Origin of the sequence: Duganella rivi (genome assembly GCF_009857435.1) — a bacterium.
Lineage (GTDB): Bacteria > Pseudomonadota > Gammaproteobacteria > Burkholderiales > Burkholderiaceae_D > Rugamonas > Rugamonas rivi.
The window spans coordinates 1-57,671 of the sequence record NZ_WWCK01000008.1; the positions used below are offsets into that span (position 1 = coordinate 1).

Here is a 57,671-nt window from a genome sequence, read left to right on the forward strand (position 1 = left end):
GGCGCCCACGGCCGGTTGCCGCCGCGCCACTGCCGCCGGCGAGTGCCGGGCGCGGCTTGCCGGCGCCCATGTGGCTCAATATTTCCATGAGTTTCGCCATTACCCTGCTGGTGTCCTGCTTTGGCAAGGTAGCGCCGTTCTATGTCGCCTACACCCTGCACGCGGCCGAGTGGGGCGCGTACGTGCTGCCGTGCGCTGCGCTGGGCTCGGCCATTTCGCAGCCGGCCTGGACTTGGGTAGTGCTGCGCGCCGGCCGGACGGTGATGCTGGTGGCGGGGGCCGCCCTGCTCAGCGTGGCGGCGGTGTGCTTCTGGCGGTTCGGCGAGGTGCTGCAAGTGGCCGTGCTGGCCGCGTTCTTCATCGGCGCCAGCAGCAGCGGCATGGGCATGACCTTGTGGGCAGCGTTCGCCGGCATGGTGGCTAGCCACCCCGGCATGTCGGCCAGCAAGGCCTACGGCTGGCTGACGGCTGCGCTGAAAGTTGCGCTGGCCTGCGGTGGGTTGGGCATTGGTGCGGCGTTGACGCGGCTGGACTACCGCGCGGCGGCCGGCGGACTGGTTGAGCTGATGAGCTTGCCCTCCGCCGTGGCCGGCCTGCTCATCATGCTGGGCCTGTTGCTAGGCCGGGCCGGCCGCTTCCGGCACGGTTAGCCGAAGAACAGGCGCTGCATCGGCATGGCGGCCGCGCCGATGGCCACCGCGTGCTCGTCGACCTGGGCCAACACCAACCTCGGCTGCGGCGGGAACTGGCCCCAGCGCGAACCCGGCGAAGGAATGACCAGGCGCTCCAGCAGGGCCGTCCCGATTGATGGTGGCAACCTGCCGCCAAGGACGATGATCTCGGGGTCGATAATACTGGTGAGCAGGCCCGCCAGCATCGAGAACGGCTGGACTGCCTGCTCCAGCCAGCGATCCACGCCGGGCCAGCCGGCATCGATGACCTGAACCATATCCTCCACGGTTGCAAATACGTGGCCCTGTTCGGCCACGCAGGCGCGCAGCAAGTCCAGGTTGGGGTAGTCGGCGTTGGCCAGCGCCCACACCCCGCCGAATTCGCCCGCGTTGCCATGGTGGCCCCGGAACGGCTGGCCGTTGACAATGATGCCGCCGCCGAAGCCATTGGTCAGGTGCAGGTAGGCGAAATTGGCGCTGTTGCGGCCGATACCGAACAAGCTTTCGCCGATGGCCGCAGCGGTGGCGTCGTTGTCCAGCATGACCGGCAACCGCATCGCTTCTTCAATGATGGGCTCGATATCCACCAGCGCCCAGTCTTTCAGCGACTGCGGCGGATTGATCATGCCACCTTGGTTGACGAAAAAGCCGGAGATGCCCAGCCCGATGCCGGCCAGGCGGGTGGCTTGCGGTACCTCGTGCAACAACTCGGACTTGAACTGCACCAGCTTGTCGAGCACGGCCTGGCGCGACATGTCCGGCATGGCCGCGCTGCGCACGCCGCGCACGCGGCCGATAAAGTCCATCAGCACCAGCGATAGCACGTCGCCCAGCATGGCAATGCCGAATGAGAAGGTATAGTCGGGGTTCAGCGTGACATTGGCGCTGGGGTTGCCCGGGCCTTCTGCGGCACGGCTGCTGAGCACGACCATCCCTTCCTTCAGGAAGCTTTGCATCAGCCGCACCACGGTGGGCTGGGAAAAATCCGAATGGCGCACGATCGCAGCCTGGCTGATGCAGCCCGACTTGATCAGCAGCCGCAGCACGTGGCGGCCGTTGGCGCTGACACAAGGGAGCTGGAGCCGATCCAGCCATTGCGCGTATTCGGTTGGTCTTGACATTACTCGCCGGGTTAGCGGATGACCGATTCCAGCGCGTACAGGTCGGCCGGGTTTTCGCGTTTGCGTACCAAGTGGAGGACGTCGCCGTCGACAATCACTTCGGCGGCGCGGCCGCGGGTGTTGTAGTTGGAGGCCATGGTCATGCCGTAGGCGCCCGCCGTGTGCATGACCAGCAGGTCGCCGGCTTCGACTGCCAGCGTGCGGTCGCGTGCCAGCCAGTCGCCCGATTCGCAGATCGGGCCGACGATGTCGTAAGCCGCAGCAGTCGCCGAGCCTTGCACCACCGGCTGCATATCCATCCAGGCCTGATACAAGGCCGGACGCGCCATGTCGTTCATCGCCGCATCGACGATGCAGAAGTTTTTCTCTTCGCCGTGCTTGATGAATTCCACTTTGGTCAGCAGCACGCCGGTATCGCCCACGATCGAGCGGCCCGGCTCGAAGATCACTTTGATCGGCTTGCCGTTGTGACGCGCAGCGCGCCAGGCATCAATCTTGGCGAACAGGCGGCCCAGGTAGTCGCCCACCGGCACCGGCGCCGATTCGCCTGCCTCACGGTAATCGATACCAATGCCGCCGCCGATGTCCAGGTGGTGCAATTCGATGCCTTCCGCACCCAGCTGGTCGATCAGCTCGATCAGGCGGTCCAGCGCCTCCAGCAGCGGCGCATCGTCCAGTAGCTGCGAGCCGATGTGGCAGTCAATGCCCGACACTTCCAGGTGCGGCAGCTTGGCCGCAGTGCGGTAAGTCTCCAGCGCATCCGAGAACGCCACGCCGAACTTGTTGGCTTTCAGGCCAGTCGCAATGTACGGGTGGGTCTTGGCATCCACGTTCGGGTTCACGCGCAGCGAGATGCGCGCTTTTTTGCCCATCGAACCGGCCACTTCGTTCAGGCGATGCAGTTCAGGAATCGATTCAACGTTGAAGCACAGGATGTCGTGCGACAGCGCCAGACGCATTTCTTCCACGCTCTTGCCCACGCCCGAGAAGATCACCTTACGCGGATCGCCGCCCGCCGCCAGCACGCGCAGCAGTTCGCCGCCCGAGACGATGTCGAAACCGGCGCCCTGGCGCGCCAGCAAGTCGAGGATGGCCAGGTTCGAGTTGGCCTTCATGGCGTAGCACACCAGCGCGTCGCGGCCCTTGCAGGCGTCGGCGTAGGAGGCGAAGTTGTTCAGCAGCGCGGCCTTGGAGTAGACGTAGGTCGGCGTGCCGAATTGTTCAGCGATGGCGCTCAGCGAGGCGCCTTCGGCGTGCAGCACGCCGTCTTTGTACGAAAATTGGGACATGGATTAGTTATTGTTGAGGAGCAGCGGGTTCAGAAGTCGTAACAGGGGCCGGGCTGCTCTTGGCAGGCTTGGACACTGGTGGCTTGGGCAGGTACAGCGGGCCGGGTTGGCCGCAGCCGCTCAGCAATACGCCGAGGATAATCAAACGGATGGAGGACTTCACGATAAAATCACGGTTTATTTGAGATCAGATACTGGAGTGTAGCATGGGCGAATCAGAATTCTTGGCGCAGGCCGAAGCCGCATTGGATGCCATCGAGGCCGCGTTGGATCGTTTGAACGATGAAGACGTGGTCGACGTCGAGTGCAGCCGCAGCGGCAACGTGCTGGAAGTCGAGTTCCTCGACAACGGCAGCAAGATCATCATCAACAGCCAGGCGGCGATGAAGGAGCTGTGGGTAGCTTCCCGCTCGGGCGGCTACCACTACAAGCAAATCGACGGCCAATGGATCAACGGCCGAGACAACACCGAGTTGTACGCCTCGCTGTCCGAGATGGTCTCGGCGCAAGGCGGCGCCCCGGTGGTGCTCAAGCCTGCTTAAGGCCTAGAACAGCTCGTTCTTCACGGCGTCCTTGGCCTTTTCCTCGGCCGGGGTGCCGTGCCCCGGCGCGTCGAGGTTGTTGACCCCGGCGCCCGGCGGATTCTCCGCATAGAAGTACTCATCTCCCACCAGCATCACGCCTTCCGGCACCGCCCGTTCCTCGATCGGGATGTTTTTCAGCGCCTTTTGCATGTAGCCGATCCAGATCGGCAGCGCCAGGCCGCCGCCGGTTTCGCGGTTGCCGAGGTTCTTCGGCTGGTCGTAGCCGATCCACGCAATGCCCACCAGCTTGGCCTGGTAGCCGGCAAACCACGCGTCGATCGAATCATTGGTGGTGCCGGTCTTGCCGGCGATGTCGCGGCGGCCCAGCACATTGGCCTTGGCCGCCGTGCCGAAGCGCACCACGTCCTTGAGCATGGAGTCCATCAGGAAGGCGTTGCGCTCGTCGATCACGCGGTTTTTCTCGTCGCCGGCCAGGTCCGGGTGCGCCTGCGACAGGATCTTGCCGTCCGCATCGGTGACCTTGGAAATCAGGTAAGGGCTGACCTTGTAGCCGCCGTTGGCAAACACCGCGTAGGCGCCGGCCATTTGCAGCGGCGTCACGTTGCCCGCGCCCAGCGCCAGGGTCAGGTAGGGCGGATTCTTGTCGGCGTCAAAGCCGAAGCGGGTCGAGTATTCCTGTCCGTACTTGGCGCCGATGCGGTGCAGGATGCGGATCGAGATCATGTTCTTGGACTTGGTCAGGCCCTTGCGCATGGTCATCGGGCCTTCGTACTTGCCGTCGTAGTTCTTCGGTTCCCACGCCTGGCCACCGGTCTGGCCGGCGTCGAACGAGATCGGCGCGTCATTGATGACAGTGGCCGGCGACAGGCCGCGCTCCAGCGAGGCCGAGTAGATAAATGGCTTGAACGATGAGCCCGGCTGGCGCCACGCCTGCGTCACGTGGTTGAACTTGTTGCGGTTGTAGTCGAAGCCGCCGACCATGGCCTTGATCGCGCCGTCGGTGGTGCTGGCCGCCACGAAGGCCGATTCGATTTCCGGCATCTGCGCCACTTCCCAGTCTTTGCCTTCTTGCAGCACGCGGATCACCGCGCCGCGACGGATGCGCTTGTTCGGCGGATTTTTATCCGACAGCCACGAGCGGCCCATTTCCAGGCCGGCGCCGGCAATCTTGATTTCTTCGCCCGAGGCGGTCACGGCTGTAATCAGCTGCGGCGTGGCGCTCATGACCACGGCGGCGATGATGTCGTCGTTGTCCGGGTGCTCGGCCAGCACGGTCTCGATGGCGTCGTCCGCTTCTTCCTTGTTGGCCGGGATGTCGATGTAGGCTTCCGGGCCGCGATAGGCGTGGCGGCGCTCGTAGTCCATCACGCCCTTGCGCAAGGCGAGGTAGGCGGCGTCCTGGTCGGCCTTGGTGATGGTGGTGAATACGTTCAGGCCGCGGGTGTAGGTGTCTTCCTTGAATTGCTCGTACACCAGCTGGCGCGCCAGTTCGGCCACGTACTCGGCGTGCACGCCGAATTCGCTGCTGTCGGTTTTCACCTTGAGTTCTTCGGCCTTGGCGGTTTCAAACTGCTTGTCGCTGATGTAGCCCAGCTCATGCATGCGCTGCAGGATGTACTGCTGGCGTGTACGCGCGCGCTTTGGATTGACTACCGGGTTGTAGGCCGACGGCGCTTTCGGCAAGCCGGCCAGCATGGCCGCTTCGGCAATGCTAATGTCGCGCAGATTTTTGCCGAAATAAATTTGTGCGGCGGACGAGAAACCGTAAGCGCGCTGGCCCAGGTAAATCTGGTTCATGTAGACCTCGAGAATCTGGTCTTTGCTCAGGTTCTTTTCGATCTTCCACGCCAGCAGCATCTCGTAGACCTTGCGCTTGATGGTCTGTTCGCTGGACAGGAAGAAGTTGCGCGCCACCTGCTGGGTGATGGTCGAAGCACCCTGACGGCCGCCGCCACCGACCGCGTTGTGCACGGCCGCGCGCAGGATGCCGGTGTAGTCGACGCCGCCGTGTTCGTAGAAGCGGTCGTCCTCGATCGCCAGCACGGCTTTTTTCATCACATCAGGGATGTCCTTGATGCGCACCAGGTTGCGGCGCTCTTCGCCGAACTCGCCGATCAGCACGTTATCGGCGGAGAAGATCCGCAGCGGCATTTTCGGGCGGTAGTCGGTCAGCGTGTCGAGCTCGGGCAGGTTGGGGTAGGCCATCGCCAGCCCGAATACCACCAGCAGCACGCCGGTCAGGCCGAGGCCGGCAATGGAGAGGCCGGCCATCCAGAGAAAGCGGGAACCTTTGCCCGATTTTTTCTCGGGAGCAGTCGATGGTGGAGTCGTGTTATCGGAAGAGGCCATGCAGTGTGATCTTTTCGGTTAATTGTGCGAGCCATTATAAGCGAGCGCCGCACCGTACCCTACGGCAGGAATATTTCCGCGTGACCAACAAAACAACTCAGTTGTTTTGTTGCTTACGAATCAAAAAATAAGTGTGGCGAAACCCTCACACAAAGGCAATTGTGCACAGTAGAAATACCTTTACACTTAAATAGGGTCGATTTAATGTACAGGCTGATATAGGCCTTCTAACCGCTGGTTTTCAAACGAGTTTCCTTTTATGCAAACAGTTCGACAGCATGTTCGGATGTACTGCAGGGTGGGCGTCAGCCATGGCGCCGGAGGACTCGTATGATCGATATCAAGGCCCTGCTGGGCCAGGGCAGCCCGCCGCTGGTGGGCATCGACATCAGCACCTCAAGCGTGCGCTTGGTGGAATTGGCACAGGGCGCCAAGGGCGAGATCCGGCTGGAGCGCTACGCCGCCGAACCGCTGCCGCGCAACGCCGTCACCGACGGCAATATCGAAAACATGGATCAGGTGGTGGAAGCCGTACGCCGGGTCTGGAAGAAAAGCGGCACCCGTGCGCGCCATGCTGCGCTCGGCATGCCGCCTGCTTCCGTCATCACCAAGAAAATTATTTTGCCGGCCGGGCTGCCGGAAGACCAGCTGGAAGTGCAGGTCGAATCTGAAGCCAGCCAGTACATTCCGTTTGCGCTCGATGAAGTCAGCCTCGACTTCGACGTGATCGGCCCGGCCGCCAATTCGGCCGACGACATCGAAGTCATGCTGGCCGCCTCGCGCCGCGAGAAAGTCGAAGACCGGGTGGCGATTGCCGAAGCCTCGGGCCTTAAAGCGACCGTGATGGATATTGAATCCTACGCCGCCCGTTCTGCGCTGGATCGCGTCACCGCGCAGCTGCCGGAAGGCGGCGCCGGCCAAATCATCGCGCTGTTCCAGATCGGCGCACAGGTCACGCATATTTCCGTCATGCTGGATGGCGTTACCGTCTACGAGCGCGAGCAGCCGTTTGGCGGCAACACGCTGACGCAAGACATCGTGCGCAGCTACGGGCTGTCGTTCGACGAAGCCGAGGCGCGCAAGAAAACCGGCGACCTGCCCGATAACTACCACGCCGAACTGCTCACGCCTTTCCTCGAAAGCGCCGCGCTGGAAGTGACGCGCGCGATTCAATTCTTCTACACCTCCACGCCTTACACCCGCGTTGATCAGCTATTCCTGGCAGGCGGCTGCGCGTTGATTCCCGGCTTGCTGGAACTGGTGGCCAGCCGCACGCGCATTTCCAGCGCCGTGATTTCGCCGTTCAAGGGCATGCAGCTCGGGCCGTCGGTGCGCGAGTCGCAACTGCGGCTGGACGCGCCGGCCTACCTGGTCGCCTGCGGCCTCGCGCTGCGGAGGTTCGACTGATGATACGAATCAACCTGCTGCCCCACCGCGAGGAAAAGCGCAAGCAGAAGAAGGCCGCCTTCTTCGCCATGCTGGCGCTGGGCGGTGTGGTGGGCGTGGGCATTGTGCTGCTGGTCGGCGGCTACAACGCGCGCGCCATCTCGATACAGGATCAGCGCAATCAAGTGCTGAAGACAGCGATTGTCGGCCTCGATAAAAAGATCGCCGAGATCGCCACCCTGAAGCAGGAGATTGAAGCGCTGAAAGCGCGCCAGCAAGCAGTAGAGGATTTGCAGGGCGACCGTAACCAGCCGGTGTACTTGCTCGATGAATTGGTCAAGCAGACGCCGCCCGGCGTCTATCTGAAAGGCTTCAAGCAGGATGGCCAGCGGGTGTCGGTCAATGGTTACGCACAGTCGCAGGAGCGGGTGTCCGAGTTCTTGCGCAATCTGGCCGGCGAGTCGCCGTGGCTGGAGAAGCCTGATCTGGTCGAGGTGAAGTCCACCGGGCTGGGGCAGGGCAAGACCGCCAAGAAAGTGGTCGAGTTCAATCTCAACGTCAAGATCAAGCGCCCGCGCGACAAGGACAAGCCGGAAGAGGGCGCCAAGGGCAAAGCGCCGGCGGCGGGGGGGAAATAATGGCCAAGGCTAATATCAACCTCAACCTGCTGTTCGCGCAGTTCACCGACCAGTTCCGCGACCTCAATGGCCGCCATCCTGGTCAATGGCCGCTGGCGCCGCGCATCCTGTGCGCCGTGGGCGTGACGGCGGCCGTGTGCGTGGCCGGCTACTTCGGCTACTGGAGCTCGCAGTTCGAAGAACAGGAAGCCGGCGCGCAGATCGAAGCCAAGCTGCGCGACGAGTACAAATTCAAAACCGCGCAAGCGATCAACCTCGACGCGCTGCGCGCGCAAAAAGCGCAGGTCGACCAATACGTCGACCGCCTGCAGAAGCAGTTGCCGAGCAAGGCCGAGATGGCCGCGCTGCTGACCGACATCAACCAGGCCGGCTCCGGCCGCGGCCTGCAATTCGAGCTGTTCAAGCCGCAGCAGGAAGTCGTCAAGGACTACTACGCCGAGGTGCCGATCGACATCAAGATCACTGGCAACTACCATGACGTCGGCGCCTTCACCGGCGACATCGCCAACCTGCCGCGCATCGTCACGCTCAACAACCTCGCGCTGACCTCCGGCAAGGACGGCGTGCTGACGCTGGAAGCGGTGGCCAAGACCTTCCGCTACCTCGACCCGGACGAAGTGGCCGCGCAGCGCAAAGCCGCCGCTGAAAAGAAAAAGGCGGCGAAAAAATCATGAAGACGCTGACCATTTCCGTGCTGATGTCATGCCTCTTGCTGGCCGGCTGCGGCGACAGCGATGTGCAGGAAGTGCGCACCTGGATGAAGCAGGTCGACGCCCAAACCAAGGTGCAAGTGCCGCCGCTGGCCGAACCGAAAACCTTCATTCCCTACGCTTACGCTCGCAAAGACGAGCTCGATCCTTTCAATCCGAACAAGCTGCTGGCTGAACTGGCCAAGCAAGCCGCGCAGGGCGGCGCCAACGGTCTCAAGCCTGACACCGCGCGCCGCAAGGAACTGCTGGAAACCTACCCGCTCGACACCATCAAAATGGTCGGCACCATCGAGAAGAAAGGCGTGATCTACGCCGTGCTGCAAGTCGACCGCGCCGTGCACCAAGTGGTGGTGGGCCAGCACCTGGGCCAGAACTATGGCCGCATCACCAGCATTGACGAGAGCACCGTCAACCTCAAGGAAATCGTCCAGGACGCCACAGGCGACTGGGTCGAGCGCATGTCCAAGTTGGAACTGCAGGAAAGCAAGGAGAACACCAAATGATCGCTCATCACACGGCCTGGCGCGCCTTGGCCGCCGCCACTTGGGCGCTGGCCTTGCAATTCGCTTGCGTCGCCCACGCGCAGGAATCGGCTAACGCCATCGAATCGATTACCGCCAACCAGCAGGGCGCCAACGTCATCGTCAAGATCGCGCTGAAGAATGCGCCGGACAAGCTGCCGATTAACTTTGCCATCACCAACCCGCCGCGCATTGCGCTGGATTTCGGCGCCACCGTCAACGCCACCGGCAAGACCGTGCAGGAACTCAACCAGGGTGATCTGCGCGGTGTGAATGTGGTGCAGGCCGGCGAGCGCTCGCGCTTGGTCTTCAATCTGAAACGCACGCTCAACTACGCCACTGCGATTGACGGTAAATCGGTGATCCTGACCATCGACGGTTCCGGCGGTGTTGCCACGGCGGTGGATGCCACCGGCCTGCCAGCCGCCAAGCCCGCCGCACCAGCCGGCAAGCAAGTGTTGCGTGATCTCGACTTCCGCCGTGGCGCGAATGGCGAGGGCCGCATTGTGGTCGATCTGCCTAACAACCAAGTCGCCGTCGATGTGCGCCAGACGCCAACCGGCGTGGTGGTCGATTTCCTCAAAACCGGCGTGCCGGAAAATCTGCGCCGCCGTTTGGATGTGGGCGACTTCGGCACGCCAGTGTCGCTAGTCACCACCGTGCCGCAAGGCGAGAACACGCGCTTGACCATTGAGGCGCGCGGCCTGTGGGAGCAAACCGTTTACCAAAGCGATACCCAGCTGGTGGTGGACGTGAAGCCGATCAAGGAAGATCCAAACAAGCTGACTCAAGGATCGCAAGGCTATCGCGGCGAGAAGCTGTCCTTCAATTTCCAAAACGTGGAAGTGCGCGCCGCCCTGCAAGCGATTGCTGATATCTCCGGCCTCAACATCATCACCAGCGACAGCGTGGCAGGCAATCTGACCTTGCGTTTAAAAGAGGTGCCGTGGGATCAAGCGCTGGACGTGATCCTGCAAGCCAAGAGTCTCGACATGCGCAAGAACGGCTCGGTCATTTGGATCGCGCCGAAAGAGGAATTGCTGACCAAGGAAAAACTGGAGCTGGAGCAGAAAGCCCAGATCGCCGATCTGGAGCCGCTGAAATCTGAAATCTTCCAGCTCAACTATCAAAAGGCTGAAGCCTTTAAAAACGTCTTCGGACTCGAAGGCGGGGATACCAAGAACCGCATTCTGTCCAAACGCGGCAGCGCCATCATCGAGCCGCGCACCAACCAATTGTTCGTGACCGACATCGCCTCCAAGCTGGAAGACGTGCGCCGTTTGATCGCCAAGACTGACGTCGCCACCAAGCAAGTGTTGATTGAAGCCCGCATCGTTGAAGCCAGCGATACCTTCACCCGCAACCTCGGCGCCAAGCTCGGCTTTGCCGATATGCGCACCATCCGTGGCGGTGATTCCGGCTACCAGATCGGCAACAGCAACACCCGCATCGGCATCGGTGGCAATTTGACCGGCGTCGGCGAAACCACTGGCCAGGTCAAAATCACCGATAGCAGTTTCAACAACACCCAATTCATCAACCTGCCAGCCTCCAACATCAACGGCGCGCAGGCCGGCAGTTTGGCGGTGAGCTTGTTCTCGTCGGCCGCCAACCGCTTCCTCAACCTGGAACTGTCGGCGCTGGAAGAAGATGGCACCGGCAAAATCATCTCCAGCCCGCGCGTGATCACTGCCGATAAATCGGTGGCGCTGATCGAGCAAGGTATCGAACTCCCGTATCAAGTGGCGACCAGCAGCGGCGCTACCTCCATCATGTTCCGCAAGGCCAACCTGCGCCTCGAAGTGACGCCGCAGATCACGCCGGACGGCAATGTCGTTATCGACGTTGACGTCAACAAGGACAGCGTGGGTCAAGAGACCCGTTCCGGCTTCGCCATCGACACCAAGCACGTCAAGACCCAGGTCATGGTCGACAACGGCGGCACCGTGGTGTTGGGCGGCATCTACCAGCAAACCGAGCGCAGCACCACCGACAAGGTACCGCTGCTGGGCGACGTGCCTGTGCTGGGCTATCTGTTCCGCAGCAACACCCGCACCAACGACAAGACGGAGCTGCTGGTGTTTATCACGCCGAAGATTGTGGCCGAACGCCTGTCTTCAGCGCGATAGTTTGATTCACATAGAATGGGATGAATGTTTCATGAAAAAGTACACTGCATGGCTGAGTGCGCTGGTGTGTGCCGGCTTGTTATCCGCGTGCGGCGGCGGCGGCGGATCGCCCGGCACCAATAGTAACGGCGTGGCGCCGTCGAAAGCGGCCAGCGTCACGCTGACGGCGACCGCGACCACCATCGCCTCGTCCGGCCTCGACGGCACGGAAGTGACGCTGACGGCCATCGTCAAGGATTCCGGCGGCAATGCGCTGTCCAATGAAACGGTGAGCTTCAACGCCACCTCCGGCACCATCAGCAACACCAACCGCCTGACCAATACCTCGGGGCAGGTGGTGGAAAAGCTCAGCGTCAAGGGTGACTCCTCGCTGCGCACCATCACGATTACCGCCAGCGCCGGCTCGGCCACTTCGGCGCCGATCAAGATCGACGTGGTGAACGCGGTGCCGACCCTGACCCTGACCACCGATTCCGGCACCTTGGCCTCGGCCGGCACCGCCGGTAACGAAGTCATCGTCACCGCGCTGGTGCGCGACGCCAACAACAGCGTCATGCCGAACGTGAACGTGGATCTGAAAACCGATTCCGGCAGCCTGTCGCTGACCACCCGCACCACCAACGCGCAAGGTATCGTTACCGAGAAGCTCGGTACGGGCGGCGATTCGACCTCGCGCGCGATCAAGATCACGGCGACTGTGCCGGGCGCTACGCCGGCCACCGCGATCGTCAACGTGGTCGGCAACAGGCTGACCATCAATGCCGCGCCGACCATCAACGTTGGCTCGTCGGCGGACGTGACCGTCAAGCTGGTGGACTCGGCCGGCAACGCGCTGGTCGGCAAGCCGGTGACTTACACCTCCAACGCCAACACGCTGAGCGTCAAGGGCGGCGGCTCGGCGGTGACCAATGCCGGCGGCCAGCTGGTGCTGACCTACGCGGCCAGCGGCGGCACGGCCGACGTGATTACCGTGAAGTCGATGGGCGAACTGGCGTCGACCAGCATTGCCATCAATTCTTCCACCTTCGCGGTCAAGGCGCTGGACGGCGCCGGCAACGTGCAAAGCTCGGCCGCCATTGGCGGTTGCCAGCTGGTGGCGGTCACCAATGCACCGGGCAGCAGTGTGACCATCAGCAGCTCGCGCGGCACAGTCTACGGCGATGCCGCTTGCAGCACACCGCTGAGCGGGGCAGTGGCACTGTCCGGCGGTGCAGCCTCGGCCTACCTCAACGCCACCAGCCCGGGCGTGGCGACCATTACCGCCAACGCCGGCGGCCAGACTACCCAGACCGACCTCGAATTCACCGCACCGGTGACGGCGCTGACCACCATCTCCGTACAGGCCGACCCGGCCGTGGTGGGCGTCAACACGGCCGGCAGCACCAGCCAGCAAGCCACGCTGCGCGCCATCGTGCGCGACGGCACGGCGCAGAACAACCTGGTCAAGGGCGCCACCGTTGCCTTCTCCATCATCAGCGACCCGAGCGGCGGTTCGCTGACCCAGCCGGCGGTGGTTACCACCGGCGCGGACGGCACGGCCACTACCAGCTTCATCGCCGGCACCTCGGCCACCGCGCTGAACGGCGTGCAAATCCAGGCCAAGCTGATCGGCGGCTCCGGCCCGACCGCCATCGCCCGGCTGACGGTGTCGCAGAAATCGCTGTTCATCAGCGCCGGCACCGGCAACACGGTCGGCGTGCCGAGCAGCGCGACCTACCAGATGGATTACGCGGTGATCGTCACCGATGCCGCCGGCAATGCGGTGCCGGGCATCAAGCTGACCGCCTCGGTACTGCCGGTGGCGTACTTCAAGGGCGTGCTGCAATACACCGCGCCGACCGGCCCGTGGGAGCCGGCCACCCGTACCCAGTGCGCCAATGAGGATGTCAACAACAACGGCATCCTCGATGCCGGCGAGGACACCAACGCCAACGGCACGCTGGAACCGGGCATCCCGGTCACTGTCACGCCGAGCGTCACCACCGACGCTACCGGCCGCGCCACGGTGTCGCTGGTCTACCCGCGCGACCGCGTCTACTGGCTCGATGTGAACCTGACGATCCGCGGCCAGGCCAGCGGCACTGAGTCCAGCTACACCTCTCTGGTACACTTGATGGGATTAGGCACAGATTACGCTACCCAGACGATCAGCCCGCCGGGCCGCATCAGTCCTTACGGGTTCTCTACGCTGTGCAGCAACCCCTTATAAACCTTGGATGTTGAATGCAGAATGTGTTTCTAGTCGGCCTGATGGGGGCGGGGAAAACCACCATCGGCCGCATTTTGGCCCGCAAGCTGGGGCTGAAGTTTGTTGACTCAGACCATGAGATCGAGGCGCGCACCGGCGCCTCGATCCCATGGATCTTTGAAATCGAGGGCGAAGCAAGCTTCCGCCGCCGCGAGGCCGACGTCATCCGCGAGCTAACCGGCCAGTCCGGCCTGGTGCTGGCGACCGGCGGCGGCGCCATCCTCAACGCCGACAACCGCGCCTTCCTCAAGGCGCGCGGCACCGTGATCTACCTGCGCGCCTCGGTCAACAGCATCCTGCAGCGCACCGCGCACGACAAGAATCGCCCGCTGCTGCAAACCGCCGACCCGCGCAAAAAGCTGGAAGAGCTGATGCAGGTGCGTGATCCTTTGTACATGGAAATTGCCGATTTGGTCATCGATACCGGCCGTCCTAACGTACAATCGATGGTTCAGACTATTTTGACCCAGATGGACCAGCTCGCTTGCGAAGCCGCGCCCAACTGCGTCACTCACGCCGAACCATCGATGAACGAACAATCCAACATCCTGTTAAACGTAGATTTGGGCGAGCGCAGCTACCCGATTTCGATCGGCCCGTCGCTGCTCAACGACAGCGCGGCGCTGGCACGCCATGTGAATGGCAGCAAAGTTGCCATCGTCAGCAACGAGACCGTCGCGCCGCTGTACCTCGAACGCATCGAGAGTGGCCTGCGCGCCGCCGGCAAGCAAGTCACCACCGTGATCCTGCCGGATGGCGAGGAGCACAAGAACTGGTCTAGCCTGATGGCCATCTTCGACAAGCTGCTGGAAACCAAGGCCGACCGCAAGACCACGCTGATCGCTTTGGGCGGCGGCGTGATCGGCGATCTGACCGGCTACGCGGCGGCCAGCTACATGCGCGGCGTGGACTTCATCCAGGTGCCGACCACCTTGCTGTCGCAGGTCGACTCCTCGGTGGGCGGCAAGACCGGCATCAACCACCCGCTGGGCAAGAATATGATCGGCGCGTTCTACCAGCCGCGTGCGGTGATTGCCGATACCTCGACCCTGGAAACCCTGCCGGCGCGTGAGCTGTCGGCCGGCTTGGCCGAAGTGATCAAGTACGGCGCGGTGATTGACCTGCCGTTCTTCGAGTGGATCGAAGCGAATATCGAAAAGCTGATGGCGCGCGACAAGGGCGCCTTGGCTTACGCAATTGCGCGTTCCTGCGAAATCAAGGCCGACGTGGTGCGCCAAGACGAACGCGAAGGCGGTCTGCGCGCCATCCTGAATTTCGGCCATACCTTCGGCCACGCGATTGAAGCGGGCATGGGCTACGGCGCATGGCTGCACGGCGAGGCGGTCGGCTGCGGCATGGTGATGGCGGCCGATTTGTCGCAGCGCATGGGCCTGATCGATACTGCCACCGTGGAGCGCGTGCGCAAGCTGGTCGCTGCGGCCGGCCTGCCGGTCAAGGCGCCGGATCTCGGCGTGGACAAGTGGCTGGAAGCGATGGAAGTCGACAAGAAGAACGAGGGCGGCGCCATCAAGTTCATCCTGATGAATCCGCTGGGTTCGCCGAAGATCACCAACGCGCCGCGCGAGCTGTTGCTGGCGACGCTGGCCGCCTGCGTGTAAGTTTCTATGCTGCCGGAACAGTTCCTCGCTCCTTACGCTGCCCACTCGGAAGGCGGCGCGGGGCGCTTGTACCCGGAAACGGCGCATGCCTCGCGCAGCCAGTTCCAGCGCGACCGTGACCGCATCATTCACTCCTCGGCTTTCCGCCGCCTGGAGTACAAGACGCAGGTGTTCCTCAACCACGAGGGCGATTTGTTCCGCACCCGGCTGACGCACAGCCTGGAAGTGGCGCAGATCGGCCGTTCGCTGGCGCGCAACCTGCGCTTGAATGAGGACTTGGTCGAAGCGATTTCGCTGGCCCACGATCTCGGCCACACGCCGTTCGGACACGTTGGACAAGACGTGCTTAACGAGTGCATGAAGGATTACGGCGGCTTCGAGCACAACCTGCAAAGCCTGCGTGTGGTCGATGAGCTGGAAGAGCATTACGGCGCGTACAACGGCTTGAATCTGATGTTTGAGACGCGCGAGGGCATCCTCAAGCACTGCTCGCTGAACAATGCGAAGTTGCTGGGGCCGGTGGCGCAGCGCTTCATCGACCGCACCCAGCCGTCGCTGGAAGCGCAACTGACCAATCTCGCGGACGAGATCGCTTACAACAGCCATGACATTGATGACGGCTTGCGCTCGGGCCTGATTACCATTGAACAGCTGGAGCAGGTGGAGTTCTTTGCGCGCCTGTGGCGCGATGTGCAGCAGGCTTTCCCCGGCCTGTCGGGCCGCCGCGCGATTTACGAAACCTTGCGCCGCTTGATTACGGCGCTGGCCGACGATTTGATCGCCACGTCGAGCGCGCGCATTGCCGAGGCTGATCCTCAGCACATTGATGATGTGCGTGCAGCGCCGCCGCTGATCCGTTTCTCCGATGAGATGCGCAAGGACGCAACCGAGCTCAAGCGCTTCTTGTATGCCAATCTCTACCGCCACTACAAGGTTGGCCGCATGCGCGTCAAAGCCAGCCGCATCGTGCGCGAATTGTTCGAGGCCTTCATGGCCGAGCCTGCCTTGCTGCCGCCCGATTACCAGGACAAATCGGGCGACGTCAACAAGGTCGCGCGCAAGATCGCCGACTACATCGCCGGCATGACCGACCGCTACGCCATCCGCGAACACCGCCGCCTGTTCTCGCTAGACGAGCTTTGATCTGCCTCAAGCCATACCGTCATTGCTCAGCTTGACCCGCTCCAGTGCGCAGCGGATTGTGTTGAGCATCGGACTCATGGCTGTAGTGCTTGCGATGATAAGTTATGCGCACTAAGTCTTCAGAACATGCGCTGTTGGGCGGCGTTGCGGTTGCCCAGTAGTTCTAGCAGCAGTTTCTTGACCGGCGCGGGCAGGGCGGCGTTGGCGACGTCGGCGGCGTTGAGCCAGACGTGGCCGGATTCTGCGGCCAGCGTCAAGCGCCGCGACAGCGTGATCCGGTACGGCGCAATGTGCAGCTTGTAGTGCGTGAACACATGTGTCACCGTCGATAAGCGCTCACAGTTTTCCATCTCGCCGAATTTGCTTACCGCGAGCTTCAGCGTATCCTGATCAACTGGCTCCACCTCATCATCTTCCGCCGCCACGTGGCCGTCCAACTCCGGCAAAGACAGCAAGCCGCCCCAGATGCCAGAAGGCGGGCGCTGCTCCAGCAACACCTGATCGCCATCCACCAGCAGCAACATCACCGCGTGCTTCTCCGGCACCGCCTTCTTCGGCTTGCGCACCGGGAGATCCTTGGTGCGGCCGGTGTTAAACGCCACGCAGCGCGGCTGCATCGGACAACGCTCGCACGATGGGCTGCTGCGCGTGCACAGCGTCGCACCCATGTCCATCAGGCCCTGCGTGTAAGCCTCGATGCCTTCCTCCGGCAACAGCGCTTCCGCGCGCCGCCACATGGCTTCCTCGGTCTTCTTCTCGCCCGGATACGTGTCGATGCCAAACACCCGTGCAAACACGCGCTTCACATTGCCGTCCATGATGGCCGCGCGGCGGCCGCTGGAAAACGCCGCAATCGCTGCCGCCGTCGAACGTCCGATGCCCGGCAGCTCCGCTAGCAGCAAAGGATCGGAAGGAAACACGCCGTCATACTCCGCCACCACGCGTTGTGCGCACTTGTGCAGATTGCGCGCCCGCGTGTAGTAGCCCAGGCCGCTCCACTGCGCCATCACGTCCTCCACCGGCGCCGCCGCCAGGTCGCGCAGGGTAGGGAAGCGCTCCAAAAAGCGCGCGTAATAGCCGAGCACGGCCGAGACCTGCGTCTGCTGCAGCATGATCTCCGACAGCCAGACGAGATAGGCATCGCGGGTGTTCTGCCACGGCAGCGTGTGACGGCCATGGACTTTTTGCCAGCCAATCAGATCGGCAGAAAAACTGGGATCGACAAAATTCTCTACTTCTACAACCTTCATTCTTTTCCTAACTATGCCGCAGCGTCCAGCGCCACGAATTCCGCATTGATGGCGATGCTGATCGCACCGGCCAATTCATTAAGACGCGCCTTCTGCGCTTCCAGCTCTTGCTGGCTGCGTTCAAACGCGTCGATCTTCTGTTCCAGGCTGTCGGTCGCACCGTGGATGCGCTGGATCGACGCCAGCCGGTGTTTCAACTGATCCTTGTGCTGGCGGATCTGCGCCTCCAGCGGCGCCATAATCACCTTCAGCCACGCCTCCGCATCATTGTTGGCCGACTTGAAGCAGCCGCGCACGCGCGAAGCGATGGTGTCGAAAAACTTCTCCATCAAGGTCACGCGGCTGGTGGTCAGCAGCGTGGCCGTGCCAAAGGTCTTGGAGTAAATCGTTTCGATGCTGGCCAGCTCATCGCGGTACGGCTCCAGCGAAAACGGCATCGGCAGCGCCAAGGTCAAGCCGTGCTCGCTGGAGAAGCGGCGATACATCACACCCATCATTTCGGTGATTTCCACCGTCTTGAACTCGGCCGCATCCAGGTTGGCGCGCGTGCGTTCAAAGTATCCGCGCACCGCCTCGCGCACACCGGTAAAGAAGCGGCTGCGCTGCATCTCCTCGCGCACCAGCTCGATATCGTCGCGCACGATGTCCATGCCCATGCAGGTGTACAGCTCGGTCGACAGGCGCGTGAACACCGCGCGCGTCGCTTGCAGCTTGAACAGGCTGGCGTCGAATTCCTTCTTCTCGACGTCGATGCGGCGCATCATGTGCGCCACCACGCTCTGGTTCTTGCCGCGCAAGCTCTTCAACTCGTGCAGCTGCTCGACGATGCCGCGGATGCGTCCATTCAGCATGCCCAGCTGCGCCGTGTTCAGCGCCTGCAATTCGTCGCTCAACTGCTTGCGCACGATTTCCTTTTTGGCCGGAATCAGTTCGTTGAACAGCGCGCCTTCCAGTGCGTGCAAGCGGCTGCGCGCCTGCAACTCCACGTCGTGATTGATCTTGCCGACCAGCGCCTTCTGTGCCGACACCGGGAACACTTGCCCCGGCTCCAGCGACAGCACGTGCGCCACGTTGGCTTGCTGGCGTTCGATCTCGGCGTTGACGTCTTCCTCGCTGCGCAGCTCGTCCCACATGCTGTCGATTTTATTCAGCACCACCAGGCGGCCCGCGCCGGCGCCGATGTGATTGCGCCAGACTTCGATATCGCTCTTGGTTACGCCGGTATCGGCGGCCAGGATGAACAGCACTGCATGCGCATTCGGGATCAAATTCAGCGTCAGCTCCGGCTCGGTGCCTATCGCGTTCAAGCCCGGCGTATCGAGGATCACCAGGCCCTGCTTCAACAGCGGATGCGGGAAGTTGATGATGGCGTGCCGCCAGTGCGAAATCTCCACCTGCCCATGCTCGTCCAGCGTAGCCGGCATGTCGGGATCGTCTTCGTCATACAGGCCGTAGCGCTTGGCCTCTTCTACTGGCACGTAGCGCGTCTTGCTAACTTGTTTGAAAGCCTCCTGCATCTCCGCGCCGGCATCGAGATTCAGTGGCAGCACAGTCCACGCGGCCGGCTGTTCGCGGTAATCGCTGGTGGACAGATTATCGGCCCGCGTCTCGATCGGCAGCAAGCGGATCGATGGCGGGAAGGCAGGATCCCACAGCAGCTCGGTCGGGCACATGGTGGTGCGGCCGGCCGCCGACGGCAGGATGCGCTGGCCGTATTCGGCAAAGAAAATCGCGTTAATCAGCTCCGACTTCCCGCGTGAAAACTCGGCCACGAAGGCCACCGACAGCTTGTCGTCCTCCAGGCGCGCCAGGTTGCGCACGATGCGTTGCTCGGTGGCGGCATCGGTCAGGGATGCGCCGGCTACCCACGCCTGGTAGTTTTTCAGCGCGCTGACGACGCCTTGCCGCCACGCGCTGTACTGTTCAAAATCCCTGACCATCATCTGCCCTTCACAGCGGGTTACACCGGATAAATTGTAGTTGACGCTTACAAGGTGTGCTGCTTCCTTGCACCCCTAACGAAAGGGTCTGACCCCGTACGGGGTCAGACCCTGACGCCAACGGTGTGCGGGTCGGATTGGTGCCGCGCGCTTTTACGGCCATGCTCCGACAACTCATTTCTGACAATTGACGCAATAGAACGTGGAACGCTGGCCCTGCTTGATCTGGCGCACCGGCGCCGCGCACACGCGGCAAGGCACACCAGCCCGATCATAGACGAAATACGTCTGCTGGAAATATCCTGACTGCCCATTCACTGCAATAAAATCGCGCAGCGTACTGCCGCCCTGCACGATGGCCTCGGCCAAGATCTCGCGCACCGCCTGCGCCAGCTTCTCGTAGCGCGTCAGGCTGATGCGGCGCGCCGGCAGCTTGGGATTGATCCCGGCCCGGAACAAGCTTTCAGACGCGTAGATATTGCCCACGCCGACCACGATATCGCCCGCCAGCAGCACCTGCTTGACCGGCGCGCTGCGCTGCCGGGTTTGATCGTACAACAATTTGCCGCTGAAGCCCGATTCCAGCGGCTCCACGCCCAGCCCGCGCAGCAGCAGGTGGTGTTCCAGCTCGCCGTCGGCGGCGTCATGCCACAGCACCGCGCCAAAGCGGCGCGGGTCTTTCATGCGCAGTACGTGGCGGCCCTCTGGGCTTTCCACCTCGAGGTCGAAATGGTCGTGCTTTTCCGGCGCGATGCCGGGCGCCAGCACCCGCAAGTGACCGGACATGCCGAGATGGATAATCAGCGTGCCATGCTCGAAATGCACCAGCAAATACTTGCCGCGGCGGCCGGTGCTCAGCACCCGGCGGCCGATCAGCAGCTGCGGCAGATCAGGCGGGAAGGGCCAGCGCAGGCCGTCGCGGCGCAGCACCACGTCGCGCACGATACGGCCTTCGATATGGGGCGCAACGCCGCGCCGGGTGACTTCAACTTCTGGTAATTCAGGCATCGGTGTGGCTCTGACGGAATATTTGGTTACACTAGTCAAACTCCGCGCTTGATGCGAACGGCGTAAAATCTGACTGACTTTGTGACTTGCCAGGATTTCTCTTGAAAAACGCTTTCGCCATTGTAACTCTCTCTGCCTTGATGTCCGCTTGCGCCGTGGCGCCGCAGAAGCCGGCCGAGCCTGCCGCCCCAGCGCCTGCCGCCCCGGAGGAGGCAGCGCCGGCAGTGGCCGAAGCACCGGCCCCGGCGCCGGAAGTATTGCCAAATAACGAGCTGACCGGCGACCTGCTGTATCGCATTACCAAGGCGGAACTGGAATTCAAGTCAGGCCAGTGGCAAGGCCCGTACATCACCATGATGTCGCTGGCGCAGCAAACCCGCGATCCGCGCCTGGCGCGCCGCGCTGCTGAAATCGCCTTGACCGCCAAGCAGACCGGCGAGGCGCTGTCCGCCGTGCGCCTGTGGCGCACCCTGGCCCCGGATTCGGACGAGGCGACCCAGTACTTCCTCGGCTTTGCCGTGGTGGCCGACAATCTCGACGAGGCCGAAGCGGTGTTCGAGCAGCGCTTGAAAAACGCCAAACCGGAAGCGCGCCCGCTGCTGATGTTCCAGATGCAGCAATATCTGCTGCGCGCCAAGGATAAAGTAGCCGCCTACAAGCTGGAAGAACGGGTACTGATGCCGTACGACGGCATGCTGGAAACTCACCTGATCCTGGCGCAGGGCGCGTTCGCGCTCAACGACGTGGCGCGCGCCCGCGAAGAAGCCGGCAAGGCGCTGGCCATCAAGCCGGACTCCGAGCTGGCCATCCTGACCACGGCGCAAGTGTCGAACGATCTCGAGGCCGCCACCAAGCTGCTGACCGGCTTCCTGCAAAAGTACCCGAACGCGCGCGAAGTGCGCGCCGCCTACGCCCGCATCCTGGTCGACAACAAGCAATTCGACGAGGCCCGCAAACAATTCCTGCTGCTGTTGAAAGACCAGCCGGACAACATCGCCACACTGTACGCACTGGGCGTGATGGGCATGCAGAACAACGACCTGCCGGAAGCGGAAAAATATTTCAGCCGCTTTGTCGCCGCGCTGGAGGAACATCCGAACGACGAGCGCGATCCGTCCAAGGCCTTGCTGATCCTGTCGCAGATTGCCGAGCAGCGCAACGATCTGGACGCGGCTTACAACTGGCTGGAGAAGGTCGATGGCAGCGATGAAAAAGTCTACCTCGCGGCGCGCATGAAAATGGCGGTGCTGCTGGCGCGCAAGGGCCAGGTTGATCAAGGCCGCCAGTTGCTGGCCGAACTGAAACCGAGTGAAGCAGCCGACCAGGCGCAAGTATTCCAAACCGATGCGCAATTGCTGCGCGACGCCGGCGACCATCGCGCTGCCTACGTGGTGCTGAACAACGCCCTCAAGCGCTTCCCGGACAACCCCGACCTGATTTACGATTTCGCGCTGGTGGCGGAAAAAGTCGGCGAGGTGGAGTTGATGGAAAAGCTGCTGCGCCAAGTGATGATTGCCGCGCCCGACAACCAGCACGCCTACAACGCGCTGGGCTACTCGCTGGCCGAGCGCAACGAGCGCCTGCCGGAAGCCTACACGCTGATCGACAAGGCCATGCAGATGGCGCCGGGCGACCCGTTCATCATGGACAGCATGGGCTGGGTGCAGTTCCGCATGGGGAATTTGACCGAGGCGGAAGGCTTCCTGCGCCGCGCCTATGCCTTGCGCAGCGATCCCGAAATTGCCGTGCACCTGGGCGAGGTGCTGTTCGCCAAGGGCGACCTCGATGGTGCGCAAAAAATGTGGAAGGAAGCGCACAGCAAGGATCCGAAAAACGACGCGCTGCGCAGCACGCTGGCGCGCCTCAACCAAAGCCTGAAATGATGCGACCACTCTTGATAGCCCTGACCGCAGCCACGCTGGCTGGCTGCGCCGTCACGCCATCGGCGCCGCGCTCCACCGCCGCTGTGGCGCCGTACCGCGACAGCGTTGAACTGGCGGGACGTATCGCCATCAACTACAGCCGCGACGGCAAGAAAGAATCGCTGAACGGCAAGTTTGTTTGGCAGCAGAGCAAGGCCAATACCGACGTCAGCCTGATTTCGCCGACCGGCCAGACCGTGGCCGTCATCAACGTCACGCCGTCTTCGGCCACGCTGAAGGAAAGCGGCAAGCAAGCGCTGACCGCGCCAGACCTCGATACGCTGACTCAGAAAACGCTGGGCTGGACTTTGCCGGTGTCCGGCCTGCGCGACTGGCTGCAAGGCTACGCCACCGCCAGCGACGGCAAGCGCTTCGTCGCTACGCCGGCCAACGACAACGTCATCACGCGCGACGGCTGGAAGCTGGAGTACGTGAGCTGGCAGGATGAAAATGCGGCCGTGCCGCAGCCCAAGCGCATCGACGTCACCCGCATCGCCTTGGGGCAGGCGGTGGACGATATGGCGATCCGCATCGTCATTGATCCTGTTGCGCAGTAAAATGCGCGCATGACCGAACTCAAAAACTGCCCGGCTCCGGCCAAGCTCAATCTCTTCCTGCATGTGAATGGTCGCCGCGCGGACGGCTATCACCTGCTGCAAACCGTGTTCCAGCTGATCGACCACGGCGACACGCTGCACTTCACCCTGCGCGACGACACGGCGTTGCGCCGCCTGACCGACATGCCCGGTGTGCCGGAAGAGAGCGATCTCATGATCCGCGCCGCCAAGCTGCTGCAGGCAGAAGTGCTGCGCCGCACCGGCGCCTTGCCGCGCGGTGTGAATATCGAGATTGACAAGATTCTGCCGATGGGCGGCGGCGTTGGCGGCGGCTCGTCGGACGCCGCCACCACCTTGATGGCCTTGAACCAGCTGTGGAACGCCGGCCTCACCCGGCAAGAACTGATGGATCTCGGCCTGCCGCTGGGCGCCGACATCCCATTCTTCATCTTTGGCGAGACCGCGTTTGCCGAGGGCGTGGGCGAAGCCTTGCAGCCGGTGCAGGCGCCGGATTGTTGGTATGTCGTCATCGAACCGGGCGTGATGGTGCCGACTGCTGCAATTTTTGGTTCAGACCAATTGACAAGGAACACGCCGCTCGTTAATATAGCGGACTTTTCCAGCCACTCCAGCTTATCGGGGTTTGGAAAGAACGACTTGCAACAGGTAGCAACGAAGTTATTCCCGCCGGTAGCAGAAGCGGTAGAATGGCTAAGTGCTTACGGTGATGCCAGGATGACTGGCTCAGGTGCATGTGTGTTTAGTGCGGTAGCAACCGAGGCGGACGCCGACGCGGTACTTGCAAAAGTGCCAGCGCAGTGGACAGCCTGGAAAGCAAAAGCACTGCACCGCCATCCGATGTTCACCGCGAAGTTGTGAAGCGGCAAAAAAGATTTTGCGAAGCGTGAAAAAGGCTGTACAATATCGGCCTGTAACGACGAGCAGTCAGTTGCGTAGGGGAATCGCCAAGCTGGTTAAGGCACCGGATTTTGATTCCGGCATACCAAGGTTCGAATCCTTGTTCCCCTGCCATTCGTTTGTATCTGGAACCGTCGAGGCTTAAGTCTCCGGCCAGGTAGAGCAAAAAGTGAGGCGCACAAGGCGCCTCATTCTACTTAGTTTTCCGTGCCGCGCAGCAAGCGCTGGCCCTCAAGAATCTTCTACAACTTCTCTGGAATCCCAATGGCTTACGAAAACCTGATGGTTTTTACCGGCAACGCTAATCCTGCGTTGGCAGAGGGAGTCGCAAAAAATCTCGGCATCCCCCTCGGCAAAGCGAACGTTTCGAAATTCTCGGACGGCGAAGTCATGGTCGAAATCAACGAAAACGTCCGCGGTAAAGACGTGTTCGTGCTGCAATCGACCTGCGCGCCTACCAACGACAACCTGATGGAACTGATCCTGATGGTTGACGCACTGAAACGTGCATCGGCTGGCCGTATCACTGCGGCGATTCCTTACTTTGGTTATGCCCGTCAAGACCGCCGCCCACGTTCGGCGCGCGTTGCGATCTCGGCCAAAGTTGTCGCCAACATGCTGGAAGAAGCCGGCGTTGAACGCGTTCTGATTATGGATCTGCACGCAGACCAGATCCAGGGCTTCTTCGATATCCCGGTTGACAATATTTACGCTTCGCCAATTCTGCTGGGCGACCTGCAGAAAAAGCACAACGAAGACCTGCTGGTGGTATCGCCGGACGTCGGCGGCGTGGTCCGTGCCCGCGCCCTGGCAAAACGCCTCGGTTGCGACCTGGCCATCATCGACAAGCGCCGTCCAAAAGCCAACGTGTCCGAAGTGATGAACATCATCGGTGACGTTGAAGGCCGTAACTGCGTGATCATGGACGACATGGTTGACACCGCAGGCACCCTGGTCAAGGCAGCGGAAGTGCTGAAAGAGCGCGGCGCCAAAAAAGTGGTAGCATATTGCACCCACGCGGTTCTGTCGGGCCCGGCAATCGACCGCATCAACAGCTCGTCGCTGGACGAACTGGTGGTGACCGACACGATTCCGCTGTCGGAATCGGCGAAAAACTGCGCCAAGATCCGTCAACTGACCTGCGCACCGCTGCTGGCAGAGACCTTCAAACGCATCATCAAGGGCGATTCCGTGATCTCCCTGTTTGTTGATTAATTAACAAACGACAAGCTAAGTTTTCAGGCGGCGCGCCCGGTTTTTGACCGGGCGCGCCGTTTTTCCCGAAGCGCGCCTGGTCGCGGGGCGCTTCATCACACGGGGCGCAAGTCTCGTTATTTATTGGAGTTTCACATGAAAGTTGTTGCATTCAAACGCGAATTGCAAGGTTCCGGAGCGAGCCGCCGCCTGCGTAATTCGGGCCAAACCCCTGGCATCATCTACGGTGGCACCGAAGCCCCTGTAGCAGTTGCCCTGGACCACAACGCGCTGTACCACGCTCTGAAAAAAGAAGCGTTCCACTCGTCGATCCTGGATCTGGAAATTGATGGCAAAGCAGAAAAAGTCCTGCTGCGCGACTTCCAGATGCACGCATTCAAACAACTGGTTCTGCACGCTGACTTCCAGCGCGTTGACGCGAACAAAAAGATCCACGTGAAAGTGGCTCTGCACTTCGTGAACGCTGAAGTTTCGCCAGCTGTTAAGCTGCACGGCGCAACCATCAGCCACGTTGCTAACGAACTGGACATCGAGTGCCTGCCAGCTGACCTGCCAGAATTCATCACCGTTGACCTGACCAACGTGGACGTTGGCCACTCGGTTCACGTTGCTGACCTGACCCTGCCAAAAGGCGTGACCGCTGTTACCCACGGCAACAACCTGACCATCGCTACCGCATCGGTACCAGCTGGCCACGTTGCTGCTGAAGCAGCTGCTGTTGAAGAAAAGAAGTAATCTGACTTCGGTCTGATTTTAAAAACCCGCCTCTGGCGGGTTTTTTTTCGTCCATAATCACACATCAACAATATCGTTACCTCGTCATGCCTATCCGTCTCATCGTCGGCCTCGGTAATCCCGGCCCTGAATACGAACAAACCCGCCACAACGCCGGCTTCTGGCTGGTGGACAACCTCGCCAACGACAGCGGCGCGCGCCTGCAGCGCGAGACCAAGTACAACGCCATGTTTGCCAAGGCGAATATCGCCGGGCAGGAAGTCTACTTGCTGGAACCGCTGACCTATATGAACCGTTCCGGCCAATCGGTTGGCGCGCTGTGCCGCTTCTTTAAAATCACCGCCGACGAAGTGCTGGTGGTGCATGACGAACTGGATCTGATGCCTGGCATCGCCCGCCTGAAAAAAGGCGGCTCCTCGGGCGGCCACAACGGCCTCAAAGACATCACTGCCGCACTGGGCACGCAAGACTACTGGCGCCTGCGTCTCGGCATCGGCCATCCGCGCACGCTGAATCTGGCGCAGCAAGTGGCGGACTTCGTGCTGCACCGCCCACGCCGCGAAGACCAGGATTTGATCGAACGCTCGATTGAAAAATCGCTGCTGATCATGCCGCAAATCGTCAAAGGCGAATTCCCCGCCGCCACCACCAAGCTGCACACCGACTGAAAGGACTCACCACCGATGAAACTCTTACCGATCGTTGCATTGCTGGCCGCTACGGCTGCACAGGCGCAGGATCCGGCCACCGTCATCAACGGCATCTACCCGCAGCTGGATGCGATCTACAAGGACTTGCACGCGCATCCCGAGATCGCCTTCCAGGAGGTACGCACCGCCGCCACGCTGGCCGCTGAAATGCGCAAGATCGGTTTTGAGGTCACGGAAAAAGTCGGCAAGACCGGCATCGTCGCCATCTACAAGAACGGCCCCGGCCCGCTGGTGCTGGTGCGCACCGAGATGGATGCGCTGCCGATGGAAGAAAAATCCGGCCTGCCGTACGCGAGCAAGGTGCCGGCCGCCCACAGCTGCGGCCACGACGTGCACATGACCGCATGGCTGGGCGCCGCGCGCACGCTGGTCACGCTGAAATCGCAGTGGAAGGGTACGCTGATGTTCATCGGCCAGCCGGCCGAAGAAACCGTGTCCGGCGCGAAGGCCATGCTGGAAGACGGCTTGTTCAAGCGCTTCGGCAAACCGGACTACGCGTTTGCGCTGCACTCGTGGCCGCTGGCGTACGGCACCATCGGTTACAACAGCGGTGCGGTGTCGTCGAATTCCGATGCGATTGAAATTACCTTTAAAGGCCGCGGCGGCCACGGCTCGGCGCCGGACAAGGCGCTTGATCCGATTGCCATTGCGGCGCGCTTTGTGGTCGACGTGCAGACCGTGATCAGCCGCGAAAAAGATCCGAAGGAATTCGGCGTGGTGACCATCGGCGCCATCAACGGCGGCACGGTCGGCAACATCATCCCGGACACGGTGAAAGTGCGCGGCACCATCCGCACCTACAGCCCGGCGGTGCGCGAGAAGATTCTGGCCGGCGTGCGCCGCATCGCCAACGCCTCCGCCGCCATGGCCGATGCGCCTGCCCCGGACGTGGACTTGATCCCGGGCGGCGTTGCCATCGACAACAACGATGCGCTGGTGACGCGCACCGAAGGCGTGCTGAAAAAAGCCTTCGGCGACGCCAACGTGTCGCGCATGCCGGCCATGACGGCCAGCGAAGATTTCTCGCAATTCGTGAATCAAGGCGTGCCGGGCATGTTCTTCTTCACCGGCGTCTACGATCCGAAAGTGGTGGCGGAAGCGGACAAGGGCGGCAAGCCGGTCGCCTTCAACCACTCCCCGTACTATGCGCCGGTGCCAGAACCGTCGATCAAGACCGCCGCGCAGGCTATGACGCTGGCGGTGATGAACGTGATGAGCGGATCAAGCGCCAAACCATAAAGCCTAGTCCCGCCACGCCCAGCAGCAGCACTGCCCACAGCACGATCAGGCGGCGCTGGGCGGATGTGAGGGCTTCCAGTTCCGCTTCCCGATCGCGCGCGCCGCTACCGGCTTGCTGCTGTACCGGCCCAACGCTGGCGAACTCCAGTTTTTGCAGCTCGGCTTCCGAGAAGCCCGGCGCCACTTGCTCGATGCTGCTGGCCGCCGGCGTGGCGCGTTCGCGTCCCACTGCCAGCAGGTACGGCCCTTTGCCATTCCCCAGCAACACCACGGTGCCTGGCTGCCAGTTCAAGCGCAGCTGCGGCTTGATGGCGCTGGTCTTTGCTGTGCGCAGCACCCACTGCGGTGCATGCACCGGTGCCACGTCGAAATCGCCCGAGCTGCGCGCTTGCTCGCCCTGCGTGATGCGGTAGAAGGTGGAATTCAGCAGCGGATCAAAACGCCAGCCGGGTTGCCCCACGTGGCGCGGCGGCACATCGCGGTAGACGCCGATCTGGCCGGCCAGCACGGCGTTAGCCTCGCTGAACTGCAGACCGACCTTGTTCGGCGCAATGCCGACAGGGACGGTGTACACCAAGTCCTCGGGCTGCTTGCCGGCGGCCGGCGTCAGCAGCAGCTGTTCGCCGGCCGGCGCGCTGTCGGTGCGTACCGGCTGCTCGGCGGTGATGGCGGCAAATTGCAGCGGCGTGCCGGTGCGCCAGCTGAGCCGCGCGTAGCGGAAGGCGCGTGGTGCAAAGTCGAGCCGGTCGTTGACCAGCGTTTGTGCATCGCGGTTCACCAGCCAGTTGAGTTCTGCCGCGCCGATGGTTTCCCAGCGCTTCATATCGCTGCTGACTTCCAGCCATACTTGCGCGCTGTATTCCTTTTGGTCGGGCGGCAGGGCAAAGCGCAGCGCGCTGATTTGTGGGCGCTCGGCAGCGGCTTTGCCGAGATCCATGATCAGCGCCGACAAGCGCGGCGGGTGCGTCGGGTCTTCGCCTGCATCGGGCTTGACCTTGACTGACAGCAGGCGGCCATCGGTGCTGGCATTGACGTCCAAATCCAATTGCGATGCAGGGCCGCCACGGCTCATCAGCGGGAACACCGCGAGCGGAAAGTCTTGATGGCTAAGCTGCGCTTCAATGGGCGGCGAGCGCAGCGCGAACGGTAGCGCTATACCGTCGGCATCGAACACGCGCACGTCGTCCAGCATGGCCGAGCGCGAGTGCAGATAGACTTCGCGCGGCAGCTTCACTTGCAGCACGCCTTGTTTGGTGGCGGCCGTCAGTGGCATTACGTGGGTATAGTCTTGCGGCGCATCGCTGGCGGCGGCCAGTGTGGACACCAGCGATGCGGCGATCAATAAGTACTTCATGCATGCTCCGTTTGCGAAGGGTAGGGCGCGAGGTAGCCGATACCGACCATCAGCGCGCCGACGCCGAGGAAGGAGACGATGCGCTCCACGCCGCCGATGTTGGACAAATCAACCAGGAATAGCTTGGCAACCACCAGTGCCAGCAAGCACGCGCCGACGATCCATAGCCGCCGCAGCGTGTGGCGCGCGGCGTAGCGCATCAGCAGCAGCGCGGTCACGCTCCACACCAGCGACAGCATGGCTTGCACGAATTGCGAGGCGAACAGATCGTCGAAAGCATACGGAACGCTCAGGTAGTGCGACACGGTGCGCAGCAAGGCGAGGTTGAACCAGCAGTAGCCGAACAGCCCGATGAACCACAGCGGCGGCATGCGCGGCTGCAAACGCTGCATGGCGATCAATAGCAGCACGACGAAGCAGGTACTCAGGTCGAGCGGATTGAGGAGCGGCAGATAGGGCAGCGGCAGCATGGCGCCGTCTTGTGTGAGATTCCACGCGGCCACCAGCAGCGTCGCCCAGCCGCAGGCCAGCGGCAGCAGATAGCGTTGATACCATGCGGCCAGCGGTGCGGTGGGCCAAACGTCGCTGCGGCTGCGCTGCATCAGCCATGCGATGACGGCCATCATCAGCCACGACGGGATGAAGCGTGACCAGCTGGCACTGGTGCTCCAGTCGTCGGCTGCGTTGCCGCTTAGCCAGTGGGTGATCCAGTGGCCGGCGACTGGCCAGATCATCAGCCATGGGCCGAAGGTGCGGATGGCGTGCAGCAGGCGCAGCACGAAACCGCTGAGCGTCCAGCCTTGGGCCGGCCACGCGCGCAGCAGCCATTCGCTGCTGAACCAAAGGGCGGCGTAGGCGAGCCAGATTGGCGTATTGGGTAGCGGTTCGACATACAGTGCAATCAGGAGTGGTGGGCTAATCAGAACCAGCGCAACCCAGACCGTGGAAGCGAACCAGCGCAGGCCCGGCCAGTTCAGCGTTCGCGCGCCGATCACGCTGATGACAGCGGTGGCCGCCAGCAGCGCGGCGTAGGTGCAGCTCGTCCATGCGATTTCTTGCGACGCCAGCCACAGCGCCAAGTCGGACGCCGCGATGCCGAACCACCACAATGCAGTGCAGACCAGCATGAGACGATAGGCCACATAGGCGAGACTGCCACGTTCAGGTTGCTGCTGCTTCAGCGCCCAGCTGCTGAACAGCGCGGCGGCCACAATCATCAGCGCGCCTAGCAGCGGCCGCTCGAATACCGAGGAGGCGTTGCCGAACCAGTGATCGCCGGTGCCGATGAAGAAGGACACCCACGCGCCAACCTGCACCAGCAAGCCAAACGTCCAAGCCAGTTTGCGCTGCTGGCGTAAGCCCATCCAGACGATGCCGGCGCCTTCCAGCGCCCACGCAGCGGAAGTCCAGCGGCCGTCGAGCGCAAACGGAATCGCCAGCGTGCCGAACACGACGGCCAGTGCGAGGTAGGCATCCGACAGCAGCGCGTATTGTTGGCGTTTGCGCAGCGCGACGGCCAGCGTGATGTAGAGCAGGCCGAGTGCCAGCGCCGAGTAGGCGACCGCGAACGGAATGTCGCGCACCAGCGTGAATTGCAAGCCGAAGCCCAGCATCGGCGTGCCGAAGATCAGCGTGCCATCGACGTAATTTTTCAGTTGCACCACTTGGCGGCGCGCGTAGGCCAGCGGGATCGTCACGTAGAAAGCAAAGAACAGCAGCAGGAATAGCTGCACCGACAGGTAGTTCTCCGGCGCGTAACGCAGCACGCCCCACGCCGTGGCGATGGTGAAGGTGAACGTGAAGCCGAGCACGTTCAGCGGACGCCATGCGCGCAGCAGGGCGAGCGTGAACACGCCGGCGTTCAGCAGCGCGTAGTAGGTGAACAGCGCGATGTGGCTGCCACTGCCGCTCGACGCGAGAATCGGTGCAGCAAAGCCGCCGACGATGCCGAAGATCGCCAGCCACATAGCGTCTTGCAGCATGGCGAGCAGGCAGGTGAAAACGGTGAGTACCAGCAGCAGGCCGAAGGCCAGCGAGGATGGTATCAGGTGGTAGATGCGGAAAGCGCCGAAGGTGACCAGCATCAGCACCGCCAGCGCCGCGCCTTGCACAGGCAGGCTGATCGCGGGACGCGTGCTGCGGATGCGCCAGCCCCAAGCTAGCAGGGCAAGGTCGGCCAGCACGATGCCAGCCAGGCGGAATTCGATCGGCACGGCGACGCGGGCGGCGGTGTACCTGAGCAGGAAGCTCACGCCGATAAACAGGATCAGCAAGCCCAGCTTGGCAACCAGATTGCCGCCAAACAGCCAGGCCTTCGCCGCCAGCAGCCATTGCGGCGTGTCCGCCACCGGCTGTGGCCGCCGCGGCGGAATCTTGGGCGGTGCCGCCCGTGCCGCCTGCGTCGCCGCCGTCGCGCCCACGCCCTCGATGGACGCTGCCGTCGCCGTCACGCCCGCAGCCTTCGTAGCCGATGCGGTCGCCGGTTCCGTCGACGCAACCGGCGATGTGCTATGCGCCGTCGACATCTTCGACGTCGTCGGCGAGGCGCTTGAGGGCGCTGCCGCTGCGCGCGTTGCTGGCGCTTGGCTTTGCTGCGCGCCATGCCGCAAAGCGTTTAGTTCTCGTTGCAGCTCGATCGCAATCTGCCGCGCTTGCCGCGCCTCGTTACGCGCGCGCCAGGCGACGCCAAACGTGAACACGCCAAAAACAAACAAAAGGAATTCCATCAAACGGCTCCCCGGTGGCAATGCTGCAAGCTAGCATATTTGCAACATTGCCACAATCGGGGCGTCAACGATCCTTATTTTGCGCTGGCGATCCAGCGATCAACGCGCTGCTCCAGGATCGGCAATGGCAAGGTGCCGTCGCCTATCACCACCTCGTGGAATTTCTGATAGCTGAACTTATCACCCAGCGCCTGCTGCGCGCGCGCACGCAACTCCAAAATCTTCAGCGAGCCGATCTTGTAGCTTAGCGCCTGCGCCGGCAGCACCATGTAGCGCTCGATCTGATTACGCGCCCGCGCTTCGCTCCAGCCCAGCACATCGGCCAGATAGCTAATCGCCTGCTCGCGCGTCCAGCCCTTGGCGTGCATGCCGGTATCCACCACCAGGCGCGCAGCGCGCAGCATCTCGGCATTCAGGTGGCCGTAGTAAGCAACCGGATCCTCATACAAGCCCATCTCCTTACCCAGCGTTTCGGAGTACAGCGCCCAGCCCTCGGTATAAGCCGCGCTGTTTGGATTCTCGGTGCTGAACTTGCGGAAGTCCGGCAGATCGATTTCCTTCAACAGCGCCGCGTGCAAGTGGTGGCCCGGCACGCCCTCGTGCAGGAACAGGCTGACCATATCGACGCGGCTGTACTGCTTAGGATCATTTACCACTGGCCAGAATACGCCCGGATGCGAACCATCGGCTGCCGACGGCGTGTAGTGATCCGACGCCGTCGCGCGGGTCAGCTCCGGCTCAAGATGCAGTTCCAGCTTCGCCTTCGGAATCAGGCTGAAGTAGGCCGGCAGCTTGGCCTGCACCTGCGCGTAAATGGCGCGGTAAGCGTCCAGTACCTGCTCGTCGGTGGTGAAGATATTGAACTTGGTTTGCTCGCGCATCCACTGCGGCAGCTGCTTCTCCGGGCCGTCGTAGCCGAGCTTGGGGCCCAGTACCGTCAACTGCTGCTGAATGCGCGCCACTTCCTTCAAGCCCAGCGCGTGAATTTGTTCCGCCGGCAGCGGCAGATTAGTGCTGTCCTTGATGTGGGCCGCGTACCATGCCGCGCCGTTCGGCAACGCGCTCCAGCCGGTGGTGCTGCGGCTGGCCGGCAGGTATTCGTTTTCGAGGAAGCTGACCAGGCGGGTCAGCGCCGGCGCGACCTTGCTGTCTACCGTTTTCAGATAAGCGGCGGTGAGCTTCTGCTTGTCGGCCGCCGAGAACGAGGCTGGGAAGCGCGTCACCGGCGAGTAGAACACGCTGGCCTCGGGCGATGCGGCGCGCAGATTCTGCAACTGCGGCAGCATCGCCACCGTGATCGCCTTCGGCTGCACCACGCCGCTGCGCATGCCTTGCTTCATATTGGCGATAGCTTGATCGATCCATGCAGGCAGCTGGTTCAAGCGGTTCAAATAGGCTTGATACTGTTTGACTGTTTCCAGCGGCTGCGAACCGGTGCCGCCGGCGTAATTGGCCAGCGTGCTTGGCACGTTATCCATTTGATTGAGCGGCAGCAGGTGGTCGGGGAAGGACTCCAGCTGCATCGCGTTGTTCAGCTCGTAGGTGAGCAGATCGTAGGTCAGCTGATCCTGCGCGCCGAGTTGATTGCGCTGCACCGCCATCAACTGCTTTTGAAGCGAACGGTACAAGGTGAACTGCGCCGCCCGCACCTTCGGCGAAATAGCGAGGCCGAGTTGGTCGTCGTAGCGGCTATCGCCATTCGCGGTCGCAAACAGCAGCGGATCGAACTTGCAGCGCGCCGTGTGGAATGCCGCCGCCAGCTTCGCCAACTGTTTCTGCGCCTGCCCCGCCTTGGCCGCCGTCACCACCGGCTTGGCCTGCACCGGCAAACTATGAACACCCGCCAGCACCAGGCTGGCAATCAAAACAGACGCACGCAGACGAGACATAGACATGGCTTTCCGAAGAGTTGTGATAGCGAAAGAGTCTAGCACCAAACTAGCCGCATATTGCATCAGCTAGCTTGAGAGAGGGGAGACTCGGGCGTATGATGAAACCAACAATGTTGAGCGTAGAAGGAGCTAAGCATGGCTACCAACCTACTGATTAGCGACATCGAGCCGGACTTGGTCGCGGCACTCGCTGAGCGCGCAGCCCAACATGGCCGCAGTGCGGAAGAGGAGCACCGAGAAATCTTACGACTCGCCTTGCAACGGCAAGGTAGGCCGGATGCTCAAGTGCTGCTGGCGCGTGCCCGCGAGCTGCGAGCAATGCTATCGCCGCAGGTATTCTTTGCTCGTGAAATCGATGCAGCCAAACGCGCGGGCAGAAAATGATCGTGGTTGACTCCAATGTCATCGCCTATCTTTTTCTGCCGAGTGAACACACGGCGGCCGCTGAAGCGTTGCTTGCCGGGGCCGAATTTGAATTGGAATCGTCTTCAGTGCTAGGACTGGTTCGAGACAGTTCTTGCTCCGCTTACGATTGTGAATTCGTGGCCTTAGCTTTGATGCTTGGCACGAAGCTCGTCACGATGGACAAGAAATTGTCGCGCGCCTTCCCACAAGCTACGGTTTCGCTGTGTCAGTGGGTGAACTGATGAATTGCAGCACTTTGCGCACGGCTGCTTGAATCGGCACTGCACGGTTGCTGCTGCGTTCGACGTAGACGTGGACGAAGTGGCCGGCGGCGGCGGGCAGAGCGTCTTGGTTGCGGTACAGGGCGATTTCGTAGCGCACGCTGGAGTTGCCCAGCTTGGCCACGCGGATGCCGGCATGGACCACGTCCGGGAATGCAATCGGACTGAAGTAGGCGCAGCCGCTGTCGACCACGAAACCCACCACCTCGTCCTTGTGGATATCCAGCACCCCGGCCTCGATGAGGAACTGGTTCACCGCCGTATCAAAATACGAGTAGTAGACAACATTGTTAACATGGCCATAAATGTCATTATCCATCCACCGCGTGGGGATGGTGAGGAAGTGGCGGAACTGGTCTCGTCCGGCGTCGCGCATGCTCATGTCGTCTCCTGTTTTTTGAAGTGTGAGGCCAACAAAGGTACAATGGATCCCTTGAACGCTGTAAATAGCAAGCATATCCATAATGTAAAGGTTTTTCATGAGTCTCCAATGCGGCATCGTCGGCTTGCCTAACGTCGGCAAGTCCACCCTGTTCAACGCCCTGACCAAGGCCGGCATTCCGGCCGAGAATTATCCGTTCTGCACCATCGAGCCGAACGTCGGCGTGGTCGAAGTCCCGGATCCGCGCATGGCCGCGCTGGCCGACATCGTTAAGCCTGAGCGCCAAGTCAACGCCATCGTTGAATTCGTCGACATCGCCGGCCTGGTGGCGGGCGCCTCGCAGGGCGAAGGCCTGGGCAACCAGTTCCTGTCGCACATCCGCGAAACCGACGCCATCGTCAACGTGGTGCGCTGCTTTGAAGACGACAATGTGATCCACGTGGCCGGCAAAGTCAGCCCGCTGGACGACATCGAAGTGATTCAAACCGAACTGGCCCTGGCCGACCTCGGCACCGTGGAAAAAGCCATCCACCGCGAAAACAAGAAAGCCCGCTCGGGCGACAAGGAAGCCATCAAGCTGGTGGCCCTGCTGGAGCGCCTGGTGCCGCACCTGAACGAAGCCAAGCCAGTGCGCGCGCTGGGCCTGGACGCCGCTGAAATGCTGCTGATCAAGCCGCTGTGCCTGATCACCGCCAAGCCAGCCATGTACGTGGCCAACGTGTCCGATACCGGCTTCACCAACAACCCGCTGCTGGACCAGCTGACCGCCTACGCCGCCAGCCAGAACGCCCCTATCGTGGCCATCTGCGCCGCCATCGAAGCGGAAATCGCCGATCTGGACGATGCCGACAAAGCTGCCTTCCTGGCCGACATGGGCATGGAAGAGCCCGGCCTGGATCGTCTGATCCGCGCCGGCTACAAGCTGCTGGGCCTGCAAACCTACTTCACCGCCGGCGTGAAAGAAGTGCGCGCCTGGACCATCAAGATCGGCGACACCGCCCCGCAAGCGGCCGGTGTGATCCACACCGACTTCGAACGCGGCTTCATCCGCGCCCAGACCATCGCCTACGACGATTACATCCAGTACAAGGGTGAAGCCGGCGCCAAGGAAGCGGGCAAGATGCGCGCCGAGGGCAAGGAATATGTGGTGAAAGATGGCGACGTGCTGAACTTCCTGTTCAACGTCTAACCAGCTTTATTGCTTCACCCTCAAAAATCCGCGCCGCGAGCGCGGATTTTTTTCGCCTGTAAAGAATATCTCAACAGTTGCGTCAAATTGTTACTAACGGTGAGTTTTTCTGCTGGGCAACGTGATATTATTATTAATTGCTAAAAACATCAGAAAGAATTCCTGTGAGTACAGCCGTTGCGACCAGTTTTGCCAACACCATCCTCGGTAGCGATGGTAACGACACCTTGATCGGCACCGACCTTGATGATTTCATTACGGGGGGAAACGGCGCGGACTCGATTAACGGCGGCAAGGGCACCGACAGCCTGGACGGCGGCGATGGCAATGACACGCTGAGCGCCCAGGGCGATGCAACCATGATCGGCGGCAATGGCAACGATGCGCTATCGACCACGGGCGGGAATAAGCTGCTCGATGGCGGCGATGGCAATGACTCATTCCTCGTGCAAACCATCAGCGGCGGCAACGTCTTGGCGCTGGGCGGCGCGGGCGCCGACAAGTTCAACCTGCACACCTCGCAGCTGAGCGCGCAGGGCGCGATCCAGCTCGATGGCGGCGATGGCGATGACCTGTTCAACTTGAACCTGAGCGGCACTTCTCCCATCAGCTACAGCTTCACCGGCGGCGCCGGCGCAGACCTCTACAAGATCGTGAAGTACAGCGCCGGTGTCAGCTTCCGCATCGAGGACTTCCAGACGGGCTCGGGCGCTGATGCCGACCGTATCGATATCACCGAACTGGTACGCATCATGCTCTCCAGCGGCGGCTATCGCGGCGGCAATCCCTTCAGCGCGGACGTGGGCTACTTCCGCTTGGTGCAGGACGGCGCCGATACGCAATTGCAGTTCGACCAGGATGGCCCGGCGTCAAGCTATTATGGCTACCGCGTGCTGGCCACGTTCGCCAACGTGAAGGCCACCGATCTCACGTCCTATAACTTCACGCCCTATACGCTGCCCGACGGCGCAGCCGGTCCGGGCCAACTGCTGGAGGGCACCGACGCGGCAGACCGGCTGAATGGCAGCTTGTTTGCCGACACCATCAACGGCGGCGCCGGCAACGATACGCTGTCGGGCGACTACGGTGACGACGTCCTCAGCGGCGGCGACGGTAACGACTACCTGTCCGACTATTCCGGCACCAGCACGCTCCATGGCGGCGCCGGCGCCGACAGCCTGCAAGGCTCTGGCCTGGTGTACGGCGAGGATGGCAACGACATCATCGATATCGGGACTGGCGTGTTTGATGGCGGCGCCGGTGACGACTGGTTTAAAGGGGGCGGCGGCGATGCCGTCACCCTGCTGGGCGGACTGGGTAACGATCGCTTTTCGCTCACCAGCTTTGGCTACACCGGCTTGGCCGCCGACGGCGGCGAGGGCGACGATGTGTTCATCATCGGGCAATCCGGCGGTAGCGGTGGCCGCGGCAGCCTGACCGGCGGGGCCGGCAGCGATACCTACCGGCTGGAGACGTCGACCATCTACGCCAGGCTGGAGGTGACCGATTTTACCGCCGGCGCCGGCGGCGATAGCATCGACCTTAGCTACTTGCTGGATCTCGCCACCAGCAACGGCGCTTACCACGGCGGCAATCCGTTTGCGGCCAACGGCGGCCTGTTCCGCCTGGAGCAAAGGGGCGCGGACACGGTGCTGCAATACACGGCGCAGAACAGCGTGCGTGATCTCATCACGCTGAAAAATGTTCTTGCCAGCCAGTTGACCGCCGATAACTTCACCGGCGGCCTGAGTCCCGACGGCTCCGCCATTGCGGGCGTAAAGCTGACCGGTACCAGCGGCAGCGACACCCTTGCCGGAACCAACTACGACGATAGGCTGGAAGGTGGCGCCGGCGCCGATAGCCTGAGCGGCAAGGCCGGCAACGATTTGCTGCTGGGCGGCGATGAGAGCGGGGCCGGCGACACGCTGGATGGCGGCGAGGGCGATGACACGCTTGACGGCGGCAACGGCGACGATAGCTTGCAAGGCGGCGCGGGCAATGACAGCGTGTCCGGTGGACTGGGCAACGATACGCTGGCCGATAGCGGCGGCAATGGCTTGCTCGACGGCGGTGCCGGCAACGACGTATTCGAGTTATTCGGCGGCCACGGCGCGCTCACGATAGCGGGCGGCAGCGGCGATGACCTGGTCATCATGGATAGAGCGGGATCGGCCTCTAGCGTGATCGCGGCCGGCGGCGAAGGCAGTGACACCTATCGCCTCGCCAGCTCGTACGGACTCAAGATCAGCGATTTCGCGACCGGCGCGGGCGGTGACCGCCTGGACCTCACGGCCTTGCTTGAAAATGCCGACTTCAACGGCTACCTCGGCGGCAACCCATTTGCCGCAGACCAGCCGCTGTTCCGCTTGGTGCAGTCCGGCGCCGATACGCTGGTGCAGTGCTGCGCGCTGTCCAATGGCGTGCCGAACACCAGCAGCTATTACACGGTGGCGACGCTCAGCAATGTGCGCGCCGCTAGCCTGACGGCAGATAACTTCGTTGGCCGCATTAATCCGAATGGCGCTTACACCCCTGGCACGCGCATCACCGGCGGCGCAGGGGATGACAACCTGGGCGGCACCCATTTCGACGACACGTTGGCCGGTGGCGCCGGCAATGACAGCTTAACTGCCTCCCGTGGCAGCGATGTGCTCGATGGCGGCGATGGAGACGACAACCTGAGGCTGGCGTCTCCCGGCGGCAAGCTGACCGCGACCGGCGGCGCGGGCAACGATTCTTTCTTGATTACCGACTCGAACGTCTACAACAGCAGCACGCGCACCTTGCTGGCCGATGGCGGCAGCGGCGATGATTACTTCAATCTGGACATGGGCGGCACGGGGAAATATGCGAGCACCTTGGTCGGCGGCGCCGGTCACGATTACTACCACCTCGACGGCGCACATTGGGGCGACAGTGCAACCGTGCGGGACAGCTACGTGGTGCAGGACTTTACTGCCGGGCCGGGCGGCGACCGCATCGACTTGAGCGAATTGCTGGCCCATTCCGCCAACATCTTCACTTACTTGGGCGGCAATCCGTTCGTCGATGGCACGCTGCAGTTAGTCCAGCAAGGCAAGGACACGCTGCTGCAAATGCACGCCGGCGGCGATCCCAAGGCGGCGTGGGTGACCTTGTTGCGCCTGCAAGGTGTGCAGGCCAGCAGCCTGACCGCCGATAACTTTGCCCAGGGCCTCGATCCGCGCGGCGGTTCCGTGGCCGGCTCCTTGATTGAGCAAGCCAACAACGGCCTGTGGCAAGGCGGGCTGTTCAACGACACGCTGCTGGGTTCGCAGTCGGTGGCGCGCATGAACGGCGGCGGCGGCGACGACTTGATCAAGGTGAGCGGGAATCTCCACGACGTCACCCTGAGCGGCGAGAATGGCAATGACACCTTGCTGGGCGATCTCGGCGGCGAGGTGTTCTGGGGCGGCGCCGGCCATGACTCGATGAACGGCGGCGCCGGCGACGACGTGTTCGTCGCCGGCAGCGGCAAGGACACTGTCGAGGGCGGCACAGGAAACGATGTGCTGCAAGTCTCGGCCAGCTTTGCCGGCTTTACCGTGACGCGCACCGACGCGGTGTACACCACGCTAACCGACGCCAGCGGTAACAGCATCAAATTTAACGGGATCGAAATGTTCAAATTCAACGGTGTGGAGATGACCTTGGCGCAGGTACTGTCGCAATTGCAGGCCAACAGCCCGAGCGCCAACAACGATTACATTGAGGGTGACAGCGGCAGCAACACCCTCAACGGTTTGGCCGGCAGCGACACCCTGGCCGGCGGCGCCGGCGACGACACTTACGTGATCGACACCCTGGGCGACACCATCATCGAGAATGCGGGCGAGGGCAGGGATTTGGTGCAAGTGGCGCTGGCATCGGCGGGCACCTATGTGCTGGCCGCCAACGTGGAAAACGCCACCGTGACGGCGGCGGCCAACATCGCCGTCAACCTGACCGGCAACGATCTTGATAACGCCCTGATCGGCAACGCCGCCGCCAACACGCTGACTGGCGGCGCCGGCAACGATACGCTCGACGGTGCTGCTGGCGCTGATAAGCTGATCGGCGGCGCGGGCGACGATACCTACGTGGTCGACAACGCGGGCGACGTCGTTACCGAGTTGGCGGGCGAGGGCGCGGACACCGTGCGCACCACGCTGTCCACCTTGACGCTGGCGGCCAACGTTGAACACCTGGTCTATACCGGCGCCGCCACGTTTGCCGGCACCGGCAACGCGCTCAACAATGTCATCAGCGGCGGCGACCAGGACGACAAGCTCGACGGCGGCGCCGGCAACGACAAATTGCTCGGCGGCCTAGGCAACGACAGCCTGGTTGGCGGCCTCGGCAACGATAGCTTCATCGGCGTCGTCGGCAAGGACACCATCGACGGCGGCGACGGCAACGACATGCTGCAAGGCCTCGACATTTTCGAGAACTACACCATCACCCGCCCGAACGCCACCGACACCGTGCTGACCGACAAGGCCGGTAATGTGACCACGGTGCGCAACGTCGAATTCTTTGAATTCATCAACATCAGCAAGAACCTGGCCGAGCTGCAATTCGGCGTCGTCAGTGTGGGCAACGACACCTTGGCTGGCGGCGACGGTAATGACAGCCTCGACGGCCTCGCCGGCGCCGACGTCATGATCGGCGGCAAGGGCGACGATATCTATGTGATCGACAACCCCGGCGACACCATCATCGAAAACGGCGACGAAGGCAACGATCTCGCGCAGGTGGCGCTGACCAGCGCCGGCACCTACGTGCTGGGTTCCAACGTTGAAAACGCCATCGTGACGGCGGTTGCCTCGGTTGCCGTCCACCTTACCGGCAACGGCATGAGCAATCAGCTGACCGGCAATGCGGCCGCCAACACGCTGATCGGCGGCGCCGGCGACGACACGCTGAACGGTGGCGCGGGCGCCGACAAATTGATCGGCGGCGCGGGCGACGACGCCTACGTGGTCGACAATAGCGGCGACACCATCACCGAAGCGGCCGGCGAAGGCACGGACAGCGTTAGCACTTCCTTGGCCAGCTACACGCTGGGCGCCAATCTTGAAACCCTGGCCTACACCGGCAGCGCAGCCTTCACCGGTACCGGCAATGCCTTGAACAACATCATCACGGGCGGTAGCGGCGACAAGGGCAACAAGCTTGATGGCGGCGCCGGCAATGACAAGCTGAGCGGCGGTATCGGCAACGACAGCCTGATTGGCGGCCTCGGCAACGACACCTTCGTCGGTGCGGCCGGCAAGGACACCATCGATGGCGGTGACGGCACTGACCTGCTGCAAGGCCTCGGCGACGTGCAGAACTACACCGTCTCGCGTCCAAACGCGACCGACACCGTGCTGACCGACAAGGCAGGCAATGTGATCACGGTGCGCAATGTGGAGTTCTTCGAGTTTGCCAACATCAGCAAGAACCTGGGCGAGCTGCAATTCAACATCGCCAGCGTTGGCAACGACACCTTGACCGGCGGCGACGGCAATGACAGCATCAACGGCCAGGCCGGCGCGGACGTCATGATCGGCGGCAAGGGCAATGATACCTACGTGATCGACAACGTCGGCGACACCATCGTCGAGAACGGCGACGAGGGCACCGACCTCGCGCAAGTGGCACTGGCCAGTGCCGGCACCTACGTGCTGGGCTCCAACGTTGAGAACGCGACCGTGACGGCGGCCGCCTCGGTTGCCGTCAGCCTCACCGGCAACAGCATGAGCAATCAGCTGACCGGCAATGCCGCCGCCAACACCCTGACCGGTGGCGCCGGCGACGATACGCTGGATGGCGGCGCCGGTGCGGACAAGCTGATCGGCGGCGTGGGCCATGACATCTACCTGGTCGACAACAGCGGCGACGTTGTCACCGAGGGCGCGAACGAGGGTTACGACACGGTGCGCACCACGCTGTCCAGCCTCACGCTGGCGGCCAACGTGGAATACATGGAGTACACCGGCAAGGGGGCATTTACCGGCACCGGCAATGCGCTCGACAACCTCATCACCGGCGGCGACGGCGACAACAAGCTCGATGGCGGCGCAGGCAACGATGCATTAACCGGCGGCCATGGCAATGACAGCTTGCTGGGTGGCCTCGGCGACGACCTGCTCGTGATCACTGACGGCAAGGATACCGCGGATGGTGGCGCGGGCACGGACAGGTTGATCCTGTCGTACCTGCAAGACGCTTACCAGGTCACGCGGCCGAGCTTGACCGACACGGTACTGACTGACCGCTACGGCAATTCTGTCACGGTGCGCAATGTCGAGAAAGTTCTGTTTGGTGATGGCTCGTCCGTGAGCATGGCGGATCTGCAGCAGAATATCGCCAGCCCAGGCAACGACTACCTGACTGGCACGACGGGCAAGGACACCATCAACGGCGGCGCCGGCGTCGATACGCTGGAAGGCTATGCCGGCGATGACCTTTACACCATCGGCGACAAGTCCAGCGTGATCATCGAGAAAGCCAACGAGGGCATCGATACGGTGCAGGTGGCGTTGAGCGCCGCCGGCACCTACCAGTTGGCGGCCAACGTGGAAAACGCCACGGTCACGGCAGCGGCCGGCATTGCCGTCAACCTGACCGGCAACGAACTGGCCAACCAGCTGACCGGCAACGCCGCCGCCAACATCCTGATCGGCGGCGCCGGTAACGACACGCTCGATGGCGGCGCAGGCGCCGACAAGATGAGCGGCGGCACCGGCGATGACGACTACTACGTTAGCGACGCCGGCGACGTGGTCACCGAACTGGCAGGCGAGGGCAAGGACTTCGTCTTCACCAGCTTGTCGACCTACGCGCTGACGCCTAATGTCGAGGTTTTGCTATACACCGGCAGCGGCGCTTTCACCGGCACCGGTAATGCCGAAAATAATGTGATCGTGGGCGGGAATGGCGGCGCCAAGCTGGATGGCCTTGCCGGCAATGACCTGCTGTCCGGCGGCTTGGGCAGCGATAGCTTGCAGGGTGGCTTGGGCGACGACACCATGCTGGCTTCGCTTGGCAAGGACACCATCGACGGCGGCGCCGGCGAGGACTTGCTGTCCCAGCTCGACTCCTTCGAAAATTACAAGGTGGTGCGCGTCAATGCGACCGACACCCTGCTCACGCACGTCTCCGGCGCCACCACGCTGGTGCGCAACGTGGAGAACTTCAATTTCAACGGCACCAGCATGACGCTGGCCGAGGTGCAGGACAACAGCGCCAGCGGCGGCGCCGACACCATCAACGGCACCGATGGCAACGACTTGCTGGACGGCGGCGCCGGCAACGACGTGCTGATCGGCGGCCTCGGCGACGACACCTATGTGCTGTCGGCCCCGGGCGACGTGGTGGCGGAGCTGGCAGGCGAGGGCTACGACGGCGTGCAACTGGCCTTCACCGCCGCCGGCACCTACAACCTGGCGGCCAACGTCGAATTTGCCACGGTGACGGCAGCGGCAGGCGTGGCGGTCAGCGTGACCGGTAATGCACTCGACAACTACCTGACCGGCAATGCTGCCGCCAACACCTTGAGCGGCGGCAGTGGCAACGATACGCTGAACGGCGGCGCCGGCAACGACACCCTGATCGGTGGCAGCGGCGACGATGAATACTCGGTCAGCGAGGCCGGTGACGTGGTCAAGGAAAACGCCAACGAGGGCTACGACAAGGTCTTCACCAGCACCGCCACCTACACCCTGTCGGCCAACGTCGAAGAGGTGGTGTTCGTCGGCAAGGGCGCGTTCAGCGGCATCGGCAATGACGGCAACAACCGCCTGTTCGCGGGCAGCAGCAGCGGCGCCAAGCTCGATGGCGGCGCCGGCAGCGATACGCTGATCGGCAACTCGGCCAACGACAGTTTGATCGGCGGCGCCGGCGACGACTGGTTCCAGGCCAGCGCCGGCAAGGACACCGTGGATGGCGGCGCCGGTATCGATGGCCTGTTCAACCTCGGCAAGTTCGAGGACTACACCATCAGCCGCCCGAACGCGACCGACACCGTGCTGACCGACAAGGCCGGCAATGTCTACTCCACGCGCGGGGTGGAGAACTTCTACTTTGCCAACGAGGTTGTGAAGACGCTGGCGCAGTTGCAAGAGAACGTCGCCACCATCGGCAACGACCTGCTGGGCGGCACCGATGGCAACGATACGCTGGACGGCGGCACCGGCGCTGATACGCTGGCCGGCGGCTTGGGCGACGACGTTTACATCATCGACAATGCGGGCGACGTGATTACCGAGGCCGTGGACGCGGGCTACGATATCGTCAATGTGGGCTTGGGCAGCGGCGCCTACGCGATGGCGGCGAATGTCGAAGAGGCCTACATCACCAGCGTGAGCGGCGCAGTCAATATCACCGGCAACAGCCTCGACAACTACATCACGGGCAATGCCGGCGCTAACAAGCTGTCCGGCGGCGACGGCGATGACACGCTGAATGGCGGCGCCGGCAACGATACCTTGAGCGGCGGCGCCGGCAACGATCACCTGGTCGGCGGCGTGGGGATTGACAACATGGCCGGCGGCATGGGCAACGACGTGTACTACGTGGACACGGTGGGCGACCTGGTGGTGGAAGCGGCCGGCGAGGGCATCGACCTCGTGTACCTGCTCCAAGACGCGGCCAAGCAAGCCTACACCCTTCCCGCCAACGTGGAAAACCTGCTGTTCAAGAGCTCTGGCGCCTTCCGCGCCACCGGCAACGCCTTGGACAATATCATCAACAGCCACACCAGTAGCGGCGCGGTCATCGACGGCGCTGCCGGCAATGACACGCTGTACGGTGGCGTCGGCAACGACAGCCTGCTTGGCGGTATCGGCGACGATGAGCTGCGCGGCGGCACGGGCATCGACATCATCGACGGCGGCGCGGGCAACGATAGCGCGTGGCTGACTGGCGCGCTGGGCGACTACATGATCGGCCGTCCCAACGCGACCGACCTGGTGCTGACCGACCGCAACGGCAACGTCACCACGGTGCGCAACGTCGAGTCGCTGCACTTCGCCGACACCACGCTGGCGCCAGGCGCGCTGACCGACAACGTCGCCACCACCGGCGCCGATGTGCTGCACGGCTCCGACGGCAACGACACCATCGACGGCCTGGCCGGCAATGACACCCTGAGCGGCGGCGACGGCAATGACCTGTACGTGGTCAACGCCGCCGGCGATGTGATTGTCGAGCTGTCCGGCCAGGGCGCCGACAAGGTTAACGTGGCGTTCACCGCCGCCGGCACCTACGTGCTGAGCGACAACGTGGAGAACGCCAGCGTGACGGCAGCGGCCAGCATTGCCGTCAATATCACCGGCAATGCGCTGGACAACCTGCTGGTCGGCAACGCCGCCGCCAACACCTTGCTGGGCGGCGACGGCAACGACACGCTCGACGGCGGCGCCGGCAGCGACAGCCTGGTGGGTGGCACCGGCGACGACCTGTACTGGTTGGACGCAGCCGGCGACAAGGTGGTGGAAGCCGCTGGCGCCGGCATCGACTGCATCAACACCTCGCTCGACAGCTACACACTCACCGCCAACGTGGAGAACCTGCTGTACACCAGTGTGAAGAACTTCACCGGTACCGGCAACGAGCTGGCCAACACCATCTGGGGCAATGTCGGTGCGGACGTGCTGAACGGCGCGGGCGGCAACGACACGCTGGTCGGCGGCAGCGGCAACGACAAGCTGACCGGCGGCGCCGGCGCCGGCGCCGACACTTTCGTGTTCAACAGCTTGCTCGGCAGCGACAGCGTCACCGACTTCACCACCGGCGTTGACGTGGTGCAGCTGGATCTGGAGATGCTGCGCATCGGCAACAACGACGCGGCGCTCGATGGCGCGGTGACCCGCAGTGCACCGGGCGGTTTCAACACCCATGCTGAACTGGTGCTGTTCACCCAGAAGATGGCGTCGGCCAGCACCGCCAATGCGGCCGCTGTGATCGGCTCGGCCAGCAGTGCCTACGCGGTTGGCGAGACGGCCTTGTTTGCCGTCCCGACCAGCACCGCGACCGTGCTGTACCGCTTCCAGTCGGCCAATAGCGACGCCGTGGTGTCGGCCAGCGAATTGACCGTGGTCGCCACCCTGACCGGCACGCCAACGACAGCCTTGAACGACTACGCACCGGCGAGTTCTTAATTTTTATGTAATTGTAAGGAATGGATAGCCTTTTCCTTTTGGCAATGTGGTAGCATCACGCGTTGACAAAAATGCAGGTAAATATTCTTTTGAGCAAGGTACTTACTGCAGCTTCTAACACTATCGAGAAACGACGGAATATCACATGACCATGAACATCACCAACGGCATCAACCTGGACGGCACTAGCGGCGACGACAGCCTGGTCGGCACCGACGGCAATGACACCTTGAACGGCTCGGACGGCAAGGACGTGCTGGAGGGCGGCGCCGGCGACGACCTGTTCGTTTCCAGCTCCAGCAATGTCTCGTACAACCAGGTGACGATGATCGGTGGCGAGGGTGATGACGTATTCCACGTGGTGCGGGTGGATAGCCCGGCCAACAGTGTCTACATCGAGGGCGGCGCCGGCAACGACTTGATCGATCTCGATATCAGCGGCGCCGGCGTGACGGTGGCCGTATTGAACGGCGGCGAGGGCCAGGACACCTACAAGCTGCACTACTACGCCGACCCGCAGTACGCCGATATCCGCGACTTCGAAGCTGGCGACGGCGGCGATCGCCTCGACATCACCGACCTGGTGCAGCACGCCGCCAGCGCCACCGGCTACTCGGCAAGTGAGCTGATCGAAAAAGGCTATGTGCGCTTTATCCAGAACGAGTTCACCGGCGACGCCACCAACGTTGTGTTCGACCCGGACGGCAATGCCGACGGTAGCAACGGCAGCATCTTTGCGGTGCTAGCCAACACCAAGGCCGGCGACCTGAGCGCGGCCAACCTGTACATCGCCGGCGAGTCCAAGACCGGCACCGCCGGCAGCGATACCCTGAGCGGCGGCGTCGGCGACGACACGCTGGACGGCGGTGCCGGCGCGGACAAGCTGTCCGGCGGCAAGGGCGACGATGTCTACTACGTGGACGCCACCGGCGACACGGTGGTCGAGCTGGCCAACGAAGGCAACGACACGGTCTACACCAGCTTGTCCAGCTACACGCTGGGCAACAACGTCGAGAACCTGCATTACACCGGCGAGTCCGCCTTCACCGGCAACGGCAATGCGCTGGCCAACGCCATCTACGGCGGCAATAGCGGCAACAAGATCGATGGCGGCGCGGGCAATGACCTGCTCAGCGGCGGCAACGGCAATGACAGCATGCAGGGCGGCGCCGGCGACGACGTCATCATCAACATCGGCCTGGGCAAGGACACCGTGGACGGCGGCGACGGCGCCGACGCGGTGTCGGTGAGCGGCCACTTTGCCGATTACACGGTAGTGCGCACCAACACCGGCGACACCACGCTGACCGACACCGACGGCAATATCATCACCCTGCGCAACATCGAGCAAGTGCAATTTGCCGGCGAGGTCGTCAAGACCATGTCGGCGCTGTGGGGCAACAAGGCCACTGCATTCAACGACGCGCTGGAAGGCACCGACGGCAACGACACGCTGGACGGCCTGGCCGGCGCCGATACCATGACCGGCGGCCTCGGCGACGATACCTACGTGGTGGACTCGGTGGGCGACAAGGTGGTCGAGGCGGCCAACGGCGGCACCGACACGGTCAAGGTCGCGCTGGCAGGCGCGGCCACCTACGTGATGGCCGACAACGTCGAGAACGCGGTCGTGGTACCGGGCGCTTCGTCCGCCGTGGCCGCGGTCAACGTCACCGGCAATGCCGGCAACAACAGCCTTACCGGCAACGGCGCCGCCAACATCCTGCTCGGCGGCGCCGGCAACGACACGCTGGACGGCGGCGCCGGCAACGACAAGCTGACCGGCGGCACCGGCAACGACACCTACGTGGTCGACGCGACGGGCGACGTCATCACCGAGCTGGCCAACGAGGGCACCGACACCGTGGTCACCACGCTGGCCACCTACACGCTGGCGGCCAACTTCGAGAACCTGGTCCACACCGGCAGCAGCAACTTTATCGGCCTCGGCAACGCGCTTGACAATGTCCTCACCGGCGGCAGCGGCAAGGACAGCCTGCAAGGCGGCCTCGGCAACGACACCCTGATCGGCGGCGGCGGCAGCGACACGCTGGACGGCGGCGCCGGCACCGACGTGATCCAGGGACTGGGCAATTTCAGCGAGTACGCAGTCACCCGCCCTAACCAGACCGATACCGTGCTGACCCACACCGACGGCACCGTGATCACCGTGCGCGGCGTGGAGAGCTTCGTGTTCGACGGCATCACCATGACGCTGGCACAGGTGCACGACAACGTCGGCAGCCCGGGCAACGACGCGCTGCACGGCGACGGCGGCAATAACCTGCTGGACGGCGGCGCTGGCGTCGATACCCTGAGCGGCGGCGCTGGCGACGACCGCTACGTGGTCGACAACGCCGGCGACGTGGTGGTGGAAGAAGCTGACGGCGGCACTGATACCGTGCAGGTGGCGTTGGCCTCGGCTGGCACCTACGTGTTGCCGGCCAATGTGGAAAACGCCACGGTGACGGCCGCAGCAGCAGTGGCCGCCAATATCACCGGCAATGAACTGGACAACAAGCTGACCGGCAACGCCGCCGCCAACACCTTGAGCGGCGGCGCCGGCAACGACACGCTGGACGGCGGCGCGGGCGCGGACAAGCTGGCCGGCGGTACCGGCAACGACACCTACTACGTTGACAACAGCAGCGACGTGGTAACCGAGCTGGCCGGCGAAGGCAGCGACACCGTGATCACCACGCTGGCCACCTACACGCTGGCCGCCAACGTGGAAAACCTGGTGTACAACGGCAGCGCCGCATTTACCGGCACCGGCAACGCGCTGGCCAATGATTTCACCCTGGGCAGCAAGGGCGGCAAGCTGGATGGCGGCGACGGCAACGACACGCTGCACGTCCTCGGCAACATCGCCGATTACACCATCAGCCGCAGCAGCGCGCTGGACACCGTGTTGACCGGCAAGGGCGACCAGGCCGGTATCGTCTACACCGTGCGCAGCGTGGAGAGCATCGTGTTTGCCAACGGCACCCGCACGCTGGACCAGTTGCTGGACAACCAGGCCACGCCGTTCAACGACAAGCTGCATGGCAGCGAAGGCAATGACCTGCTCAACGGCGGCGCGGGCAGCGACACCATGGCCGGCGGTGCCGGCGACGACACCTACGTGGTGGACGTGGCGGGCGATGTGATTACCGAGCTGGAGAATGAAGGCGTGGACACGGTGAACGTCGCGTTCAGCGCCGCCGGCACTTACGTGCTGGGCGATAACATCGAGCATGCCACCGTGACGGCGCCGTTCTCGGTGGCCGCCAACATCACCGGCAACGCGCTGGACAACAAGCTGACCGGCAACGCCGGCGTCAACACCCTGATCGGCGGCGCCGGCAACGACACGCTGGACGGCGGCATCGGTGCGGACAAGCTGGCCGGCGGCACTGGCAACGACACCTACGTGGTCGACAACAGCGGCGACGTGGTCACCGAGCTGGCGGGCGAGGGCACCGACCTCGTGAAAACTTCGCTGGCCAGCTACACGTTGAGCGCCAACGTCGAGAACCTGACCTACACCACTTCCGGCCCGACCGGCTTCACCGGCATCGGCAACGCGCTCGACAACGTGATCCGCGGCGGCGCCGGCTCGGACAGCCTGAGCGGTGGCCTCGGCAACGACACCTTCTACACCGGTGGCGGCGCCAAGGACACGGTCGACGGCGGTGACGGCACCGACATCCTGCAAGGCCTCGGCCAGTTCGGCGATTACACCATCTCGCGCCCGAACGCGCTGGACGTGGTGCTGACCGACAAGAGCGGCAACACCATCACTACCCGCAGCGTGGAAAGCTTCGTGTTCGCCGACGGCAGCAAGGCGTGGGACGTGGTGGTGGACAACATCACCAGCCCGGGCAACGACAAGCTGCACGGCGGCGACGGCAACGACAAGCTCGACGGCGGCCTCGGCATCGATACCCTGGCAGGCGGCTTGGGCGACGATACCTACGTCATCAGCAACGTCAGCAGCAGTGTGATCGAAGACGAGGACGCCGGCACCGACACGGTGCAAGTTGCCGTGACGGCCGCCGCGACCTACACGCTGGCCGACAACGTGGAAAACGCCACTGTCACGGCGGCGGCCGCCATCGCTGTCAACCTGGCCGGTAATGGGCTGGACAACAAACTGACCGGCAATGCGGCCGCCAACACCTTGAGTGGCGGCGCTGGCAACGACACGCTGGAGGGTGGCGCCGGCGCAGACAAGCTGGCCGGCGGCACCGGCAACGACAGCTATTACGTCGACAATAGCGGCGACGTGGTGACCGAGCTGGCCGGCGAGGGCAGCGACAGCGTGCTGACCTCGCTCACCAGCTACACACTCGGCGCCAACCTCGAGCACCTGTCCTACCTCGGCAAGGCCGCCTTCACCGGCACCGGCAATGGGCTGGACAACGCCATCGTTGCCAGCACTGCCGCCGGCGCCAAGCTGGACGGCGGCGCCGGCAACGACACGCTGACCGGCAGCGGCGGCAATGACAGCATCATTGGCGGACTGGGCGACGACAGCATCGCCGCGCTGGCCGGCAAGGACACCATCGATGGCGGCGACGGCAATGACAGCGTCTCGCTGCTGGGCACGCTCGCCAGCTATACCATCACCCGTCCTAACCTGATCGACACCGTGCTGACCGACGCCAGCGGCAACGTCACCACCGTGCGCAATGTCGAGACCTTCATCTTCAGCGGCGGCGTCACGCGCACGCTGGCCGCGCTGCAAGACGGCGTCGCCAGCCCCGGCAACGACAAGCTGTACGGCGGTGACGGCAACGACACCCTGAACGGTGGCGCCGGCATCGACACCATGGCCGGCGGCGACGGCAACGATACCTACGTGGTCGCCAACCTCAACAGCGTGGTGCTGGAAGACGTAGGCCAGGGCACGGATCTGGTGCAGGTCGCGCTGACTGCGGCCGGCACTTACGTGCTGGGCGATAACGTGGAAAACGCCACCGTCACGGCGGCGGCCTCGATTGCCGTCAACCTGACCGGCAACGCGCTGGACAACGCCCTGACCGGCAATGCTGCCGCCAACACCCTGAGCGGCGGCGACGGCAACGACACGCTGGACGGCGGCGCCGGCAGCGACAAGCTGGTGGGCGGCGAGGGCGACGACGTCTACGTGGTCGACGCCACCGGCGACGTGGTGACTGAGCTGGCAGGCCAGGGCACGGACCGGGTGGAAACCACGCTGGCCAGCTACACCCTGGCCGACAATCTCGAAGACCTGTCTTACCTCGGCAAGGCGGCCTTCACCGGCACCGGCAACGAAGTGGCCAACACCATCAGCGGCGGCAATGGCGGCGCCAAGCTGGACGGCCATGGCGGCGATGACGTGCTGGTCGGCGGCAGCGGCAACGACAGCATCCTGGGCGGCGCCGGCAGCGACACCATCACGGCCGGCCTCGGCAAGGACACCGTGGACGGCGGCGCCGACAGCGATGTGGTCAACCTGGGCGGCAACTTCGCGGCCTACAAGATCACCCGCCCGAGCGCCACCGACTTCGTCTTCACCGACACTGCGGGCAACGTCACGACCGTGCGCAACGTCGAGTCGTTCCACTTTGCCGACGGCGACAAGACGCTGGCGCAATTGCAAGGCATCGTCTCCAGCGCCGGCAACGACAAGCTGCTGGGCACCAGCGGCAATGACAAGCTGGACGGCGGTGCTGGCGCCGATACCATGATCGGCGGCCTGGGCAACGACACCTACTCGGTTGACAGCACGCTCGACGTGGTCACCGAGGATAGCAACGCCGGCACCGACACGGTGCTGGTCGGCTATGTCGGCACCTATGTGCTGGGCGCGAACCTGGAGCACGCCACGGCCACCGGCAGCGGCGCCACCAACTTGACCGGCAACGCGCTGGACAACCTGCTGACCGGCAACGGCGCCGCCAACACCCTGAGCGGCGGCGTGGGCGACGACACGCTGGACGGCGGTGCAGCAGCTGACAAGCTGATCGGCGGCACCGGCGACGATACCTACGTGGTCGACAATGCCGGCGACGTTGTCACCGAGCTGCTCGACGAGGGCAACGACAGCGTGCAAACCACGCTGTCCAGCTACACGCTGGGCAACAACGTCGAGAACCTGAAGTACACCGGCACGGCCGCCTTCACCGGCACGGGCAACGCGCTCGACAACGTCATCATCGGCGGCAACGCCGGCAACACGCTTAACGGCGGCGCCGGCAACGACACCCTGGCGGGTGGCAACGGCAACGACAGCTTGCAGGGCGGCGCGGGCGACGACCTCTTCCTCGGCTTGAGCAAGGGCAGCGACACCATCGACGGCGGCGCCGGCGACGACACCCTCAGCGTGACCGGCGACCGCGGCGACTACAAGGTGGTGCGCTTGAACGCCAGCGACATCCAGCTGACCGATAGCGCCGGCAACACCACCACGGTACGCAACGTCGAGAACTTCCACTTTGGCGACACCGACTTGACGTGGGCCGGCATGATCAGCGGCAGCGTCAGCACCGGCACTGACACCGTCAACGGCACCAGCGGTGACGACGTGCTCGACGGCGGCCCGGGCGCCGACAAGCTGATCGGCGGCGCTGGCGACGACACCTACGTGCTGTCGGAAGCCAACGACCAAGTGGTTGAACTGAGCAACGAGGGCACCGACACGGTGCAGCTGGCCTTTACCGTGGCGGCCAGCTACACCATGACTGCCAACGTCGAGAAGGCCGTGGTCACGGCGGCGGCCGCCGTGGCGGTCAACGTCACCGGCAACGAGCTGGACAACACCATCACCGGCAACGCTGCGGCCAACAAGCTTAGCGGCGGCGCCGGCAACGACACCATCGATGGCGGCCTCGGCGCCGACACCATGATCGGCGGCACCGGCAATGACTACTACGTGGTGCGCGATAGTGGCGACGTGGTCAGCGAGTCGGCCAACCAGGGCATCGACCGCATCGACACCGCGCTGGCCAACTACACGCTGGCGTCCAACGTCGAGCAACTGGTCTACACCGGCGCGGGCGCCTTCAAGACAGTCGCCAACCTGTCCGACAATGATATCGACGCCAGCAGCGCCACCAGCGCCGTGATCGATGGCGGCGAGGGCAACGACACCATCCACGGCAGCAGCACCAACAACACCCTGCAGGGCGGCCTCGGCGACGATGACTTCATGTTCGCTTCGTACGCCGGCCTGAAAGGAACCATCGATGGCGGCGACGGCAGCGACACCGTGCACCTGGACGTCAACTTCAACAGCTACGCCGTCACCTATGCCAACGGCGTCACCACCTTGACCTACAAGGACAGCGGCAACGCCATCAAGCTGCAAAATATCGAGACCGTGGTGTTTGCCGACGGTACGCGTACGCTGGCGCAGGTGCTGGAAGGCGTGGCTACCGACGGCAACGACCTGCTGACGGGCACCTCGGGCAACGACACCCTCAATGGCGGCCTTGGCAACGATACCCTGAGTGGTGGCGACGGCAACGATACCTACGTGATCGACAGCAATGGCGACCTGGTGCTGGAAGGTCAGGACAGCGGCCACGACCTGGTGAAGGTCAGCTTTGCCGAGGGCGGCACCTACCTGCTGGCAGCCAACGTGGAAGACGCGACTGTCACCACGGCTGCCGCCGTCAACCTGACCGGCAACGTGCTCGACAACGTCCTGACCGGCAATACCGGCAACAACATCTTGATCGGCGGCGCCGGCAACGACACCTTGCTCGGCGGCGCCGGCAATGACTCGCTGGTGGGCGGCGGCCAAGCGGACTACCTGGACGGCGGCACCGGTAACGACACCATGGTCGGCGGCGTGGGCAACAACACCTTCGTAGTGGACTCGACCGGCGACCTGATCGTCGACGGCTCGTGGACCGACGTCGATCAAGTGCTGACCTCGCTGACCAGCTACACGCTGGGCGCCGGCTTGAGCAACTTGAAATACACTGTCACCGGCGCCAGCGCCGCCGCCTTCAGCGGCACTGGCAACGCGATGGACAACCTGATCGAGGGCGGTGTCGGCAACGACGAGCTGAAAGGCCAGGCCGGCAACGACACGCTGGCCGGCGGCATCGGCAACGATACCCTGAGTGGCGGCGACGGCGCCGACTGGTTCGTGTTCGGCGCCGCCGGCGGCAGCGACACCGTGACCGACTTCGTCAGCGGCTCCGACCACGTGCTGGTGTCGCTGCCGATCGGCAATGGCGACAGCGTGATCGACGGCGGCGTCAAGCGCACGGCGCCGGGCGGCTTCTCGTCCGATGCCGAGCTGGTGCTGTTCACCCAGAAGATGGCGACCGCCTCGACCGACAAGGCGGCAGCGCTGATCGGCTCGGCCACCAGTGCCTACGCCATCGGCGATACCGCGCTGTTCGCGGTCGCGACGGTGAGCGGCGACACGGTGCTGTACCGCTTCCAGGCCAGCAACGCCGACGCCGTGGTCTCGGCCGGCGAGCTGACCGTGATTGCCACGCTGACCGGCACGCCAAGCACGGCGCTGGCGGATTACAGCGTGCTGGGCTCGTCGCTTGTCTAAAGCCTATTTGTGACTGATGTTCAATTGTTTGTCGCTAAACGTGACAAGAAGTGAGTATTTTGGAAAGGAGCCATGCTAGGATAGCGGCGTTAATAAAATAGCCAGAGATGACTACTATGAGCAACATTACGCCGCAATCCAATACCCGCATCATCAGCGCCTTGCAAGCGATCGGCAACAGCGGCGACGATACGCTCAACGGTAGCGCCTCAGCCGACACGCTCGATGGCGGCGCTGGCAATGACATCCTGGACGGCAAGGCCGGCGCCGACAAAATGCTCGGCGGCGCCGGCGACGACACCTACTACGTCGACAACAGCGGCGACGTGGTAACGGAGCTGGCCGACCAAGGGACGGACACGGTCTACACCTCGCTGGCCAGCTACACGCTGGCCGCCAATGTCGAAAACGCGCAATACACCGGCAGCGCCGCGTTCACCGGCGTCGGCAATGCACTCAATAACAGCATCGCCGGCAGCGTCAGCGCCGCCAACAAGCTCGACGGCGGCGCCGGCGACGATACGCTGGTGGGCGGCTCAGCGGCCGACAGCCTGCTCGGCGGCACGGGCGACGACGGCTTCTTCGCTACCTTCGGCAAGGACACCCTCGACGGCGGCGCCGGCAGCGACACGCTGGTGTCGTTCACCGCCCGCTTGGCCGACTTCAGCGTATTCCGCGCCAACGCCACCGACACCGTGCTGACTTTCCGTGGTGACGGCGTTGGCGCCGGCACGGTGTACACCGTGCGCAACATCGAGAATTTCGTTTTCCTCGACGGCATGTTCACGCTGGAGCAAGTGCAGGCCAATAGCGCTAGTCCCGGCAATGACAGCCTCGAAGGCGAGGCTGGCAATGACACGCTGGATGGCGCGGCCGGCGCCGACACCTTGGTCGGCTGGCTGGGCGACGATACCTATGTGGTCGACAGCGCCGGCGACGTCATCATCGAGGACGCCGACGAGGGCGACGACACGGTGCAAGTGGCGTACGCAGCGGCCGCTACGTACACGCTGGCCGCCAACCTGGAGCACGCGGCCGTGAAATCCGCTGCGGCTATCAATCTGACCGGCAATGCAGCTGACAATCGCCTGACCGGCAATGCCGCCGTCAACATCTTGATCGGCGGCGCCGGCAACGACACGCTGGACGGCGGCGCCGGCGCAGATAAGCTGAGCGGTGGCATTGGCAACGATGTGTACATCGTTGACGTGGCAACCGACGCCATCACCGAGGGCGTGGGCGAGGGTACGGACAGCGTGCAAACCGCGCTGGCCACTTACACGCTGGGCGCCAATATCGAGAATCTGACCTACACCGGCGCGCTCGCTTTTAGCGGCATCGGCAATGCGCTCGACAATTACATCGTCGGCGGCGACAAGGGCAACAAGCTCGACGGTGGCGCCGGCAACGACACGCTGGTCGGCGGCGACGCCAGCGATAGCTTGACTGGCGGGCTGGGCAACGATGTTTTCGAAGTGGGCGAAGGTAAGGACACCATCGACGGCGGTGACGGCAACGATACGGTGCAAGGTTTCTATGCCTTCCAGGACTACATCATCAGCCGTCCAAGCACCACCGAGACGGTACTGGTCGACAGCTACACCGGCAACTCCACCACCGTGCGCAACGTTGAAACGCTGGTGTTTGACGGCGTCTCCATGTCGCTGGCACAAGTGCAGCAGAATATTGCCAGCCCTGGCAACGACAGCATCAGCGGCGGCGAGAACGATGACACGCTGAATGGCGGCGTTGGCGCGGACACGCTGGCTGGCGGCGCAGGCAATGATACCTACGTGATCGATAACGCTGGCGACGTGGTGCAGGAAGGCGACGATGCCGGCACCGATCTGGTTCAAGTCGGGCTGGCGACCGCCATCACCTACACGCTGGGCAACAACCTGGAAAACGCCACCGTCACCAGTACCGCCGCCGTCAACCTCACCGGCAACGCGCTGGCCAACCAGTTGACCGGCAATGCCGCAGCCAACATCCTGATCGGCGGCGCCGGCAACGACACGCTGGACGGCGCTGCGGGCGCAGACAAGCTAACCGGCGGCACCGGCAACGATACCTACGTGGTCGATAACACCGGTGACGTCATCACCGAGCTGGCAGGCGAGGGCACGGATACCGTGCGCACCACGCTGACAACGTACACGCTGGGCCTCAACCTGGAGAATCTGAAGTACATCGGCGCGGCGGCCTTTACCGGCACCGGTAACGCGGCCGACAACGACATTGTCGGCGGCAATAACGGCAACAAGATTGACGGCGGTATCGGCAACGACACCATTACCGGCGGCAACGGCGCGGACAGCCTGACCGGTGGCGTGGGCGATGACAGCCTGATCGTTTATCCGTTCGGCAAAGACACGGTCGACGGCGGCGATGGCAATGATGTGCTGAGAGGTTTGCAGACCTTCGATAGCTACACCATCACCCGCGTCAGCGCCACCGAGACCTTGCTGACGCACGACAGCGGCAGCAGCGTCCTGGTGCGCAACGTCGAGAGTTTCGAGTTCGACGACGTGGTCAAGAACCTGAGCGAAATCCGCAGCAACACCGCCAGCGGCGGCAACGACAGCTTGCTCGGAACATCGAGTAGCGACACACTGGACGGCGGCGTCGGCGCCGATACCATGATCGGTTACGACGGCAACGATACCTACGTGGTTGACAACGCGCTGGACGTCATCGTGGAGACCTCGGAAGGCGGTGACGCGGATGTGGTGAACGTGGCGCTTGCTGCTGCCGGTACCTACGTCATGGCGGCCAACGTCGAGCAAGCCAAGATTACCTCGGTGGCCACGCTGGCAGTCAACGTCACCGGCAATGCGCTGGACAACACCATCACCGGCAACGCCGCCGCCAATGCGTTGATCGGCGGCGCCGGTAACGACACGTTGATCG

General features: G+C 63.1%; 34 protein-coding genes and 1 tRNA gene (1 of these 35 running past the window's edge). 24 read left to right on the forward strand and 11 right to left on the reverse strand.

Features of this window, described 5'->3' with window-relative positions; all coding sequences use genetic code 11:
• On the forward strand, positions 1 to 650 hold a 650-nt coding region (locus tag GTP45_RS24940), incomplete at its 5' end, for an MFS transporter (protein ID WP_161016586.1).
• Here GTP45_RS24940 and GTP45_RS24945 read toward each other — a convergent pair.
• From GTP45_RS24945 to lptM, 3 genes are read right to left on the reverse strand one after another with little or no spacing between them, the layout of a single operon-like run.
• Entirely contained in the window at positions 647 to 1,792 is a 1,146-nt protein-coding gene (locus tag GTP45_RS24945) for an ROK family protein (protein ID WP_161016587.1), read from the reverse strand. The two genes, GTP45_RS24940 and GTP45_RS24945, sit on opposite strands and share 4 nt — an antisense overlap.
• 11 nt (positions 1,793 to 1,803) lie before the next feature.
• Positions 1,804 to 3,081 (reverse strand): diaminopimelate decarboxylase, encoded by a 1,278-nt coding sequence (gene lysA, locus GTP45_RS24950; protein WP_161016588.1) that lies wholly within the window; start codon positions 3,079 to 3,081, stop codon positions 1,804 to 1,806.
• 7 nt (positions 3,082 to 3,088) lie between these two features.
• The gene (gene lptM, locus GTP45_RS24955; protein WP_161016589.1) at positions 3,089 to 3,244 is read right to left on the reverse strand and encodes an LPS translocon maturation chaperone LptM; all 156 of its coding nucleotides are present in this window, start codon (positions 3,242 to 3,244) and stop codon (positions 3,089 to 3,091) included.
• Between the two features lie 43 nt (positions 3,245 to 3,287).
• Here lptM and cyaY point away from each other — a divergent pair, with 43 nt between their 5' ends.
• Positions 3,288 to 3,623, forward strand: a complete 336-nt coding sequence (gene cyaY / locus GTP45_RS24960; protein ID WP_161016590.1) for an iron donor protein CyaY — start codon at positions 3,288 to 3,290, stop codon at positions 3,621 to 3,623.
• A 3-nt stretch (positions 3,624 to 3,626) separates the two neighbouring features.
• Here the strand turns inward: cyaY and GTP45_RS24965 are convergent, their stop codons facing one another.
• Entirely contained in the window at positions 3,627 to 5,975 is a 2,349-nt protein-coding gene (locus GTP45_RS24965) for a penicillin-binding protein 1A (RefSeq protein ID WP_161016591.1), read from the reverse strand.
• A gap of 330 nt (positions 5,976 to 6,305) precedes the next feature.
• Between GTP45_RS24965 and GTP45_RS24970 the strand changes: the two genes are divergently transcribed.
• Genes GTP45_RS24970 through GTP45_RS25005 form a run of 8 tightly spaced genes read left to right on the forward strand, consistent with a single transcriptional unit; the run spans position 6,306 to position 16,369 of the window.
• On the forward strand, positions 6,306 to 7,382 hold the full coding sequence (locus tag GTP45_RS24970) for a pilus assembly protein PilM (protein ID WP_161016592.1): 1,077 nt from the start codon (positions 6,306 to 6,308) through the stop codon (positions 7,380 to 7,382).
• Positions 7,382 to 7,999 (forward strand): PilN domain-containing protein, encoded by a 618-nt coding sequence (locus GTP45_RS24975; RefSeq protein WP_161016593.1) that lies wholly within the window; start codon positions 7,382 to 7,384, stop codon positions 7,997 to 7,999. The genes GTP45_RS24970 and GTP45_RS24975 overlap by 1 nt, the downstream gene beginning before the upstream one ends.
• Positions 7,999 to 8,673, forward strand: coding sequence for a type IV pilus inner membrane component PilO (locus GTP45_RS24980; RefSeq protein WP_161016594.1), 675 nt, complete (start codon positions 7,999 to 8,001; stop codon positions 8,671 to 8,673). The genes GTP45_RS24975 and GTP45_RS24980 overlap by 1 nt, the downstream gene beginning before the upstream one ends.
• Entirely contained in the window at positions 8,670 to 9,212 is a 543-nt protein-coding gene (locus tag GTP45_RS24985) for a pilus assembly protein PilP (protein ID WP_161016595.1), read from the forward strand. The genes GTP45_RS24980 and GTP45_RS24985 overlap by 4 nt, the downstream gene beginning before the upstream one ends.
• Positions 9,209 to 11,359: a type IV pilus secretin PilQ gene (locus tag GTP45_RS24990; protein WP_161016596.1), complete on the forward strand. Its 2,151-nt coding sequence runs from the start codon at positions 9,209 to 9,211 to the stop codon at positions 11,357 to 11,359. The genes GTP45_RS24985 and GTP45_RS24990 overlap by 4 nt, the downstream gene beginning before the upstream one ends.
• A gap of 31 nt (positions 11,360 to 11,390) precedes the next feature.
• A complete protein-coding gene (locus GTP45_RS24995; RefSeq protein WP_161016597.1) occupies positions 11,391 to 13,568 on the forward strand; it encodes a beta strand repeat-containing protein in 2,178 nt (725 codons plus the stop codon).
• A gap of 14 nt (positions 13,569 to 13,582) precedes the next feature.
• Positions 13,583 to 15,226, forward strand: a complete 1,644-nt coding sequence (aroKB, locus tag GTP45_RS25000; RefSeq protein ID WP_161016598.1) for a bifunctional shikimate kinase/3-dehydroquinate synthase AroKB — start codon at positions 13,583 to 13,585, stop codon at positions 15,224 to 15,226.
• 6 nt (positions 15,227 to 15,232) lie between these two features.
• On the forward strand, positions 15,233 to 16,369 hold the full coding sequence (locus GTP45_RS25005; protein WP_161016599.1) for a deoxyguanosinetriphosphate triphosphohydrolase: 1,137 nt from the start codon (positions 15,233 to 15,235) through the stop codon (positions 16,367 to 16,369).
• Positions 16,370 to 16,488: 119 nt separating this feature from the next.
• Here GTP45_RS25005 and mutY read toward each other — a convergent pair whose 3' ends face one another.
• The 3 genes from mutY to mutM form a co-directional block, all read right to left on the reverse strand.
• Complete coding sequence (gene mutY / locus GTP45_RS25010; protein WP_161016600.1) at positions 16,489 to 17,619, reverse strand: A/G-specific adenine glycosylase; 1,131 nt, start codon at positions 17,617 to 17,619, stop codon at positions 16,489 to 16,491.
• Between the two features lie 11 nt (positions 17,620 to 17,630).
• Positions 17,631 to 19,559: a dynamin family protein gene (locus tag GTP45_RS25015; RefSeq protein ID WP_161016813.1), complete on the reverse strand. Its 1,929-nt coding sequence runs from the start codon at positions 19,557 to 19,559 to the stop codon at positions 17,631 to 17,633.
• 174 nt (positions 19,560 to 19,733) lie between these two features.
• Complete coding sequence (gene mutM / locus GTP45_RS25020; RefSeq protein ID WP_161016601.1) at positions 19,734 to 20,567, reverse strand: bifunctional DNA-formamidopyrimidine glycosylase/DNA-(apurinic or apyrimidinic site) lyase; 834 nt, start codon at positions 20,565 to 20,567, stop codon at positions 19,734 to 19,736.
• 101 nt (positions 20,568 to 20,668) lie between these two features.
• On the opposite strand from mutM, the gene GTP45_RS25025 reads away from it, so the two are divergent.
• The 8 genes from GTP45_RS25025 (at position 20,669) to GTP45_RS25060 (ending at position 27,863) form a co-directional block, all read left to right on the forward strand.
• The gene (locus tag GTP45_RS25025; protein WP_229258637.1) at positions 20,669 to 22,450 is read left to right on the forward strand and encodes a tetratricopeptide repeat protein; all 1,782 of its coding nucleotides are present in this window, start codon (positions 20,669 to 20,671) and stop codon (positions 22,448 to 22,450) included.
• The gene (gene lolB / locus GTP45_RS25030; protein WP_161016602.1) at positions 22,447 to 23,046 is read left to right on the forward strand and encodes a lipoprotein insertase outer membrane protein LolB; all 600 of its coding nucleotides are present in this window, start codon (positions 22,447 to 22,449) and stop codon (positions 23,044 to 23,046) included. Before GTP45_RS25025 ends, lolB begins: the two co-directional genes overlap by 4 nt.
• A gap of 9 nt (positions 23,047 to 23,055) precedes the next feature.
• Positions 23,056 to 23,925 carry a 4-(cytidine 5'-diphospho)-2-C-methyl-D-erythritol kinase gene (gene ispE, locus GTP45_RS25035; protein ID WP_161016603.1) on the forward strand — a complete coding sequence of 290 codons (870 nt, stop codon included), beginning with the start codon at positions 23,056 to 23,058 and terminating at the stop codon, positions 23,923 to 23,925.
• Between the two features lie 76 nt (positions 23,926 to 24,001).
• Positions 24,002 to 24,078: transfer RNA gene (locus GTP45_RS25040), tRNA-Gln, on the forward strand.
• A 150-nt stretch (positions 24,079 to 24,228) separates the two neighbouring features.
• Positions 24,229 to 25,179, forward strand: coding sequence for a ribose-phosphate pyrophosphokinase (locus tag GTP45_RS25045; protein WP_161016604.1), 951 nt, complete (start codon positions 24,229 to 24,231; stop codon positions 25,177 to 25,179).
• A 135-nt stretch (positions 25,180 to 25,314) separates the two neighbouring features.
• Positions 25,315 to 25,914 carry a 50S ribosomal protein L25/general stress protein Ctc gene (locus tag GTP45_RS25050; protein ID WP_161016605.1) on the forward strand — a complete coding sequence of 200 codons (600 nt, stop codon included), beginning with the start codon at positions 25,315 to 25,317 and terminating at the stop codon, positions 25,912 to 25,914.
• An 86-nt stretch (positions 25,915 to 26,000) separates the two neighbouring features.
• The gene (pth, locus tag GTP45_RS25055; protein WP_161016606.1) at positions 26,001 to 26,582 is read left to right on the forward strand and encodes an aminoacyl-tRNA hydrolase; all 582 of its coding nucleotides are present in this window, start codon (positions 26,001 to 26,003) and stop codon (positions 26,580 to 26,582) included.
• A gap of 15 nt (positions 26,583 to 26,597) precedes the next feature.
• A complete protein-coding gene (locus tag GTP45_RS25060) occupies positions 26,598 to 27,863 on the forward strand; it encodes an amidohydrolase (protein WP_161016607.1) in 1,266 nt (421 codons plus the stop codon).
• On the opposite strand, the gene GTP45_RS25065 is transcribed toward GTP45_RS25060, so the two are convergent.
• The 3 genes from GTP45_RS25065 to GTP45_RS25075 all read right to left on the reverse strand — a co-directional run bounded on the left by GTP45_RS25065 (position 27,811) and on the right by GTP45_RS25075 (position 33,838).
• On the reverse strand, positions 27,811 to 29,217 hold the full coding sequence (locus tag GTP45_RS25065) for a DUF3999 family protein (RefSeq protein WP_161016608.1): 1,407 nt from the start codon (positions 29,215 to 29,217) through the stop codon (positions 27,811 to 27,813). The genes GTP45_RS25060 and GTP45_RS25065 overlap by 53 nt on opposite strands.
• Positions 29,214 to 31,943, reverse strand: coding sequence for a DUF2339 domain-containing protein (locus tag GTP45_RS25070; protein ID WP_161016609.1), 2,730 nt, complete (start codon positions 31,941 to 31,943; stop codon positions 29,214 to 29,216). The genes GTP45_RS25065 and GTP45_RS25070 overlap by 4 nt, the downstream gene beginning before the upstream one ends.
• A 74-nt stretch (positions 31,944 to 32,017) precedes the next feature.
• A complete protein-coding gene (locus GTP45_RS25075) occupies positions 32,018 to 33,838 on the reverse strand; it encodes a DUF885 domain-containing protein (RefSeq protein WP_161016610.1) in 1,821 nt (606 codons plus the stop codon).
• A gap of 132 nt (positions 33,839 to 33,970) precedes the next feature.
• On the opposite strand from GTP45_RS25075, the gene GTP45_RS25080 reads away from it, so the two are divergent.
• Positions 33,971 to 34,219 (forward strand): FitA-like ribbon-helix-helix domain-containing protein, encoded by a 249-nt coding sequence (locus tag GTP45_RS25080; RefSeq protein ID WP_217363389.1) that lies wholly within the window; start codon positions 33,971 to 33,973, stop codon positions 34,217 to 34,219.
• Entirely contained in the window at positions 34,216 to 34,482 is a 267-nt protein-coding gene (locus tag GTP45_RS25085) for a type II toxin-antitoxin system VapC family toxin (RefSeq protein ID WP_161016611.1), read from the forward strand. The genes GTP45_RS25080 and GTP45_RS25085 overlap by 4 nt, the downstream gene beginning before the upstream one ends.
• On the opposite strand, the gene GTP45_RS25090 is transcribed toward GTP45_RS25085, so the two are convergent.
• A complete protein-coding gene (locus GTP45_RS25090; RefSeq protein WP_229258655.1) occupies positions 34,451 to 34,897 on the reverse strand; it encodes an acyl-CoA thioesterase in 447 nt (148 codons plus the stop codon). The genes GTP45_RS25085 and GTP45_RS25090 overlap by 32 nt on opposite strands.
• 103 nt (positions 34,898 to 35,000) lie before the next feature.
• On the opposite strand from GTP45_RS25090, the gene ychF reads away from it, so the two are divergent.
• The 4 genes from ychF to GTP45_RS29220 form a co-directional block, all read left to right on the forward strand.
• Entirely contained in the window at positions 35,001 to 36,092 is a 1,092-nt protein-coding gene (ychF, locus tag GTP45_RS25095) for a redox-regulated ATPase YchF (RefSeq protein ID WP_161016613.1), read from the forward strand.
• A 164-nt stretch (positions 36,093 to 36,256) separates the two neighbouring features.
• Positions 36,257 to 46,237: a type I secretion C-terminal target domain-containing protein gene (locus tag GTP45_RS29210; RefSeq protein ID WP_161016614.1), complete on the forward strand. Its 9,981-nt coding sequence runs from the start codon at positions 36,257 to 36,259 to the stop codon at positions 46,235 to 46,237.
• A 145-nt stretch (positions 46,238 to 46,382) separates the two neighbouring features.
• On the forward strand, positions 46,383 to 54,761 hold the full coding sequence (locus GTP45_RS29215; RefSeq protein WP_308494622.1) for a type I secretion C-terminal target domain-containing protein: 8,379 nt from the start codon (positions 46,383 to 46,385) through the stop codon (positions 54,759 to 54,761).
• A 116-nt stretch (positions 54,762 to 54,877) separates the two neighbouring features.
• A protein-coding gene (locus GTP45_RS29220; protein ID WP_308494623.1) for a calcium-binding protein crosses the window boundary here: on the forward strand, positions 54,878 to 57,671 show its 5' end (the start). The gene runs 6,413 nt beyond the window's last position; only the first 2,794 of its 9,207 coding nucleotides appear in the window; it begins with the start codon at positions 54,878 to 54,880; its stop codon lies beyond the right edge, outside the window.

Coding starts and splice junctions, on each gene's coding strand:
- GTP45_RS24945 (WP_161016587.1), bottom strand. CDS start 1,792: ATGTCAAGACCAACCGAATACGCGCAATGGCTGGATCGGCTCCAGCTC.
- lysA (WP_161016588.1), bottom strand. CDS start 3,081: ATGTCCCAATTTTCGTACAAAGACGGCGTGCTGCACGCCGAAGGCGCC.
- cyaY (WP_161016590.1), top strand. CDS start 3,288: ATGGGCGAATCAGAATTCTTGGCGCAGGCCGAAGCCGCATTGGATGCC.
- GTP45_RS24965 (WP_161016591.1), bottom strand. CDS start 5,975: ATGGCCTCTTCCGATAACACGACTCCACCATCGACTGCTCCCGAGAAA.
- GTP45_RS24970 (WP_161016592.1), top strand. CDS start 6,306: ATGATCGATATCAAGGCCCTGCTGGGCCAGGGCAGCCCGCCGCTGGTG.
- GTP45_RS24975 (WP_161016593.1), top strand. CDS start 7,382: ATGATACGAATCAACCTGCTGCCCCACCGCGAGGAAAAGCGCAAGCAG.
- GTP45_RS24980 (WP_161016594.1), top strand. CDS start 7,999: ATGGCCAAGGCTAATATCAACCTCAACCTGCTGTTCGCGCAGTTCACC.
- GTP45_RS24985 (WP_161016595.1), top strand. CDS start 8,670: ATGAAGACGCTGACCATTTCCGTGCTGATGTCATGCCTCTTGCTGGCC.
- GTP45_RS24990 (WP_161016596.1), top strand. CDS start 9,209: ATGATCGCTCATCACACGGCCTGGCGCGCCTTGGCCGCCGCCACTTGG.
- GTP45_RS24995 (WP_161016597.1), top strand. CDS start 11,391: ATGAAAAAGTACACTGCATGGCTGAGTGCGCTGGTGTGTGCCGGCTTG.
- aroKB (WP_161016598.1), top strand. CDS start 13,583: ATGCAGAATGTGTTTCTAGTCGGCCTGATGGGGGCGGGGAAAACCACC.
- GTP45_RS25005 (WP_161016599.1), top strand. CDS start 15,233: ATGCTGCCGGAACAGTTCCTCGCTCCTTACGCTGCCCACTCGGAAGGC.
- mutY (WP_161016600.1), bottom strand. CDS start 17,619: ATGAAGGTTGTAGAAGTAGAGAATTTTGTCGATCCCAGTTTTTCTGCC.
- GTP45_RS25015 (WP_161016813.1), bottom strand. CDS start 19,559: ATGGTCAGGGATTTTGAACAGTACAGCGCGTGGCGGCAAGGCGTCGTC.
- mutM (WP_161016601.1), bottom strand. CDS start 20,567: ATGCCTGAATTACCAGAAGTTGAAGTCACCCGGCGCGGCGTTGCGCCC.
- lolB (WP_161016602.1), top strand. CDS start 22,447: ATGATGCGACCACTCTTGATAGCCCTGACCGCAGCCACGCTGGCTGGC.
- ispE (WP_161016603.1), top strand. CDS start 23,056: ATGACCGAACTCAAAAACTGCCCGGCTCCGGCCAAGCTCAATCTCTTC.
- GTP45_RS25045 (WP_161016604.1), top strand. CDS start 24,229: ATGGCTTACGAAAACCTGATGGTTTTTACCGGCAACGCTAATCCTGCG.
- GTP45_RS25050 (WP_161016605.1), top strand. CDS start 25,315: ATGAAAGTTGTTGCATTCAAACGCGAATTGCAAGGTTCCGGAGCGAGC.
- pth (WP_161016606.1), top strand. CDS start 26,001: ATGCCTATCCGTCTCATCGTCGGCCTCGGTAATCCCGGCCCTGAATAC.
- GTP45_RS25060 (WP_161016607.1), top strand. CDS start 26,598: ATGAAACTCTTACCGATCGTTGCATTGCTGGCCGCTACGGCTGCACAG.
- GTP45_RS25065 (WP_161016608.1), bottom strand. CDS start 29,217: ATGAAGTACTTATTGATCGCCGCATCGCTGGTGTCCACACTGGCCGCC.
- GTP45_RS25070 (WP_161016609.1), bottom strand. CDS start 31,943: ATGGAATTCCTTTTGTTTGTTTTTGGCGTGTTCACGTTTGGCGTCGCC.
- GTP45_RS25075 (WP_161016610.1), bottom strand. CDS start 33,838: ATGTCTATGTCTCGTCTGCGTGCGTCTGTTTTGATTGCCAGCCTGGTG.
- GTP45_RS25080 (WP_217363389.1), top strand. CDS start 33,971: ATGGCTACCAACCTACTGATTAGCGACATCGAGCCGGACTTGGTCGCG.
- GTP45_RS25085 (WP_161016611.1), top strand. CDS start 34,216: ATGATCGTGGTTGACTCCAATGTCATCGCCTATCTTTTTCTGCCGAGT.
- GTP45_RS25090 (WP_229258655.1), bottom strand. CDS start 34,897: ATGCGCGACGCCGGACGAGACCAGTTCCGCCACTTCCTCACCATCCCC.
- ychF (WP_161016613.1), top strand. CDS start 35,001: ATGAGTCTCCAATGCGGCATCGTCGGCTTGCCTAACGTCGGCAAGTCC.
- GTP45_RS29215 (WP_308494622.1), top strand. CDS start 46,383: ATGACCATGAACATCACCAACGGCATCAACCTGGACGGCACTAGCGGC.